Source organism: Bradyrhizobium sp. CSA112 (genome assembly GCF_029051645.1).
In the GTDB taxonomy this organism is placed as follows: Bacteria; Pseudomonadota; Alphaproteobacteria; order Rhizobiales; family Xanthobacteraceae; genus Bradyrhizobium.
Genome location: NZ_JAACFS010000049.1, coordinates 1 through 42,393, shown reverse-complemented (window position 1 = coordinate 42,393; position 42,393 = coordinate 1). Strand labels below are relative to the sequence as shown.

30 protein-coding genes and 10 pseudogenes are annotated in these 42,393 nt (G+C 58.8%); 24 read left to right on the top strand and 16 right to left on the bottom strand.

All coding sequences use genetic code 11. The features are described 5' to 3' along the window. Nucleotides 1-298 precede the first annotated feature (298 nt). From GWE18_RS38680 to GWE18_RS38665, 4 genes and pseudogenes are all read left to right on the top strand, one after another. Entirely contained in the window at nt 299-538 is a 240-nt protein-coding gene (locus GWE18_RS38680; protein WP_249734956.1) for a hypothetical protein, read from the top strand. Between the two features lie 80 nt (nt 539-618). Then, nucleotides 619-1,212: a DUF6088 family protein gene (locus GWE18_RS38675; RefSeq protein WP_108521611.1), complete on the top strand. Its 594-nt coding sequence runs from the start codon at nt 619-621 to the stop codon at nt 1,210-1,212. Continuing rightward, nucleotides 1,205-2,221: a nucleotidyl transferase AbiEii/AbiGii toxin family protein gene (locus GWE18_RS38670; RefSeq protein WP_275190808.1), complete on the top strand. Its 1,017-nt coding sequence runs from the start codon at nt 1,205-1,207 to the stop codon at nt 2,219-2,221. The genes GWE18_RS38675 and GWE18_RS38670 overlap by 8 nt, the downstream gene beginning before the upstream one ends. Before the next feature lie 430 nt (nt 2,222-2,651). After that, nucleotides 2,652-2,954, top strand: a pseudogene (locus GWE18_RS38665) (DUF2285 domain-containing protein); the annotation flags it as partial. 1,089 nt (nt 2,955-4,043) lie between these two features. Here the strand turns inward: GWE18_RS38665 and GWE18_RS38660 are convergent. The 12 genes and pseudogenes from GWE18_RS38660 to GWE18_RS38605 all read right to left on the bottom strand — a co-directional run bounded on the left by GWE18_RS38660 (nt 4,044) and on the right by GWE18_RS38605 (nt 17,603). Then, complete coding sequence (locus GWE18_RS38660; protein WP_190242060.1) at nt 4,044-4,211, bottom strand: hypothetical protein; 168 nt, start codon at nt 4,209-4,211, stop codon at nt 4,044-4,046. Nucleotides 4,212-5,511: 1,300 nt separating this feature from the next. Further along, nucleotides 5,512-6,111, bottom strand: a pseudogene (locus GWE18_RS38655) (PLP-dependent transferase). A 118-nt stretch (nt 6,112-6,229) separates the two neighbouring features. Then, nucleotides 6,230-6,361, bottom strand: a pseudogene (locus tag GWE18_RS38650) (methionine gamma-lyase); the annotation flags it as partial. A 651-nt stretch (nt 6,362-7,012) separates the two neighbouring features. After that, complete coding sequence (locus GWE18_RS38645; RefSeq protein WP_108521594.1) at nt 7,013-7,438, bottom strand: hypothetical protein; 426 nt, start codon at nt 7,436-7,438, stop codon at nt 7,013-7,015. 194 nt (nt 7,439-7,632) lie between these two features. Next, entirely contained in the window at nt 7,633-8,679 is a 1,047-nt protein-coding gene (locus GWE18_RS38640) for an LLM class flavin-dependent oxidoreductase (protein WP_275190809.1), read from the bottom strand. Beyond that, nucleotides 8,668-9,751 (bottom strand): annotated as a pseudogene (locus GWE18_RS38635) (histidinol-phosphate transaminase); the annotation flags it as partial. The gene GWE18_RS38640 and the pseudogene GWE18_RS38635, both read right to left, overlap by 12 nt. Before the next feature lie 148 nt (nt 9,752-9,899). Continuing rightward, entirely contained in the window at nt 9,900-10,199 is a 300-nt protein-coding gene (locus GWE18_RS38630) for a hypothetical protein (protein WP_275190807.1), read from the bottom strand. A gap of 52 nt (nt 10,200-10,251) precedes the next feature. Continuing rightward, on the bottom strand, nt 10,252-11,358 hold the full coding sequence (locus tag GWE18_RS38625) for a branched-chain amino acid ABC transporter substrate-binding protein (RefSeq protein ID WP_275190806.1): 1,107 nt from the start codon (nt 11,356-11,358) through the stop codon (nt 10,252-10,254). A 1,254-nt stretch (nt 11,359-12,612) separates the two neighbouring features. Then, the gene (locus tag GWE18_RS38620; RefSeq protein ID WP_108521590.1) at nt 12,613-13,320 is read right to left on the bottom strand and encodes a MerR family transcriptional regulator; all 708 of its coding nucleotides are present in this window, start codon (nt 13,318-13,320) and stop codon (nt 12,613-12,615) included. Between the two features lie 145 nt (nt 13,321-13,465). After that, nucleotides 13,466-13,678, bottom strand: a complete 213-nt coding sequence (locus tag GWE18_RS38615) for a hypothetical protein (protein ID WP_244608561.1) — start codon at nt 13,676-13,678, stop codon at nt 13,466-13,468. Between the two features lie 1,223 nt (nt 13,679-14,901). Continuing rightward, nucleotides 14,902-15,855 (bottom strand): LysR family transcriptional regulator, encoded by a 954-nt coding sequence (locus tag GWE18_RS38610; protein WP_275190805.1) that lies wholly within the window; start codon nt 15,853-15,855, stop codon nt 14,902-14,904. An 803-nt stretch (nt 15,856-16,658) separates the two neighbouring features. Continuing rightward, nucleotides 16,659-17,603 carry a LysR family transcriptional regulator gene (locus GWE18_RS38605; RefSeq protein ID WP_108521586.1) on the bottom strand — a complete coding sequence of 315 codons (945 nt, stop codon included), beginning with the start codon at nt 17,601-17,603 and terminating at the stop codon, nt 16,659-16,661. Nucleotides 17,604-18,408: 805 nt separating this feature from the next. On the opposite strand from GWE18_RS38605, the gene GWE18_RS38600 reads away from it, so the two are divergent. The 9 genes from GWE18_RS38600 (at nt 18,409) to GWE18_RS38560 (ending at nt 28,688) form a co-directional block, all read left to right on the top strand. Further along, the gene (locus tag GWE18_RS38600; protein ID WP_108521582.1) at nt 18,409-19,041 is read left to right on the top strand and encodes a NodA family N-acyltransferase; all 633 of its coding nucleotides are present in this window, start codon (nt 18,409-18,411) and stop codon (nt 19,039-19,041) included. Then, nucleotides 19,038-19,697 carry a chitooligosaccharide deacetylase NodB gene (nodB, locus tag GWE18_RS38595; protein ID WP_057853261.1) on the top strand — a complete coding sequence of 220 codons (660 nt, stop codon included), beginning with the start codon at nt 19,038-19,040 and terminating at the stop codon, nt 19,695-19,697. Before GWE18_RS38600 ends, nodB begins: the two co-directional genes overlap by 4 nt. 16 nt (nt 19,698-19,713) lie before the next feature. After that, nucleotides 19,714-21,069 (top strand): chitooligosaccharide synthase NodC, encoded by a 1,356-nt coding sequence (gene nodC, locus GWE18_RS38590; protein ID WP_275190804.1) that lies wholly within the window; start codon nt 19,714-19,716, stop codon nt 21,067-21,069. 37 nt (nt 21,070-21,106) lie between these two features. Then, complete coding sequence (gene nodS, locus GWE18_RS38585) at nt 21,107-21,724, top strand: nodulation methyltransferase NodS (protein ID WP_108521578.1); 618 nt, start codon at nt 21,107-21,109, stop codon at nt 21,722-21,724. A 12-nt stretch (nt 21,725-21,736) separates the two neighbouring features. Beyond that, on the top strand, nt 21,737-23,446 hold the full coding sequence (gene nodU, locus GWE18_RS38580; protein ID WP_275190803.1) for a nodulation protein NodU: 1,710 nt from the start codon (nt 21,737-21,739) through the stop codon (nt 23,444-23,446). 9 nt (nt 23,447-23,455) lie between these two features. After that, a complete protein-coding gene (gene nodI, locus GWE18_RS38575) occupies nt 23,456-24,370 on the top strand; it encodes a nodulation factor ABC transporter ATP-binding protein NodI (protein ID WP_108521574.1) in 915 nt (304 codons plus the stop codon). Nucleotides 24,371-24,373: 3 nt separating this feature from the next. After that, the gene (locus GWE18_RS38570) at nt 24,374-25,162 is read left to right on the top strand and encodes an ABC transporter permease (protein WP_057853266.1); all 789 of its coding nucleotides are present in this window, start codon (nt 24,374-24,376) and stop codon (nt 25,160-25,162) included. A gap of 93 nt (nt 25,163-25,255) precedes the next feature. Then, nucleotides 25,256-27,301 carry a carbamoyltransferase gene (locus GWE18_RS38565; RefSeq protein ID WP_275190802.1) on the top strand — a complete coding sequence of 682 codons (2,046 nt, stop codon included), beginning with the start codon at nt 25,256-25,258 and terminating at the stop codon, nt 27,299-27,301. Nucleotides 27,302-27,698: 397 nt separating this feature from the next. Then, nucleotides 27,699-28,688 (top strand): nodulation protein NodZ, encoded by a 990-nt coding sequence (locus GWE18_RS38560; protein WP_274542298.1) that lies wholly within the window; start codon nt 27,699-27,701, stop codon nt 28,686-28,688. Between the two features lie 128 nt (nt 28,689-28,816). Here GWE18_RS38560 and GWE18_RS38555 read toward each other — a convergent pair. The 3 genes and pseudogenes from GWE18_RS38555 to GWE18_RS38545 all read right to left on the bottom strand — a co-directional run. Beyond that, nucleotides 28,817-28,987 (bottom strand): annotated as a pseudogene (locus GWE18_RS38555) (transposase); the annotation flags it as partial. A gap of 38 nt (nt 28,988-29,025) precedes the next feature. Continuing rightward, the gene (locus tag GWE18_RS38550; protein ID WP_275190801.1) at nt 29,026-29,313 is read right to left on the bottom strand and encodes a hypothetical protein; all 288 of its coding nucleotides are present in this window, start codon (nt 29,311-29,313) and stop codon (nt 29,026-29,028) included. A 254-nt stretch (nt 29,314-29,567) separates the two neighbouring features. Beyond that, a complete protein-coding gene (locus tag GWE18_RS38545) occupies nt 29,568-30,251 on the bottom strand; it encodes a sulfotransferase (protein WP_275190800.1) in 684 nt (227 codons plus the stop codon). Here GWE18_RS38545 and GWE18_RS38540 point away from each other — a divergent pair. After that, nucleotides 30,234-30,812: pseudogene (locus GWE18_RS38540) on the top strand (transposase); the annotation flags it as partial. The gene GWE18_RS38545 and the pseudogene GWE18_RS38540 overlap by 18 nt on opposite strands. Before the next feature lie 203 nt (nt 30,813-31,015). On the opposite strand, the gene GWE18_RS38535 reads toward GWE18_RS38540, so the two are convergent. Continuing rightward, complete coding sequence (locus GWE18_RS38535; protein ID WP_145963720.1) at nt 31,016-31,402, bottom strand: hypothetical protein; 387 nt, start codon at nt 31,400-31,402, stop codon at nt 31,016-31,018. Between GWE18_RS38535 and GWE18_RS38530 the strand changes: the two are divergent. The 10 genes and pseudogenes from GWE18_RS38530 to GWE18_RS38485 form a co-directional block, all read left to right on the top strand. Continuing rightward, a pseudogene (locus tag GWE18_RS38530) lies at nt 31,301-31,534 on the top strand (IS66 family transposase); the annotation flags it as partial. The gene GWE18_RS38535 and the pseudogene GWE18_RS38530 overlap by 102 nt on opposite strands. 444 nt (nt 31,535-31,978) lie before the next feature. Then, on the top strand, nt 31,979-33,751 hold the full coding sequence (locus tag GWE18_RS38525; RefSeq protein ID WP_108521657.1) for an NEL-type E3 ubiquitin ligase domain-containing protein: 1,773 nt from the start codon (nt 31,979-31,981) through the stop codon (nt 33,749-33,751). A gap of 727 nt (nt 33,752-34,478) precedes the next feature. Continuing rightward, nucleotides 34,479-35,256, top strand: a pseudogene (locus GWE18_RS38520) (SDR family oxidoreductase). A 231-nt stretch (nt 35,257-35,487) separates the two neighbouring features. Then, the gene (nifA, locus tag GWE18_RS38515; protein ID WP_275190799.1) at nt 35,488-37,311 is read left to right on the top strand and encodes a nif-specific transcriptional activator NifA; all 1,824 of its coding nucleotides are present in this window, start codon (nt 35,488-35,490) and stop codon (nt 37,309-37,311) included. 766 nt (nt 37,312-38,077) lie between these two features. Beyond that, nucleotides 38,078-38,920, top strand: coding sequence for an electron transfer flavoprotein subunit beta/FixA family protein (locus tag GWE18_RS38510; RefSeq protein WP_108521566.1), 843 nt, complete (start codon nt 38,078-38,080; stop codon nt 38,918-38,920). Nucleotides 38,921-39,296: 376 nt separating this feature from the next. Then, nucleotides 39,297-39,632, top strand: a complete 336-nt coding sequence (locus GWE18_RS38505; RefSeq protein ID WP_275190798.1) for an antibiotic biosynthesis monooxygenase — start codon at nt 39,297-39,299, stop codon at nt 39,630-39,632. Nucleotides 39,633-39,645: 13 nt separating this feature from the next. Continuing rightward, nucleotides 39,646-40,161, top strand: a complete 516-nt coding sequence (hutX, locus tag GWE18_RS38500) for a heme utilization cystosolic carrier protein HutX (RefSeq protein WP_275190797.1) — start codon at nt 39,646-39,648, stop codon at nt 40,159-40,161. 81 nt (nt 40,162-40,242) lie between these two features. Continuing rightward, nucleotides 40,243-40,979, top strand: a pseudogene (gene exbB / locus GWE18_RS38495) (tonB-system energizer ExbB). A gap of 18 nt (nt 40,980-40,997) precedes the next feature. Further along, a pseudogene (gene exbD / locus GWE18_RS38490) lies at nt 40,998-41,437 on the top strand (TonB system transport protein ExbD). A gap of 5 nt (nt 41,438-41,442) precedes the next feature. Further along, nucleotides 41,443-42,270: an energy transducer TonB gene (locus tag GWE18_RS38485; protein WP_275190796.1), complete on the top strand. Its 828-nt coding sequence runs from the start codon at nt 41,443-41,445 to the stop codon at nt 42,268-42,270. Nucleotides 42,271-42,393: the final 123 nt, after the last annotated feature.

Below are 42,393 nucleotides of genomic sequence, written 5' to 3'. Positions count from 1 at the left end.
AAAACCGCGACGCTACGTCTCCCGATCTTGTGAGACCCATCTCAGCCTCCCCATGCTGAAAAGTGAGTCTTCTCAAATATATGATTCCTGTCGACAAAGACCGCGACACTCTGACTCAGTAAGACTAGCTAGGCTATGGCGGGGTCTATCGCAATCCGGCGGACCAGACGATCACCATCAACCCGAAGTCCGGGTTCGGTGATGTCGTCGCGGCTGTCGGAGACCATGTCATTGCGGCCGAATGCAAGGGTGACCGCCACAAAGGGATGCGCGCTCCACAAATAGAATGCGGGGACGGGTGGCCGGCCTGCTGGGCGATCGACGCTTCGCTGACCAGTATGAGCAACTCTTCAACGTGCGGAGCGCATTCCTGCATGGGCGCGCCATGACGGCCATTTCGACGAAAGAGCGGGTGATGGCGCGGTCATTGGCCCGCCAGGTCGTTGAGGCGCTGATCCTTGCGACCCTCGCGGGACCGATCGGCTCGCGGGAGGACTTCCTCGACGGTCTGCTCGATAAGGGCGCGCCCTTGATCTAGGAGGAACGGACGGGTCCGAGGGGATACCTTGGGCTTGAAAAATGTCAGAAAACTGCGTATATTTCTGACAGGAGATGGCCATGCAACGGTTAACCGAACAGATTCTTGCGCATGCCAAAGGACTGCCGGAAGGCACGCCCTTGGCGGCTAAGAGCTTGCTTCACCTCGGTAATCGCGCCGCGGTGGATCAGGCCTTGTCGCGGCTGACCGAGCGGGGCCACCTGATCCGGGCCGGTCGGGGCGTTTATCTCCGTCCCATCACGAGCCGATTCGGTACGAGGGCTCCATCAGTCCAGCAGGCGGTCGAGGCGCTCGCCAACCAGCGCGGCGAAGTCATCGTCCCGAGCGGGGCGGCGGCGGCCAACACCCTCGGCCTGACGACCCAGGTGCCGGTTCGGTCGGTCTATCTGACCTCCGGCCGCAGCCGAACGATGAATCTCGGCAAGCAGGTCGTTGAACTTCGTCATGCTCCGCGCTGGCAACTCGCCCTGGCCTATAAGCCGGCTGGCGAGGCAGTGCGGGCGCTGGCCTGGCTCGGGCCGGAGAAGGCAGAAGCCGCATTGAAAACACTGAAGCGGAAGCTCCCGCCGTCCACCTTCAGCGAACTGGTCGCGGCAGCGCCGCAGCTTCCGACCTGGCTGGCGCGCAGTGTGGGAAAGGCGGCGCATGGCTGACGCCTTTCTCCACCTCCCGGTGGCCGATCGCCACGAGGCGCTGAGCGTCGCGGCCGACCAGTCGGGACGACCAGCGCACCTTCTCGAGAAGGATGTGTGGGTCGTCTGGGCGCTCGCCACGCTCTACGGATCGGCGCTCGGCGAGCATCTGGTGTTCAAGGGCGGCACATCGCTGTCGAAGGCCTATGGAGTCATCCGGCGTTTTTCCGAGGACGTCGACCTGACCTACGACATCCGGGCAATTGCGCCGGATCTGGTGGGCGACAACGGCGAGGCGTTGCCGAAAACGCGCAGCGAGGAGAAGCGCTGGTCGAGTGAGGTGCGCAAGCGTTTGCCGGAGTGGGTGGCGGGGACCGCACAGCCGGTCATCGCGGACGCGCTGGCCGCGGAGGCGTTGCCTGCCACGATCCGCGTCGAGCGCGAGAAGCTGTTCATCGACTATGAGGCGATTGCCGCAGGCTCCGGCTACGTGGCGCCAAGCGTGATGCTCGAATTCGGCGCGCGATCGACGGGCGAGCCGGCAAGCCTGCGGGACATTACCTGCGACGCATCGGGCCTGGTCGAAGGCGTGGTCTTCCCAATGGCCCGGCCCCGCGTGATGCATGCCGAGCGAACCTTCTGGGAAAAGGCGACGGCGATCCACGTCTTCTGTCTGCAGGAGCGGCTCCGCGGCGATCGCTTCGCACGACACTGGCACGATGTCGTGCGGCTGGATGAGGCCGGTCTTGCGGATGCGGCTTTCGCGGATCGGGAGTTGGCGAACGCTGTCGCGCGCCACAAGGGCATGTTCTTCGCCGAGAAGGCCGCCGACCGCAGTCCGATCGATTACGTGGCGGCCGTAAACGGCGGTTTGCAGATCGTGCCGGGCGGCGATGCCTCCAAGGTGCTGCAGGAAGACTATGGCCGCATGGTCGAGGACGGGTTGCTCTTGGAAGATGCCGAACCCTTCGAGAGTCTGATGGAGCGCTGCGCCGATATCGCCGCGCGGGCCAACCGCGCGGGCGCATAGAGGGGCAGGCGAATGCTCAGTCGGGGATCGGAGTGGCGGCGGTGGGAGCCGCATATTCATGCACCGGGCACGGTGATGAACAACCAGTTCAGCGGGCCGAAGCGTACCCCGATCTCCACGAAGAAGGCACAATCAGCCAAGCGCGGCGCTAGCCGGCCTAGGGCCAAGCGAAATCGACCATCTGCTCCAAAGACCTTGCGAATGTCCATCTGCAGGATAGGAAGCAATCGCGTATATTGCGCTAGGTGGTATAATACGCGGACAAAGCGATTAGCCCAGTGATGCGAGCGGATCGCGACTAGTCTCATGACTAGTCCTTCTGAGGAATTTTTATGCTGGACTTGATCGCTTTATGGCGGTTGTGTGGAGAAGTCCACACACCAGGGGACGAAATTCGAGCAACGGAGTTGTTGGTAACACCCATGAGACCCCGCCACTCGATCCTGATGTCGCCGATTCAGCTCCGGATGATCCGGTGCTCACGGGCTACGATGAACAGCATCTCGTGACGTATTGGCGGCTTCTCGATGCCGAGACCGATGGCGCCGACTGGAAAGAGGTGGCTCGGATGGTCTTGTATATTGATCCAGATCGCGAGCCGGCGTGCGCTCGCAATGCGTTTGATAGTCACTTGGCGCGAGCAAAATGGATGGCTGATCACGGTTACCGCGATTTGCTGCGCGCGGCGGCGCGACCAAATAGCAAGAATTTGTCGATTAGAATTCGCAATTGAGAATGGATTTCTCCCACTGACAACGTGATCGCCTGTACGCATCACGCAATGCACAATTGGTGGCTTCCCCAACAACCAAAGGCTTCATAGACATTTCGCAATCGCCTTACGGCAGGGGATCAGAGCAATGTCCGAGTTCGACTGGCTGCCGGGCGCGTATCAGCACGCCATCAAGTCAGGGGAGGTGGCGGATTTCGCCTGGGAGGCGGTCCGCCGAAGGCCCAACTATCGAAATGCCTACCGGGACGCTCGCTCGAAGGGCGGGCAAGTTTCCGAATTCCGAAGGAGATGGGCGTCTGCTTTCGCTAATGAGCGGGCTCGGTAACGTAAATGAAAGAGGCCGCTAACCGAGGAGCCCTTATTGTCGTGAAGTCGCAAGCGCACTTTGCTTGAATTCAGAGTGGCTGGCGACCGTCGCTGATGTTGGCAGGGCAACGACAACTCGATAAGTCGTGAAGTACCTGAACGATGGCAACAACCTACAACAGACCGAGACGCAACTCTCTCACCTCGGCCGTGGTCCCGCTAGACACGCCGGGATGGTCAATGTGCCCATTCATCGGGTCTCTACAATCCTTTCGGAAACCCTGGTCGATCGCAGCACAGGCGTCGGTGATGATCATCTCGTTCGCGGGTCCCAGCGGTGCTGTGTCGGTCGCGCGCCAGCTCGGCCTCGAGCACTCGTTGAGTTTGCTACAGTACGCCTCCTGCAGCTTGGCAAGCGCAATGCATTTACGGGCATACACTGCTGCCATCTGTCGAAGCTCCGCCTCGATTTGTGAAACCTTGTCCATGATTTGCCTATTGTCGGTTGATGTACGGCTATACCGCGCAACCGTGTCAGCGGCCACCGCGCTTCTCGGCACGTAGCTTGCCCCGGCGAAATGCGAGAGAGCACCCCTCGGGGCTAACGTGACGGATCTCCGCGACCCGCTGAATACTGCTATAATCCTCATCGAGAGGTGGCGGCGCCTTAATGCCGCTCGCTGCGAGCAGCATTCGAAAGCGAAGCTAGCTCCGCCACCACGATCTCGAGCTTTCGCGCGATGCCCTCGATCTTGGGCGAGTGCTGGTGCTGCGGGGACCGCGTCATGACGTCCCCGCTTGCGGGATGATCCGCATCCTGAACTCCAGCGACAGGTCGCGAATCTCGAGCAGCACGTCGGGATTAGCGTCAATTACCGCGCAAGCGTACGCGAACCGCTCCTCGGCGAGGGCAAGGGCCTCAGCACCTGAAACGTCCGCAGGGATACTCATCGCCGGTGCGCCTCATGCTTCGCGATATAGTCGAGAATTCTCGCTCTCGCCAAAAGAAGATCCTCATCGAGCAATGCGTGCATCGCGCCTCGAACGCAAGGGGAAATCGAATTGTCAGTATCGATCATTTTCCGAAAGTTCTGAAAGACACGATCGATCCTCGCGATCGAATCGCCTGCCGTGATCATTCGCTGCTCAGACACGTTGATCCTCCTTCTCGTCGTCAGTAGTGGTTGGATTGGCATTCCTGCGTTCTTCGGCGAGCCGAACGGGATCGTGTGAACGTTTGTTCAGCGCTCGAACATCATCGCGGCGCGCTTCGACGTAACGCCGGATCCGGTTGCAATTATCGATGGGATCGCAAGATGTCTACTTGAGCACGCCGCAGATCTCCTTGAGGATTGCGCAGTGTTGCTTAATCTAGTGGCTTGTCGGCGCCGACATTAAGCGCTCTTCGGATCGGGCGATGAGCAGATCCTGTGAGGCGGGGCTCGTCTCTTCTTCGCGCTTCTGCGCCTTGACGCGCTTTAACAGGTCGGAAACAGATTCGCCGAGCAGGTAGCGTCCATTCCGCTCGCGTTTGAAGTAGCGGTCGGTGACGAGCTTTATTAAGCTCGGATTTGCTGTCTCTTGCGATGCCCGCAGAGTCTCTCGACGAAACGCCGCTATTTGTAACGTCCATTTAGGTTTCGAGTCCCTGGTTGAGATGCAAATGCAGCCGAAGAGTGTCGCGTCTAAAACATTCAGACGATGCGGTGGCGCGAGGCTCGCGCGCGATTTGATCTTATGCCAAAACGCTGCAATATATGTAAGAGTTGCCGATACCGAGCGCTGGGTAAAATAAAGGCGCCACTGTCAGTGGTGCAGCCGCGTCCACATGAGCTTGCGAATTTCCCGCTCTGCTCGCGCGAAGTTGCCGATGTTGAAGTGAGTGCGCCGATACGCAGCAGCGCGTTCCGCTCGCGACCCCATGATGCGGGGTCTCTCGCGCTTGTACATCTCGTCGCGTGCTTGGCTGAGTGCGCTGCGCACGGAATGTCGGAGTTCCCCTTTGATTCGAGGGAATGTGGTGGGCCGAAAGCTAGTTAGCAGTTGCAGCGCGCGAGCCTTGATCCTCAAAATACGGACTAACGCGCACTTACGGTTCTCCTTTAGCGATGCTGCTGCTGCATCTATGCTCCTGATAGCCCGGTTAATGGCATCGATATGGCAATCAGACCTCTGTGGACGAAAAGAGCAGTCGCGCTGGCAGCTTGCCCATCACGCATTCTGCGCAGCGCAGCTCAGGGTTGCTCGGAGGTCACAAGCACGTCGTCAAAGTGATTACCGGACCGAGGTGTCGAGTTGGCAACAAGCCCCGCGGGACAGCATTTATGGGCGCCTGGCGGGGCGGTCCCAGCAGCCGCACGCCTGCAGCTATGCCTCGGTCAACGCGTGCGCGATATATGCAATTAGGTCCGACGGATGTTCGATGCCGATCGATAGCCGGATGGTGGAGTCGAGGACGCCGATTTTTCCCGGATGTGAGTCGTAACACCTGAGTGCGCCCTGCTTGCGGGCTGGCAAGCGACTCGGTACCGCCCAGGCTCACTGCCAGCTTGAAGAGTTTCAGCGCGTTCCGAAATTTGTATGCGGCGGCTTTTCCGTCGACAGTATCGAACGAAAATGTGGAACCTGTGCCAGTGCATTGCTTCGCGAATAGCCGGCCCGCGGCTCGTCTGCCTCGTGGTGAGCGAGGCCACTTTTTCGTAGTCGCGCAGGTATTGCGCTACGAGATGCGCATTTCTATCGGCTTTTCCATGCGAAGGCTCAGTGTTTCGAGCGAGCGGCTGATCATCCAGCAGGAATGCGGGTCCAGTTGGGTGCGGGTGGCGCCTCGCGGCGCTTTGACGTCCTTCATGAGGGCTCTTGACCCGAGCGCAGCGCCAGCGATCAGGTCTGAATGACCGCGACATATTGGTCAGTGAATACAAAGTGAAATCCGCACCATGTTCGATCGGGCGCAGGAACACTGGCCCTAGCAATGTGTTATCGCACGCGACGATTGGCGTGTGCCCCTGGGCGCGGTCGGTCATCTCTGCGACGCGGCGGACCATCGCAATATCGACCGGCCCATCGGTTGGGGTTGCCAGAGTTTCGATGAAAATCATTGGAACCCTACCTTTGTGTATCGCGTCCCCCGCCGCCAGCCTGACTCCGGTCTCGTCGAGGCCGTCGGCAAAGCCGACGGCACCGAATCGAAAAGCCCGCAAGCGTCTTCACAAGCAACGCTTCCGGTGCACCGTAGAGTGGGTTGAGAGTGCAGAATCACGTCGCCAGGGCTTGCCGAACGCGAGGATCGTCGTCGCAATCACCGCCATGCCGGATGGTGCGCAATTCTCTATGCGCTCGTAGATGGAAATCCCGTCCTCGACAATTTCGCTGTTGGGGTGATTGAACCGCGAATAAACTAGGCCTGCGTCCCATTCCCTCGGGAGGCTCGCGCCGATCTGAGACGAAATCGAAAGTCCATCCCGTCTTCTCGGCAGTCCGGAAAACGAAGGTCGAGGTCAGAAAGACCGGCGGTTTAGCCGCTCCTTGCGATAATTGCGGGTCGTAGCCGTAGTTCAGCATCTGCGTTTCGGACGCAGCTTGTGATTGCCTATATGGGTCTTCAACGAAAAATGCTTCATCATGGCCTAAGCTTCGTTCTATAGATCCAAATCCTTGCCCTGCAGCTAGTTGCCTTCCACGGCAGTGGGGCGAATTCCGCAACTGGTTGCGCGATATGCTGGAACATCGTCAGCGCAGGCTCTAACAAGTCAACGCTGTTTCACCAGACTCCACTTCTTGATCACCGCCTCGCTCATCTGCTCAGCGTCGGCACAGGCGATTTCATCGACCTTCACCGAGATCCTCTTGCCGACTAGTGGCTTCAGCTGACTGGCGTGCGCTTCGCCAGTTGTGAGCAGCTGAAACATTACCGGTCCGGTCTCTAGCTTGCACAGCGCGTGCGGCTCGGGTAGCCGGCGCGGCGCGGAGATGATATGGTAGGCGACCTTTTTGCCGTGCTTGGCATCGCGTATGCGAATCGCGTAGAGCTCGCCTGACAACACGTCGCCGGTGTTGATCGGCGCGCCCCCGTTCAGGCCCGCGTACGCAGGCTCCTCCGCGCCGGCGGCTCCAGGAAAGCTCGCCATCAGAATCAATGCAAGGGCAAAGCCCATGGCGAATCGGTCTTTCGTCATTAGTCAGTCCTCCGTAGGTGTGATTAGAAAAGCGTGAGCTGCCGGATCGCGGCAACAGCGCACCTCGTCGACCCATGGACGTCGTGGTGAGCAAACAGGAGCTGCTGATCGTGAGCGCATGCTGCCCGCCGACTATACGGGAAGGGTCTAGGAGCGCTGCCACAACGTTTGATGTCTAAAGCCGGACGGGCAAATCATTGTGGGCCAAGTCCAGCCATGATTTCGGATTGGATTGCGGTTGCGGTGCACAGGGAAGCATCTAATGGCAGATTGCCAAATGCGAGTTGACAAAGAAGGTAATTCGCACCTGACTCTTCCAGCTGATTTAGGAGAACTTGTCGCACAGAAGCTGACGTTCCGACGACGCACAATTCGCTCTCGATTGCCGCATCGAAGGTCAGCGGAAGGTGTGGTGGTGTAGGGATGGCATTGAGCTCGTAAAGGAACTTAAAGCTCTCGAGCCATTGTGCGTAAGCAGATGCCGCGAGCGAATAGGCATCTATCTCCGAACGCGCAATCACGACCATGCGAAGCAATCCAAGAAATGGCATTTGATCGTGAGCCTCGCCGTTGGGCTCTCGATGAGCGCGGAAGGCATCAGTTACTTTGCGTACAGCAGAGGAGGGGCCTACGCACGCGAGATTTGCGCCATTGGCAGCTGCCCAAGCTGCGGACTCGGGTCGATTTGTGGCAATCCATGTCGGCGGCCTTGGACGCTGATAAGTTTTTACCGTCAACGGAACGCTGTTTAGCTCAAAATGTTGGCCTTGATAGGATAGCATGCCGCCTTTCATAGCGCTGATAAGGGCTTCGCTTGCTTCTTCATAACGGCTTGGCGCCGCGTCAGCACTGATGCCGTAGTAGCCCAATTCAAGCGGAAGAGAGCCGCGTCCGATACCCACCTCAAGCCGGCCACCGCTCAAGTGATCGAGCATACAGATCTCTTCAAACGCACGCAGGAGATGATAGAGGTTAAGCAGCATCACCAATGGCCCGATACGAAGTTGCCGTGTGCGCTGTGCGACGCTCGACAAGAACAAATTTGGCGATGGACCTCTCCCATGCGGCGTACAGTGGTGTTCTGCCACGTGATATGCAAAGAAGCCGAGTCGGTCGTACGCCTCTGCCAGGACGAGGCGATCTGCGTATTGTCGGGCGATGTCGCGGCCGTCCTCGTCTAAGTGATCGAAGATGCCGAACGTTAGAACTGGCGATCTTCCTAGCTTTAAGCTGTCAGAAATGTCACTGACGGCTCCCAGAAACGCATCCATTTGCGTTTTTGTCCCGATGCTCACGCGGATGCAATTTTCAAGAACGTTATTGGAAAGGAAGGCAACAAGTATTCTTTGCCTTTCCAAAGCGGCCTGCCACCATCTACCGTCGTGTCCCGCAGGCACACGCGCTAGCAAGAAGTTTGCGTGGGAGGGCGTTAGAGAAAATCCAAGTTGCGACAATGCGGTCGCAACCCGCTGTCTTTCATGCCTGATGTGCCTATGGTTCTCTTCATAGACGGCGCGATGCGCAAGAATGCTGATGCCGACCGCGTGCCCGATTACATTCATGCTGAAGACGTTCTGGATGTTACGAAGCCGTCCAATAAGCTGCGGGTGGCCGAACCCGAAGCCGACGCGAACGCCAGCGGCGGCATAGCTTTTCGAAAGTGTTCTTAAGAGCAGAAGATCCGGATAACGGCTGAGGGGCCGCAGGCCATTATCAGGCGCAGAATCGACATACGCTTCGTCCAACACGACGAGGCGGTCCGATTGTGCCAGGAGGCGTTCGATATCGGCGATAGGGATGAACGTTCCGGTCGGATTGTTCGGATTCGCCAACAGAATGAACTTGGCATCTTTTGCTGGCCCAAAGAGCAATTGCTCTATCGGCAACGACTGAGGTTCGTTACATCTGATTTCAAGCAGTTGAGCACCCTGCAACATAACAAGTTTGTGATTGAATGAAAAACCTGGCGACAGCATTGCGCCGCTGTCGCCCCGGGGCAAGAAATGCTCTGTAGATGAGCCCGAGAAGCTCAGATGATCCATTGCCGGCAATCACATGATCGATCGCGACGCCGTAGATATTAGCGGCTGCTTCCCTCAGGCTAATGTTGTCATCTTCTGGATACAGATACTGCCGCTCAAGCGCCGCAATTGCACTTTGCCATACGATTGTTGGCAACGGAAATGGGTTCTCATTCGTGTTTAGTTTGACGTAATTAGCGGCCGGCGCAGGCCGGTCGGACGGCAGAGCATCTAACTGTTTCGCTGCCTGCGAAAGAGAAGAGAGCACATTTTGCAATTTGGCATCGGACATAGGTTTCTCCCGTTGAACCACCGAGGGCGCTTGCAGTTGTCAGCATGCCGGTCAGTCAGTCCGGTAGACGGCCTGAGGACAGAGTTCGAGTGTTTGTTGGGACAGCGAGGACGGCCGGCATCCAAAGTGCAGCAATCAGCCGCCTCGGTCACGGATTGGCATTGCCCTGAGTTGGCAGCAATATCACGCTGCGTTGGTCCAGGTACCAAATATTGGTCCGGAACGAGTCGGTCTCAGATCGCACAGTGGAAGTTCGGCAAAGAGCTAAGCAAAAGTAACGCAGCGACATCGGCCGAGCTGTGCCGTTGGGCATAAACTCTTCCGTTGGCGCATCGGCGTCATAGGATAGCTCCACGAGCAGTACTGCGAGCGCGAGAAACGACGCGAGTACCGCGAGCGCGAGAACCGACCCGAGTAGCACGTCATGTCCGGAATTACGTTTCATCATTTCCATTACTTCGCTGAATATCTAGGCTCGTGTGCGGTCACAACGATGAGTTCTACTCGACGGTCTCGACAATGTTGTTATGCCACCGGTATACGACGAAGCCGGGAGCTGCATTGTCTCCTTTGGTATCGAACCGGACCGGCCCGATTACTGTTTGGGTTGGCTGCGAACGAAGCGCAGCTGCTACTCGCGGACCGTCGAAGGTACCGGCCCGCTTTACCGCGTCCGCCCATGCCTGGACGGCGGCATAGGCGTAGAGCGTGTAGCCTCCCGCTGACATGTTGGAAGACTTGAGCCTAGCTACGGCGTCCGCCGCTTGAGCATTCTTGGTGGAGTCGGGCATGAAGGTGAACAGTGTGCCGTTTGCTGCTTCGCCCGCGATCGCCGAAAAGTCGCTGGTCATCAACGGATCGTTCGCCATGATAGTGAGACCTGCGCCTGCTTCTGCGGCTTGACGCACAATCAAGCCGATCTCGTTGTAATAGCCGCCGATATAGGCGATCTGGATTCCGTCTCTTTTCATTCTTGAGACCAGGGCCGTGTAGTCCTTTTCGCCGGCCACATAGCTTTGCCGAATGACCTTTTCGCCCGCTTCCTGAAGGCGTGACTCAACGACGTCGGCAATGCCCTTGCCGGCGGTACTCTTGTCGTCAAGGACGGCAATCTTCTTGTTCGGATAATGTCGCAAGATGTATTCGGCCGCCACGAGTCCTTGTTGGTCGTCGCGGCCGCAGATCCGAAACACCGTCTTGAGACCACGCTCTGTTAGCTGAGGATTCGTTGAGCCAGGTGAAATCTGAATAAGTGCCGCTTCGGCGTAAACGTCGGAAGCGGGGATAGAGGAAGACGAACAAAAGTGGCCAACGACCAACTTGACTTGATCCATCGTCAGCCGATTGGCAACTGCGACGGCCTGCTTGGGATCGCACGCGTCATCGGCGACGCTCAATATGACCTTGATACCGGGAAGTAGGCCCGAAGCATTTAACGCATCGACAGCCGCAGTAGCACCGTCGCGCATCTGTACGCCAAGCGCAGCAGTGCTTCCGGTCATCGGGCCGACCACGGCGATATTAACGTCGGCAGCTGGCGCGGTCGAAGCCAAAGCACAAGAGAGGAATGCTGCACTTGCAGCTGCAGTAATTCGAGAAATTGGCACTTAGAGCTCCGGATGTTCGCTTGAGTTTGCTAACAGCTTGCCGTTCCTGCCCATGCGAGGGCATCGCTTGGTTATGAGATAACGCCAGCTTTGGATGCCTCAAGGCAGCGCGTAAGCCGCGGCTGGCCGATGCCTCCGAACCTGCCGTGGCAGAGCGAAACAACCATTGCGATCCCGCTATAGGAAAGATGTGGCGATAAGCAGTGAGATACACGCCGAACGCTGGCAATCTCGGCATTCCATCACGTCCGACGCGCTCCTGACGCTGCAATCGATCGAACACAGCAAACGGTTCGCATGTCCATCCCCGCGGCGGCGTTACGTATATGGAGTCTGCGGGTTCGTCGCCTGTATTCCATACTTTGTGAGGACCAGCGCCTGAGACGTCACATACCGAACTCGGACCGAGCTCCCGTTCCTGTCCGGCAACGGCGACGTGAATACATCCCGCCCTGATCTCTAGTTGGTCGTCCTGTTTTAGCTGCAAGTATGCCGGCGGCGGCACCCCATCCGGCGTATAGAGCACTTTGACAATCCGCTCCTTGCGGAAGTGCTCGAGCCTTCTGACCGTCTCGTGGGGCGTGAGCCTAACAGCTTGAGACATTCGTAATCCTTAACTTAACCTTTGGAGCAGCAACCGACGTGCCAACGACATGATGTCGATTCGAATTGGGTTTGCAGCGAGCGAGATCCGCGAAGTTTGCGATCCTTATCCGTGAGTGAGAGATAGATAAATCCGTCTTGTTCGGTTTGTCGGACAAAGCCTCTCCTTGCGAGAAGCTCGACTACGTCGTAACGAACGCTGCGTCAGCATCCAGCACACCCGCGATCACCCCGACCGGCACGGCTCGCTCTGATCAAGCACTTGCAAGGCCACCATGATCATCCACTGCGTCCCGAATGCCGAAGCTCTCGCCCAGAAACTCTGAACGTACTGCAGGCCATGCGATCCTCCCGGCTAGGCGGAGTTGTCCCTAGGTTGCCAGGGAGCGTGGCCACCTACAGTAGATCGTACAATCTGACGCCACGTACGATTCAAGCCCTTCGGGGGGCTCGTCTCATAAATGTGTCCAAAGTCATGTCTCGATGAAGGAGCGACGCTGCAAAAGTTAGAGAAGAGCGCCACGAGTCCTCAACCATCTGACGCAAACCACAACCGGCGCGTTCCTGGGCGCTAAAAAACTCATATCATTCTCATCTAGATGGAGAACACAGCAGGGGTGCACGCATTATACGCGGCAGGTTCAGCGCAGTTCATCCGTTCAAGGCGGCAAGTGCGAGGTCGAGATATTGCATTAGGCAGGGATCCCAGCCAGCCATACTGCGTGGCGCGCTCAATCGCGCAAGAACTTTCAGTATCATTGAAACGGTCGAATCAGCTCCTGCGATCTCTGTGATCAGCAAGCGCGCTTTAAGCGCCACAGCATTTGCCCGTTCGCTGCAGGGATGCTCGCCCCGATCCACACAATCGCGCAGCTCGTCGAGGATCTTCCGCCACCGCTCCTCTCGACCTGAGTCCATGACGCATGTGCATGGGAGCGGCTGAGGGCGTTCTTCCTCAACCCGCGACATTGCATCCAGAGTGGCAGCTAGCTCATCAACACTGACGTGCAATTCACTATCCGTCGTCATGTTGCGCAAACGATTTCGCAACAGGGTTGCACGCGCGACTTGAAGTTCAATTCTCCCCAAATGATTGCGCAATAGGTCAGTAAGCGAGGTTCTGCCCTCTATCGCTCTACGGATCTCGTGAAGCGAGAAGTCAAGCTCACGTAGCGCTCGGATTTGATGTACCCGTTTGAGGCCTTCGTGGTCGTACATGCGGTGACCGCCGTCGGTGCGCTCCGACGCACTTAATAAGCCGGTGTGCTCATAATGATGCAGAGTGCGTACCGTTACCCCGGTCGCCTCTGCAAGCTCGCCAATGCGCCATCGACGCCTTCGTGGTGTAGGTTTTGTCATGGTTCTCTAATTTCAAGCCTACAACCTGACGTCGCGTGAGATTCAAGCTATTTCAACGGTCTACCTGAAAATGGCTTCGTTTCAGGCGCCAGCTAGGCGGCTCTTCTGGCGCCAGCAAGGTTGCTGTCCTCAGAGAGCCGCCTGATCAAGCGGCAGAAGCAATGGCGCCCATCAAGTTCATCAGGGACGCCAAGTGGGCCTCGCCGGCTGCTGCACGTTCCAGAACAAGCGTGGCGATTGCCGTTCGATTTTCAGGAGTTCGCATCGAAGCCGGTAACGCCGCGACTGCTTCATCAAAAAGCCTTCCCAAGACCGAGAGGTCTTCCGGATCGTAGACACCACTGTATTGCTGCAACATTCGGCTCCGTGATTAACGCTAAGGCGGCCGCACGTGGCTAAGACGTTTGGCCAAAAGAAGACAGACCGCCGGCGTACAGCGACGAAGGTGCGGTATACGTTGAAGTGATGCTGTTGCGCAACACAGTCGCGCTTTGCTTCGTCTCAAGGCCGCGCAGGCGATATCGACTAACTTTTCTCGGAACTGCGAGCACCGCAGTGCCTATGTGCAGCCGAACTGGCGGGGCGAAGAAGAGGATTCTCACATTCGGTGCGCCGCTATTCTGAGCCATGGCTGCAAGAAAGCGCCGAGCCGATACGAGCAACGATCGGCAGCCAATGCTGATCCAACAACGATAGTCACAGCATTTTCTCAGCTTAAGTCCCGCTGCCTCAATATCTATCGCAAAGTGGTGGCCGCTCTTTGATCCCGTTCACAACGGATCGGACCACGGTAGATGAGACTTGGCGCGAAGCGGTAAGTGATTGGTCTGTCCGACATGCTCGCTCGCCCGCGCCTGGTATACAAAATGACAGACACGTAGACGGGCAATGCCTTCCAAATTAGTCGATGCCAGTGCGCTGAGCGCATCTGGGCCGATTCGCTAGTCCCGCCCTCCAGGCAAATGTCGAGTTTTGCTGTTATCAGCGCGCTTGCGAGTTCGTTGCGCAATTTGGGTTGCCAGGAGCGCGTGCTTGCCTTCGCAGATCAGTTCTGCAACCACTTCGATTTGCAGATGATGCGCTGCTTGAGGTCGATAGGGGTCGGTCCGAGGGGCCAGGCGCCCTTTGAAAGTCATGAGCTCCGAAGAGACGAAGGTCGAGCGAGAAGAAGATATCGGAGCTGACTTCATGCCAGAACTGCCGCCGACGATGTGTAGGAAATGTCGTTGATCGCGTAAGTCGTTGCATGTCGCGCTCCGCCTCTGCTGTCGACTGGATTGCTATCCTCTCGAGCGAGCCCAACCGCTGGCTTGAGACCGTTGCTGTGTGGCAGGTTCGATAGCCATTTGCAACGGGCCACTAATTTTCAACGCCGCAAATTGTCGCTAACGAGCTCGAGCGAGAATGGCGTCAAGCCGAGAGGAGCCTAATATTAGACTCGCGAGAGACAGCTGAAATATGGGTGCAGATATAACGGACGTAGGACGCTTTTGCGAATCCGCGCTTACGATGAATGAGGGTCGGTTCTCACGAAGGATTGGGGGTAACCGGATTGATGCGAAGAGGGGATGAGAAGACGCTTTAACTGAATTTAGGGGCGCCTGGATCTTTCGTGGTCTCAGGCCGAGGACTCATGCAGGACGCCTCTTCTAACAATATCTGCCGCATCCAGATGCTTGCCGGATCACTATTGTGAAAAGCGGGCCATTGGACGGCCTCGGTAAACGCGGGAAGTGACCGCGTAAGTTCGACGATCTGCAGGGGCATCGTGTTTTCGAAATGCTTAACCAGCCTTGAGGGCATCATACCTATGCGGCCAGTGTCCAATAGTACCGGCGGGATCATGTTAAAGCTCTGCACGACGACCTCGATGCGTCTCTTGAGGCCATGCTTGAGTAAGAACCATTCTTCAATGGAGGGCTTTCGCGTAAGCCCAAACTTGACCGCAACGTGTCCCATGGACATGTATCTCTCGAATGTAAGCTGCGCTGGTAGCTGCTTGTTCGTGCGGCATCCGACGCATACGAGGCTCTCCTCGAACAATGCCGCCTTAGGGTGTGCACTCGACATGAACAATTCCGGCAAGATAAGAAAATCGACTTCACCGCGCCGGAGAAGCTCATCGGTCGCATCGGCGAGTGGCAGCAATTCGAAACTGACGGCGGGAGCTTCCCGTGCGACACGATCCACGACCTTTCGAAAAAATACGATTGTCATGAAATCGGACAGGAGGATCCGGAAGCGGCGATCCGATTTGGCAGGGTTGAACACATCCTGGGATATAATGGAGAGCTGGATGTGCAGCAGAGCCTTGCGAATAGGGGCGGCGAGCCCTTCGGCACGCGGTGTTGGGACAAGTTCCCGGCCTCTCATCGTAAATAGTTCGTCGCGGAAATAGGCGCGTAGCCGTGCGACGGCGGCGCTCATGGCTGGCTGGCTCAGCTTGATGCTGCGTGCCGCCGCGGTGAGGTTACGCTCGGTCATCAGAGCATCGAGCGCAACAAGAAGATTTAGATCAAGGCCCTTAAAAGGCATATCTTCTCCCGTTGAAAGCCTTTGCGTTGTAAACATTGAGCAACAACGGTTACTTCTATGAAGGTCCCAGTCGCCCCCGCCCGAGCTAGGCTCGTTTTGGGATACCGCGCGATCGCACAGAAGGCTCTCGTACTCGGTCGCAAGCATGTTGGTTGCGCAACGGAGCATGCGAGCGGGCGTGGAAGTCGCCCGCGGTCTTGAAGTAGGGCCTTTGGTGCGCTCAGCAATCGCTCGCAGCACCACATCGATCACTATGAACCGTTGAGAGTAGGGCGCAGTTGCGCACCATTACGCCAATAGCGCCGCAGATGCGCTATCGACGCCCCCGCGTGGCTTAGCGTTGGTCGTCGTTTGTAAGCCTACAACCTGACGCGGTGTGCGATTCAAGCAATTTCATTTGTGTAGCTGAACTCATTTCATCCGACAAAATGCATCTCTCGCATTATCTGAGCCGCGTCGCCGACACCGGTGCCAAATGCAACCCGCCGCAATCGCGGAAAGCCATTCCGCTGCGCTCTCTGCCTAGTTCCAAGAACATCTTGCGGCGGGCCTGCCAGGTGGCGGGCGCGAGAAGCAAGATCAAATCGCTACTTGATCAAGCGGCAAATCAAGTGCGCCATTCGGGCGTGCTGCGGCTGACATCGAGTTGCAGGGGTTCTTCTGCATGTAGAATATGGCGTACGTGCCTCTTGCAGTGCGGGCCTCTGAGACATTGCGGCACAACGACATCGGCCCGAGCGACCACATCCTGAAGCATCTGGATTGATGTCGAGAGCAGGTGTTAAGACGCCTTGAGTAAAAACCTAGCAGCGCCTGCGATTTCTGGGGGTCTCGCGCGGAGAAGCCATGCGGGATGCCTCCTGCAATATTATCCGCCGCATCCAAATGCTTGCCGGATCAGTATTGTGGAGGGCGGGCCATTGGATGGCCTCGGTGAATGCGGGAAGTGGAAGTGGAGTTTCGACGATCAGCAGCGGCATTGTCTTTGCAAAATGCTGGGCCAACCTTGAGGGCATCGTCGCTATACGCTCAGTCTCCGATAGCATCGGCGGGATCATGGTAAAGCCCTGCACAACGACCTCGATGCGCCTCTTAAGACCGTGCTCAAGCAAGAACCATTCCTCAATATTGGGCCTCAGCGCCTGCCCGAACTTCGCTGCAACATGTCCCATTGATATGTATTTGTCGAACGAGAGCTGCCGTGACAGCTGCTTGTTCGTGCGGCAGCCTACGCACACGAGTGTCTCCTCGAACAGTGTCGCTTTAGGATGCGCGCTCGACATGAACAATTCCGGCATGACAAGAAAGTCGACCTCGCCGCGCCGCAGAAGCTCTTCGGGCTCATCGACAAATGGCAGAAATTCGAACCGGATGGCGGGAGCTTCCCGCGCGACACGGTCGACGATCTTTCGAAAAAAAATGACTGTCATGAAATCGGAAAGGAGAATCCTGAAGCGGCGATCCGATTTGGCTGGGTTGAACGTGTCGTGGGAAATAATGGAGAGCTGAATGTGCACCAGAGTCTCGCGAATCGGCGCGGCGAGCCGTTCCGCTCGCGGTGTTGGGACAAGCTCCCGGCCCCTCATCGTAAATAGTTCATCGCGGAAATAGGCGCGTAGCCGGGCGACGGCCGCACTCATGGCCGGCTGGCTCAGGTTGATGCTGCGTGCCGCCGCGGTGAGATTACGCTCGGTCATCAGAGCATCGAGCGCGACGAGAAGATTTAGATCAAGGCCTTTGAAGCGCATAGCGTGGAGTTATCCATCCTTTGGATGAGTTCAATAAAAACAATCGATTTTACCAATTATGCCGAATGGCGGATAGCAAAGCCGTCGGTCGGGACAAACAAAAAATTCAGGCATATCAGGAATGCTTACCAGTCTTTGCCCTGGCTCCGCGAAAAAAGTCTCAGCTGCACCCCGAGCGCCGATCGAAGCGCATGCCCATTGGAGCCAGATTTGTCAACGGGTTGTACAAACTGCATCGCAGTGTCTTGACGCGACAGGCGTGCCGCAGGTCGCGTCGGCGCTCACTACCGGTAAACGTTCGTATAGCTTCTCGAAGCATTTCTATATTGGGCGTTTACCTCTGTAGAATTGATCCAGCCCTCCACTTCGCTCTAACGTCGCAACCAATCAGGAGCTGCCGATTGCAGGCGCCAAATGCCTTTGCGACCCGGCCAAATGTATCCCGTGTCCATAGCAGTCAAATCGTGCGGAAAATGCAGGAGTTAGATCTGGTGCGAATGGCACATGCGCTCGACGTAATCTCCGTCGTGGATAACGATGCATCGGTCCGTGAAGCGCTGACAGGCGTACTCTGTTTGACAGGCGACAATCCCGACCCTTTCCAGTGCGCAGATGAGTTGTTGAAATCCAGCCGTCCTCTCAGCACGTCCTGCTTGATAGCGGATGTTCAGTGGCCCGGAGTGGCCGGGCTCGAGCTATGCCAGACCAGCGTTTTCCATTCCCCGGTGGAGCCATTCATCGATAGTGAACTGCTCGCGTGCACCAAGTCCATCGTCAAATGCCAGACGGTGCATGGGAGACAATCATGAATATTGTCGTATCAAGCTCTACGGCAGATATCTCCATGCGCTCTCCGGTGCGGTGGAGAGTGGCCTGGGAAAATGAAATGCGCCTCGCCGACCATATCGAACTCTCCGACTTCTTCCGAAAGACCTATGGTCCCACCGGGGCATTCAATGCCAAACCATTCGAAGGCCATCGAAGTTGGGCCGGCGCGAGACCTGAGCTCCGTGCAATCGGCTACGACGCACGCGGCGTAGCGGCTCATATCGGCGCGCTACGCCGCTTCATCAAGGTCGGAGACGTCGATCTACTAGTGGCCGAGCTAGGATTGTACGGGGTACGTCCGGATCTTGAAGGACTCGGAATCACCCACTCAATGCGCGTGATGTATCCAGTACTGCAGAAGCTTGGCGTTCCATTCGGTTTCGGTACGGTTCGGCATGCGCTGAAGGAACACCTTACAAGGTTGCTGGCCCGCCGCGGACTGGCGACCATTATCTCTGGGGTTAGCGTGCGGTCCACCCTTCCGGATGTGTATCTGAAGTTATCGCCCACGCGCGTTGAGGACGTGCTTGTCCTGGTTCTGCCGATTGGACGGCCGATCAGCGAGTGGCCGACTGGTACGGTGATTGATCGGAACGGGCCAGAGCTGTGACATACCTCGACCGCTTATGCGAAGCGCGCAGCGAGTACGCTGACCGCACGGAAAGTCGCGGCGTCTATCTGACGTTTGACGACGGTCCCGATCCACTCTGCACGCCGGATGTCCTGGATGTGCTCGCGGAACACCGAGTGCCCGCAACGTTCTTCGTCATCGGCGCGTACGCGGCGGACCAGCCGAAACTAATCCGACGAATGATCGCAGAAGGGCACGAGGTCGCAAACCACACGATGACGCATCCGGACCTGTCCAGATGCAAACTCACGGAAGTGCAGTATGAAATACTAACCGCGAGCAGGGTCATCAAAATGGCCTGCCCCCAGGCCGCTCTGCGGCATATGCGGGCACCTTATGGTATGTGGAGCGAAGAGGTGCTCACTACGTCGGCGAGGGCTGGATTGGCCGCCCTGCACTGGTCGGTAGATCCGCGAGACTGGTCTCGTCCCGGTGTTAACGCGATTGTCGACGCTGTGCTGGCCTCTGTCCGCCCGGGTGCAATCGTGCTCTTACACGATGGATGTCCTCCCGAGGAGTTGGGACGGGCCACTCATGCTCGTGTGCGCGACCAGACCGTCTTGGCACTTTCGCGCCTGATTCCAGCATTGCATGGCCGCGGGTTCTCAATCCGCTCGCTTCCTCAACCTCACTGAACAAATAGACACACCAATGAATCTTCTTGCCACGACCAGCACAGTCGCTATCTCATTGTATGCGCTGCTCTCGACCTTCTATCGAAGCGCGCAGGTGCTTTATGCTCTGCCGACAAACGTATCATCGGCCTCGGACGACGTGGCCGTCTCCGGCGCTTTGCCGAGCGTGGATGTCATGGTCCCCTGCTTCAACGAGGACCCGCGCACGCTATCGGCGTGTCTGAGATCCATTGCAAGCCAAGACTATGCCGGGAAACTGCAGGTCTATGTAGTTGACGACGGTTCCGGAAATCTCGACGCTGTAGCACCCGTTCACGACGCCTACGCTGACGACCCGAGGTTCAGCTTTATTCTGCTGGGCAAGAACGTCGGAAAACGGAAGGCGCAGATCGCCGCGATACGCGGGTCGTCTGGAGATTTGGTGCTCAACGTCGATTCGGACACGATACTCGCCGCCGATGTAGTCACGAAACTTGCACGAAAGATGCAGGATCCAGCGATCGGGGCGGCCATGGGTCAGTTGACGGCGAGCAACCGAAACGACACCTGGTTAACCCGGCTGATCGACATGGAGTACTGGTTGGCTTGCAACGAGGAGCGCGCGGCACAGGCCCGCTTCGGCGCCGTTATGTGCTGCTGCGGCCCATGTGCCATGTACCGCCGTTCCGCGCTCCTTTTGCTGCTAGATCAGTACGAGACGCAGTTTTTTCGGGGAAAGCCAAGCGACTTCGGTGAGGATCGCCACCTCACGATCCTCATGTTGAAAGCAGGTTTTCAAACGGAGTACGTTCCCGACGCCGTCGCGGCAACAGTGGTTCCGGATAGGCTAGGGCCATATTTGCGCCAACAACTGCGTTGGGCGCGGAGCACTTTCCGTGACACCTTCCTTGCGCTGCGCCTGTTGCCCGAACTTGATCGCTATCTCACGCTAGATGTAGTCGGACAGAATCTCGGCCCGCTACTTCTCGCCCTGTCATCGATAGCGGCGCTCGCGCAGCTCGCACTCACAGCCACAGTACCGTGGTGGACAGGACTGATTATCGCATCAATGACCGTGGTTCGCTGCAGCGTCGCAGCATTTCGTGCTCGCGAACTTCGATTTCTCGGCTTTTCTCTGCACACACTCATCAACATCTTTCTCTTACTGCCCGTGAAAGCCTATGCATTGTGTACATTGAGCAACAGCGATTGGCTGTCACGCGAGTCTGCAAAATTACCAAACGAGAGTGAAAGACAGGTCGTCATCCCAAACCCGCTCGCCGGACCAAACGCTGAAGGAGGTTCGGCCATTGCTGGGTCAAATCGCAGGAAGGATCTTTCCCGCCGTTCTTCGAGGTTCGTAACGTCGAACAGTATTTGCAGCGGCGAGTGACTTTGAACGGGTAGGTGCACAAGTCGTGAGCGAGAAAATGAAATATCAATCGTTAGATCTCGAATTGGCGACCGACGATCCGTGGCGGCTCGACGGCAATCCGTTCGAGCGGGAGCGTCACACGCAAATGCTCCGGCTGTCGCTTTCACAAGGGGTTATTACACATGCTCTCGAAGTCGGGTGCGCAGCCGGCGCATTCACAGAAAAGCTGGCACCCCACTGCAAACGGCTCACAGTGGTCGATGTTATGCCGCGAGCGATCGGTCGAGCGTGCCAACGGACGAAGAGGTGGTCGCACATCACGTGGATAGCTTCCGACATTCAACAGTTCTCGACCCCAGAGCTGTTCGATCTGATCGTCGTGGCGGAAGTTCTCTATTACCTCGAAGACATAACTGAGATCCGCGCGGCCATCCGCAATCTGGTGCAGATGCTTGCGCCAGGTGGGCATCTGGTCTTTGGATCGGCGCGTGATGCCGCCTGCACTCGTTGGGGGCACCCTGCTGGTGCCGAGGCGGTCATTACCATGCTCAATGAAACGTTGATCGAGGTCGAGTGCGTACAGTGCCAGGGTGAGTCGGCTAACGAAGACTGCTTGCTCGTCTACTTTCGGAATCCGGTTCGAGTTTCGATTAAATCCAATTGCCGACCTTGAGATGGAGATACTATGCGCATCTGCGGCATCAAGCTGACGCATGACGGGGCGATCGCTCTTGTGGAGGATGGACGGCTGGTCTTTTGCGTCGAGCAGGAGAAACGGGGCAACAATCCGCGGTATCAACCCATCGACAATCTTGACGCAGTTGTTGTCGCTTTGGCGGAGCATGGTCTGGATCCGCAGGATGTTGATCAGTTCGTCATCGACGGCTGGGACGGGGAGGTCGAGTCGCAATTCCAGGTCCTCAGCGGGGTGACACCTATCACTCTCAAAGGGGCGCCGTATGTTGAACGGAATGTCCGCGGCCTTCTCACTTCGCGCGACGGCTTTAACCTGATGCTCGACGGCAGGGTCTTTCCTTATAAAAGCTATCCGCACGTCACAGGCCATGTGGCCTCCGCCTACTGCACGAGCCCTTTTGCCAAAGCCGGACAACCCGCCTTCTGCCTGGTATGGGACGGCTGCATCTTTCCACGTCTCTACTACGTAGAACCCCGCGGCGCGCGGTTCATCGAATGCCTGTTTCCGATCATAGGCCATGCTTACGCTGTCGCGGGCCATCACTTCGGACCTTATAGGCAGGCGAGCCGTACCAGCTGGGATCTAGGTGTTGCCGGCAAGCTGATGGCCTATATCGCGCTCGGGTCTGTTAATGAAGACATCGTGGCGGTGTTTCAGGAGCTCTACGAGGAGCGCTTTGCGGCCGACATGGAGCATGCTCGTCGTCACCGTGCGGAGGTCAATAGCGAGGAGGCCTCACTTGAGGCTATGCACGACTTCTTCGACGCGAGCGCGCTCCGATTGAAGGACAAGCTGCCCGAAGATGTACTTGCATCGTTTCATTGTTTCCTCGAGCGTCTCCTTATACGCCAAATGGCCATTGCTTTGGAGCGGCATTCGTGTTCTCCGGGACCACGCAATTTGTGCATAGCCGGTGGCTGCGGTCTCAATATCAAATGGAACAGTGCACTACGTGCGACCGGCCTGTTCGATGATGTGTGGGTGCCGCCCTTTCCGAATGACAGCGGCTCGGCAATCGGTGCCGCTTGCTCCGCCATGGCGGCGGACAAGGGCTTCGTGCCGCTGCAATGGTCGGTCTACAGTGGCCCGGCCCTGATACGCAGCGATGTGTCGTCCGAATGGAACGCTGTGCCATGTAGTATGCGTGAACTTGCGACCATCCTCTCGAGCAACAAGCCCGTAATTTTCCTCGCCGGTCGCGCGGAGCTTGGACCACGAGCATTGGGTGGCAGAAGCATTCTGGCAGCCGCGACTTCGCCGGCAATGAAGGATCATCTCAACGACATTAAGCTCCGCGAACTCTTTCGGCCAGTCGCGCCGATTTGCCTGGAGGATCGTGCGCCGGAAATTTTCAGCCCCGGGACGCCGGATCCTTACATGCTTTTCGATCACCAGACACGGGCAGAATGGTGGAACAAAGTCCCCGCTATTATACATCTCGACGGATCTGCGCGATTGCAGACCGTTCCCAGAACCTCTCCGCACAAAATCGCGGAGCTCCTCGTCGAATATGAAGAACTCACGGGCATTCCGCTGCTTTGCAATACGAGTGCCAACCACCATGGACGTGGGTTTTTTCCGGATGCCGCAGCAGCCTGCCAGTGGGGACGCGTTGAACACATATGGTGCGATGGCCTGCTGTGGACCAAAACGGTCGTAAGTGAGCGATCGCCGGCCGAACGCCTTCTTTCAGTCTAAGATGAACATATGTCCACCGTAGCAATCGACCTTACCTGCGTAAGGAAGTCGTATGGCGACAAAATCGTCGTCGATGGGCTGTCCTTTGCTGTCGCGTCGGGAGAGTGCTTTGGCCTCCTCGGACCAAACGGGGCGGGAAAAAGCACGATTGCGCGTATGGTTCTCGGCATGGTAGCGCCGGACACCGGCAAGATGACCGTGCTCGGCGAGCCCGTACCGGCGCGTGCCCGCCTGGCACGCGCGCGCATCGGCGTGGTGCCGCAGTTCGACAATCTCGAACTGGAATTCACCGTCCGCGAGAACCTGCTGGTATTTGGGCGCTACTTCAACATGAGCGCACGCGAGGTCGAAGCAGTTGTGCCAGAACTGCTCGAGTTCGCTCGCCTGGAGAGCAAGGCCGATGCTCGCGTCGCCGAACTATCCGGCGGCATGAAGCGGCGGCTGACGCTGGCGCGTGCGCTGATCAACGACCCACATCTGCTGGTGATGGACGAGCCGACCACCGGTCTAGATCCGCACGCGCGCCACCTAATCTGGGAACGCCTGCGATTGCTGCTGGCGCGCGGCAAGACGATTCTCTTGACCACCCACTTCATGGAAGAGGCCGAGCGGTTGTGCGATCGGCTGTGCGTGCTTGAGGCAGGACGCAAGATCGCAGAAGGCGAGCCTCGCGCGTTGATCGATGAGCAGATCGGTTGCCAAGTGATCGAGATCTATGGCGGCAATCCGCACGAGCTATCTTCTCTGATCAGGCCGTATGCGCGGCATATCGAAGTGAGCGGCGAGACGCTTTTTTGCTATGCGCCAGATCCAGAGCAGGTACTCGTGCAGCTGCGCGGGCGCGCAGGTCTACGCCTTCTGCAGCGTCCTGCGAATCTCGAGGATGTCTTTTTGCGGCTGACCGGGCGGGAAATGGAGAGATGAACGATGCGTGAAGGTTACGCTGCCGTCATGCCCGCCAACGCGTACAACTGGGTCGCTGTATGGCGTCGCAACTTTCTGGCGTGGAGGAAAGTCGCGCTTGCATCGGTTCTCGGGAATCTCGCCGATCCCATGACTAATCTGTTTGGCCTCGGCTTTGGCCTTGGAATAATTGTGGGACTCATTGATGGCACTTCATACATCGCGTTTCTGGCTGGTGGGATGGTCGCGACTAGCGCCATGACCGCCGCCACCTTCGAAACAATGTATGCGGCGTTCGCCCGCATGCGTGCTCAGCGCACTTGGGAAGCAATCCTGTGCACACAGCTCACGCTCGGCGACATCGTTCTCGGTGAATTGGCTTGGGCAGCCACCAAAGCCGTTCTGGCCGGAACGGCAATTGCAGTGGTTGCCGCGACCCTGGGCTACGCTGCGTGGGCATCCATCCTCTATTCGATACCAGCAATCGCAATCACTGGCTTCGTCTTCGCGAGCCTAGCGATGGTCGTCGTATCCCTTGCGCCCAGCTACGATTATTTCGTGTTTTACCAGACGCTCGTCGTCACACCCATGGTGTTCCTGTGCGGCGCAGTCTTTCCGGTGAGCCAGATGCCCAGCGCATTTCAGCGCGTGGCAGGTTTATTGCCGCTGGCACATTCGGTCGACCTCATCCGCCCAGTGATGCTTGGGCTCCCGGCCGGCGGCATCGGCCTGCATATCGGTGCACTGTGCATGTACGCGGTGCTGCCGTTCTTCCTCTCGATCGCGCTGTTTCGCCGGCGCCTGATGCGTTAACCCGACATTCCGCAGAAGCGATGAAGAGACGCGATGCAGTACCGCGAATTCGGCAGTCAATTGGGCTTCGTGTCACGATAAATGGAGAATGAGATGTTCTGTCTAGGAGTGAGCGGTGGACTAGACAAAGTCTATGAAGATACACGTGAGCTTTCGAACACATTTCTACACGATGGCGCTGCGGTGCTCGTCCGGGACGGACGCGTGATAGCGGCCGTTGAAGAGGAGCGCCTCAATCGGATTAAGCACTCCAACAAATTCCCAAGCCGTTCGATACAATACTGCCTTGCAGCCGCAGGGATCCAGCTCAGCGATATCGATCGTATCGCGTTCTACGCGACCGAGGCCTATTGCAATGCTATGCTCGAAGGCCTGTTCGGGTCTCAGCCGGACCTCTCCATTCCTTTGGATGCCAAACTGTTGATGCGTGGCTTACTAGCGCAGGAGTTTGGTACCGAGGTCGATCCGTCGCGTGTCTCTTTCGTAAGTCACCATCAGGCGCACGCCGTAAGCGCTTTTGCGATGTCTGGCTTCGAGCAAAGTCTAATCCTCGCGATCGATGGCGGTGGTGATTTTCTCTCCGGTCTCTTAGCTGTGGGGTCTGGAACCGAGGTTACCCAACTCGCGACCTTCCCGGAGAATAATTCCCTAGGGCTATTTTATCTCGAGACGATCCGGTATCTCGGCTACGGCTTATTCGATGAATACAAAGTTATGGGGCTTGCCCCCTACGGGGATCCGGCTCCCCATCGCGAGCTCTTCGAGCAGTTCTACGAACTGTTAGACAACGGTGGCTACCGCGTCTACCTCGACCGAATCGGTCCGACGCTGCGCCGGAGCATCCAGGTCCGAAGAAAGGGAATGCCATTCACGCAGCAGCATCGAGATGTGAGTGCTTCATTGCAGGAAGCCTTGGAGCGGATCGTGTTTCACATTCTCCGGCATCATCGCGAGGCTACCGGTATGAAGCGGTTGTGCCTGGCTGGAGGGGTAGCCCACAACTGCACCATGAACGGTAAGCTGCTGTATTCGGGGCTTTTCGAACACATCTTCGTGCAACCCGCGGCGCATGACGCTGGCTGCGCATTAGGCGCTGCACTAATGATCTCTAACGAGCTGGGCCGGCCCGCGCCACGTGAGCGGCTGCAGGAGGTCTATTGGGGTCCTGATCTCGGGAGCGAGAGCGCCGTGCAGCAGGAACTGGATGCATGGGGTGGACACCTTGACGTCGAACGCAGTAACGACGTGGCAGGTAGCGCAGCCGACTGGATGGCTAACGGCGCCGTGATCGGCTGGGTGCAGGGTCGTTCGGAGTTCGGGCCACGTGCGCTTGGCAATCGCAGCATTCTTGCCGATCCTCGGCCTGCCGCAAACAAGGACCGGATCAACGCGATGGTCAAAAAGCGCGAAGGCTATCGACCGTTCGCGCCATCAGTGCTGGACGAGGATGCGAGCGCATTTTTCGACCTCCCCGACGGTACGCGCGAATTTCCCTTCATGAACTTTGTAGTTCGCGTGCGCGACTCCAAGCGAAGCGCGCTCGGCGCCATAACGCACGTCGACGGCACTGCGCGACTGCAAACAGTATCGCGCAAGACAAATCCCGCCTACTGGGAGGTTATTAATTCGTTCAAGAAGCGGACTGGCATCCCAGTTCTGCTCAATACGTCCTTTAACAACAATGCCGAGCCGATCGTGGATTCGGTTGCAGACGCGATTACCACATTTCTGACGACAGAGCTGGATGGACTTGTGGTCGGACCGTTCCTCGTCAAGAAGAGGGCGGCAACGTTGGAGGATTGGACTGCGCTTGCGGTTTCATTGCCGCCTTATGCGCGCCTCTATCGGGTTCGCGCTTACACAGCGCGAGATCGCCAGGAGACGGTGTGCGAAATCCGTACGGCGCACTCCAGCGGTGACAGTGTGCGTATTTCACAGGATGCGTTCGATCTACTGATGCAGATCGAGGGCGAAGCCGTGCTCGGGGATCTCCTGGATACAATTACTTTCGATCGGGCTAGGCGTGAAGCTGTCGTGAAGGAACTGCGGGGATTATGGGAGCTCCGTCGCCTTCGGCTGCATCCTTCACATGCTGCTCGCGCGCATCAAGACTGCGATCAAATGCTGGAGAAAGCATAACAGCACCACGAATATGGCCGTGTGCATGTCTCCAAATGCGGGGGCAGCTGGGCCCCTGAGGGCGGCATACCCGGTAGCTGGGCTCATGCTTGTAGTCTTGGGCGCTGCGCCATAGCGGCAGCTCAGGACGGCAAGCGCCCCAGCAGCAGAAATTCTATTCGACATGGTCCATGCCAGAAAGGGCTTCGAGGAGCTGTTGCAACAAGGCGGATACGACTGAAATCAGGCATCTCGACGGCAACATTTTCGCGCGGCTCCTCCATGGTAGCGGCATATGAAGTTCTACCAGCCAAGTTGGCTAACATCACGATCGCTGACGACAGCATCGGGCGAGGCCATACGTAGAGTTTCCGTAGCGTCCTTATCCAGGCGGTATTCCCTTAACGAGGAAACACAAATGTTTGTTGGCGGCTCGATGAACGGCCGGTTCATTGTTTCTCGACGACGTACTGGTTTCGGTGATTGCCTGTGGTCCCTGGCGTCAGCCTGGCGCTATGCGCAGCGGACGGGGCGGACTCTAGCCATTGATTGGCGTGGCTCCTGTTACCTCAATCAACCCTTCACGAACGCCTTTCCGGTGTTCTTCGAGCCAATTCAAGACATCGCGGGCGTACGGGTCATCTGCGATGACGAGATCAACCAGCTCTCATTCCCGGGTCCTTTCTTCCCGTCATGGTGGAATAAGCCATCGATCGACTGCGTTTACCGCCCAGATGAACAGATTTTCCGAGAACGTGATGAGCTGAGTGAGCTTTTCCAAGCCGAACAAGATAGTGAAGCCAACACCGTGGTGTGTGATGCTTGTTTGATGTGGCGTTGCGATCAGGATGCCGAACGACAAATATTCCGGAGCATCAAACCAAGGCCCGAAATTCAAGCTCGGATTGACGCCCTATATCAAGAGCACTTTGAAGGGCGCAATATAATCGGGGTTCATGTTCGGCACGGCAACGGCGAAGATATAATGGGTCACACGCCCTACTGGGCCGATGCGGAGCTCGCCTTGCGGCAGGTATGCACTGCCATTGATACGGCCAAAGCGTTACCACATCCAGGACCTGTGAGGGTATTGTTGTGTACGGACAGCGCGCAGGTACTTGACAAGCTGTCGGGTGTGTTTCCCGATCTTTTCACGATCCCAAAACGCTTCCAGGCGGATCAGGCCGGGCCATTACATGGTGCAGCACTGGGAGTCGACGGCGGGATCTCCGCCCTCATCGAGATGTATCTCCTCGGGCGATGCGATACTGTGATTCGCTTTCCGCCGACTAGCGCCTTCACCCGCTATGCCCGCCTCTTCGCGCCACGCGTTATTGAGTTCGATTTAAACGATCCGAGTCGTTTGATCTTGATTGATGAATCCTCCGAACATCTCCTGGCTTTATGAAACTTGCAACCCGCACCCTCGTCGATCATATCGGCGCGCGCTTCGCATTTGCGCAGCATCGCCGTTCGTCCTGTCGGATGTCGTTTTTCGTAAGGTTCAGAAACTGCGACAAAGAACGTCGTCGCACTATCGCGATCGAGCAGCCGATCACGGTTCTTGTAGAACACGGTGGCATCCCATACCGAACCATCGATCGACAGTCCGACAAATTAGCGGAACAAAAGATTGTGGTCGAGCTGCTCGATCAACTGCCGCTCAGATCGCACCGTGTAGAACGCTTCCAGCAGCAGAGCCCGCAAAGAGCCGCTCAGGCGGGATCGACCAACGGCTTCCCGGCTTAAAGGCTCCGGAAGTCTCGCGACACGTCCTTCAGCGCTGCGTCAATCAGTTCGCGGATCGCCCGCAAGGGGAACGCGCTGCTCCAAACCGCTCGTAGCTGAATATGCCTTCCGCCCGCTGATCTTCCCAGCGGATAAAGCCGTACGTTTGCCGCCCGCAACGTCTCGATGGCCGCATCGCTATCACGAATGGCATTCAATCCAGCAGCTCGATCGGTCTCCGACAGCGTGAGCGCCTGTTCCAACTGAGCCGCTATCGAATTCGCCAGGCGCAAATTCTCCTCCATGTTGGGCTCGGCTAGATGTTGCCGTTCCGAACCATGGAGGGGTCGAAAGCCGAGGGGGAGTTCTCTTCAGCTTGCCAGACAATGCTGTTTGGCGCACCCGTTTCCGCCAGATGCCGCACGAGCTCCTCGCTACGCGCGGCGCAAATCCCACCAGGTTTGAAATACCTGACGATATTGTTCGGTTACGGCCCGACCTCTATCCACGATCCCGGCTTGCTGAACGTGCCGAAGTTCCTGCTCATAACCGAGGTCAATCAAAAGCTCGGCGAGCCGATTGCATCCGTTATTGCTTGCATCTCTTGAATGCGCAGTTCAGTTTGCCAAGTGTAGACTGAGCGGTCATCGACTGCCTTTCTCTCGTGGATTTTTCGATCCCCGAAGCGACTGGACCGAAGATATTCCGGCTGCTCCATCGTCGCCGATGTAATGCCCGTTGGATCGTAGCCGAGGCCAGCGATCACGCGCCGGATTTCCTCGTCGGGGCCCGCCACCAAAAGTTCGTACCGCACCACCTGCGTCTGCCGCCGACTGCGGTGCGCGGCGAGCGCAGGTAGGCCCAGAACGAGATCGGCGAGAGAAGATGCGATGTCGGGAGGCAGACTGAGCACTAGATTGGAGAGATCAGATAGGCTGGCGGGCCGCCAGCTTTCTGGCACGAGCGGGATGCCCCATGTCGATTTCAGTGAAGCGGCAACAGCGTAGGGATTACGCAATAGAAGGATGTGTGGCGCTTCTGGATAGAGAGAATCCAAAAAATCGAGGACCATCCAATAACGCGGCGTCTTGTCTACGAAAGTACGCTTGCCCGCTGCTGCCAAATATTGGCCGTAAGCCGCATCAGCAAAAGCGGGACTGACGATAGTACGATCGATTCGGCCCGAAAAATCGGATGTTGCGTCCTGAATCAGTGATGCCCCCGCTGGGTGACGGTGATCCACCGTGCCAAGACGCGTGGCGTCAACGATATCCTGATTGCGGTGGTCGATGGGCTCAAGGGCTTTCCCGAGGCGATCGCCTCGGTCTATCCGCAGACGGTGGTGCAGACCTGCATCGTGCACCTGATCCGCAACAGCCTGGCGTTTGTCGCCTGGAAGGATCGCAAGGCGATCCTGCCTGCCATCAAGGCCATCTACCGGGCCGAGAATGCCGACATGGCGCTGGTCCGGCTCGAGGAGTTCGAGGACGAATGGGGCAAGCGCTATCCGGCGATCGGCCAGGCCTGGCGCCGCGCCTGGGAACAGGTCGTGCCGTTCTTCGCGTTTGCTCCTGGCGTCCGCAAGATGATCTACACCACCAACGCGGTCGAGGCGCTGCACCGCAGCTTGCGCAAGATCATCAAGACCCGCGGCAGCTTTCCAAACGACGACGCGGCGTTGAAGCTGCTTTATCTCGCCATCAAGAACGCCGGATTGAGGTGGCGGCGAGGCGTCGAGTGGACTGCCGCCATGGGCCAGTTCGCCATTCAGTTCGGCTCGCGCTTTCCGGGATCAACGCGATGACCAAAATGTCGATCAGCCGTCTTATCCGGCGGCCCGAGTTTGGCCGATCAGCAAGCTCTGTAAAGGCGGGCCTGCGGCCCCCGCCTGCGGCGGCTGCGGCCTTGACAGAGCTTGCTGCCCGACCACTGTTAGCCACCATGGGATCGATGACAATGTCCGGCTGATGCAAGAAACGACTGAAATTTACCCTTCACAGAGGCCTCTTACACAAAATATCTGACATTCCCTTTTGGATGCCTGAATTCAATTCCTCCAGTTGACTTCTTGCTATCCGTTTCTTCCACTTGGTAAAATCGATTGTTTATGGAATGCATCAACGCTGGATAAGTCCGGATCATGCGTTCAGGGCCTCGATCTTCTAGATCTGCTCGTCGCGCTCGATGTATCCCTTCGGTGGCGGCCGCTTTGTGAAGTTCGGTCGTCTTTCTGAGGATGTGAACTTTAAGTCTAGCTTTGAGGTCATATTCGAATGCTGGTGAAGGTATTGGGCGCCGCTCGCGTTTGCCCGTGCAAAAGCCTCGGAAGACGAAGCTCTGATCGCCCAGCAGAAGCTTAGGATCGCCAAGCTCCAGCGCCAGATCTACGGCCATCGATCGGAGCGATCATCGCGGCTGATCGACCCAGTTGGCGCGCTGATCTTCGAAGAGCTGGAAATTGGCGCCACTGAAGACGAGCTGTCTGCGGAGCAGGCTGTAGCCAAGACGACGAGCGTGCGAGGATTTTACGCGAAAGGCGTCCCGAACGCCAGACCGTCGCCAGTTTTTCTTCAGTGGACCCCACTGACGCTGCAGCTTCGAGAGACGTCGATGGGCTTCCATCGACGCATTATGAGTCTTCCGAGACTCGTCAGTTTATGGACAGCTAAGTCTTATAGCATTGAGATACTGTCTATCTGGACTGAGAGGTCCGCTTGATCTGCTGCAGAGGAGAAGGGGATGTATTGCTTTAACGAAACGACCCTAAACCCTTTCGTTAACCGTAGATTCCGTCCGGACGTACTAGTCTTGCTGCAACTGCCCTGTGGGCGAATGGCGCAGCGTGTTAACCGCGCTCCGTGATCGCCTGCTTCGTCGGTCGGTGATCACCATCCATGGTGAGAGCTACCGACTTCGAGAAGCACCGCTCCGGCGCATTTCCTTCACTTGGCTACCGAAGAGATGGCATCGATGAATGCAGAACGGGCCCAGCTTGGCGCTGGCACTCCTTCCGAGACTTCCGAATCCGAAACCTCCGAACCAGGGTCCCCGGCCGCGGCGCAGTGGGTCGAAGCCTTGTGGGAGGCGGAGGCGTCCGCCGCCGACCCCGCCTCGTCGCAGGACCAGGTCCTGGTGGGCCGGGCTGCCGAAGAGGGGCAGGGCGAAGACGAGGATCGGCAAGAGGCAGTAAGTCGAACGAGGGCTTGGCGGGATGCAGGCGATGTCGATGAGCCGCTGGATCTGTCGTCCCTGTCCCTGACCGCCTTGTCCGCTCCCCTCCCGCCCGAGCTCCGGCGCCTGAACGTCGACAACAATCAGCTGACCAGCCTGCCCGACCTTCCAGCCGATCTCCAGCGGCTGTACGCCAGCAACAATCGGCTGACCAGCTTGCCCGACCTTCCAGCCGGGCTCCGGCGGCTCTACGCCAGCAGCAACGGGCTGACCAGCCTGCCCGCAGACCTGCCGCCCGGGCTCCGGCGCCTGAACGTCGACAACAATCAGCTGACCAGTCTGCCCGACCTTCCAGCCGGGCTCCAGCGCCTGAACGTCGACTACAATCAGCTGACCAATCTGCCCGAGCCCCTCCCGGCCGAGCTCGAATGGCTCAGCGTTACCCACAACCAGCTGACGAGCCTGCCCGAGATGGTCCCCGCCGAGCTCCTATGGCTCGGCGCCAGCAACAACCAGCTGACCAGCGTGCCAGAGACCCTGCTGACGCAGCTGGGCCGTGAGTCCAGCGTTGATCTGGATAATAATCCGCTGCCCGAGGGGGTACTGACCAACCTGGCGACAGCCATGCATGCCGGGGACTATGCCGGCCCGCAGATCTTTTTGTCTATGGCCGAGGAAGCGGTGGAAGTCGAGCCGCGGCCTCTGCACGAGGTTGTCGCGCACTGGCTCGAGGGCGATACTGGCACGGTGGCCGCCTGGCAGCGCTTCGCCGAAGAGCCAGGTGCCCAGGACTACGCACGCTTCCTCGACAGGCTCCGTGGCACGGTGAACTATGGCAACGAGGCGTTCCGGCAGGCGGTGGCCGAGGATCTGCGGCAAGCGGCGGCCAGGCCGCGATTGCGCGAGCACTATTTCGAGCAGGCTTTAGGAGCGAGCGACAGCTGCGAGGATCGCATCACTTTGGCCTGGAACGGCATGCAGACCGCACGCCTGAACGCTGATGTCGAGGACGGAGCCTATGACGGGCGGCTCGACGAATTGCTCCAACACGGCCGTGTGATGTTCCGCTTGGAGGCGCTGGACGGGATCGCGCGCGAGACGGTCAACTCGCTCCGCCGTGCCGACCCGGACGCCGACATCGACGACATCGAGGTCTATCTTGCCTACCAGACCCAGCTGCGCGACCCCCTGGAGCTGCGGCACGTCGCCCCAGACATGCGCTTCTTGAACATCTCTCACGTGACAGAAGACGACGTTGCCATGGCCGCGACATCGGTGCGGGACCAGGAGGCGACGGGATTCGGGGACTATCTGGCAAGGCGCTGGCAACCTTGGGAGAGCGTGGTGAGACGCATCGCCCCCGGTGACCATGCAGTGATGCAGGAGCGGCTCATCGATGCGATGGGAGAGGAGTTCGACAGCCGCCTGAATAGACGGCTCGCCGAGAATGGCTTGACAGACGATGCCGATGCCGAGCGGGTGCTCGGAGCCGAGATCCGCAACGAGATCGCCCGCGAGATCAAGAGCGCGGTAATGCACAAGGTGCTCGCGGATCGCGGCCTCGAGCTGTGAAGCGGCCGTTCATGCGAAGGCTGTCAATCGCTGTTTCGGCCGTCGCCGCGGTCGATTGCGCGATCGAGATGAGAAACTGTGCCTGCCTGGCAGCTCCGCCGCCGCAGCAGCAAGCCGAGCTAGCCGACCGTGAGCCATCGCCACGCTCAAGAAGACTGCGATGGCGATAGGCCGCCGAGAAACGCCTGCAGGGGAGAGCTTGCTACCACCTGTCGTGAGACCCAGTTCGATCACGAAATGATGAATTGGAATGACGTGGCCGGTAGAGGAGGGGCGGATTGCTCAACAGCAATACCTCATTCCAGCGCATCGAAGGGTGTGAGAGCGAACTAAGCGAATTCGCCGGCGGTTCTGATATGCGCAGCAATTTAGCTGACGGACCTTGCCCGACCGCATTGAAAATATTTTTCGATAAACCAGCGCGCATTAGGGCCATGGAGCAAGAGCGGAGCCAAATGGGGGTGGCGCGCACGTTATGCGAGACTCGAAAAGCGGCTTGTGCACCAGCGTTTGCTACTGTCCGAAAGCAAACGCGCATGATGTGTGGAACCCGACAATCTGTTGCGAACGCGACATTGGGCCGCAAAAACGTGCGAGCGTTCCTCTGCATCGCACTGGCCCAAATCCTGCACCGCGTTCACGGTCGAGGGCAAGGGAATGGGAGGCGCGTTTGAGTCTCGATCTGAGAAATGACGAAGCGGTCGCCGGTCCACCGTCCGCGACCGACGTGGGCTGTCCGTTTCACACCGATAGAGGCCGCATCCAGCAGGGAGAACAGAAGACGTTGGTGCTAACCGGCGCGTCGCGCGGCATTGGTCACGCCACCGGAAAGCTGTTTTCGGAAGCGGGCTGGCGCATCATTTCTTGCGCGCGCCGACCGTTCGATGGCGGGCGCTGCCCGTGGGAGTCAGGGGCCGACAACCATGTCCAGGTCGACCTCAGCAATCATCGGATGCTGGCGCGCCATCGCCGAGGTCAAGGAGCGCCTCGCGGGCGCGCCATTGCACGCATTGATCAACAATGCCGGCATTTCACCGAAGACGCCGAATGGCGCACGACTGACGGCGTTGACGACGTCAGTCGAGACCTGGATGAGGGTATTCCACCTCAATCTGGTGGCGCCGATCCTGCTCGCGCAAGGCCTGTTTGACGAGCTGAAAGCAGCGACCGGATCAATTGTCAACGTGACCTCAATCGCAGGCTCGCGGGTGCACCCGTTTGCCAGCTCTGCCTATGCGACATCAAAAGCTGCGCTCGCATGTCTCACGCGCGAGATGGCGCACGACTATGCACCGCATGGCATTCGCGTGAATGCGATCGCCCCCGGCGAGATCAAGACAGACATTTTGTCGCCGAACACGGAAGCGCGCCTTGTACCAAATATTCCGCTGCGCCGAGTTGGCACACCCGAAGAAGTCGCGAAGGTCATCTTCTTCCTTTGCTCGGATGCGGCAAGTTATGTCACAGGCACCGAGGTGCCGATCAATGGTGGCCAACACCTGTGATAGACTGCACCGGCAACAAACAAATCGCAGCTGATTTGATCTACATCAATGGAATTCGTGTTCCCACGGAATGGAAGCGACAAGTGCGGAAGAGCAGAGAATAGTAAGCTAGTCAAAGCACTGTAAGTTTACCGTCATGCCGCGCTCAACGCGCTGTAAGTTGTACCATCGTGCCATAATAAGAAGTTATCTTTTGCGTCATCCTAAAATGGCGGCGAGATCGAGGATGACATGCAACACAATATTCGCAAATCCGAACAGGAGGACAGGGAGGATGGTCATAACAACGGAGACGTCGTCATGCTGCATATCCCTTCCGTACGCGAAAGGCCTAACTCAAACTCCGAGACGGACGACGCGGTCTGTGATGTGCCGTTGTACGAGAGTGCGATTATCGGGATCTTCGAAATATCGAAAGTACTCACCGCCCCCTGCCGGCTGGAAGTCACGCTGGCCAACGTCGTCGATCTTCTGCAATCGTTTGTGCAGATGCGGCACGGCATCGTCTCTCTGTTCCACGATGATGGCGTGCCGGACATTACCGTGGGCGCCGGCTGGAGCGAAGGCAGCGACGAGCGCTACCGGATGCGCCTGCCGCAGAAGGCAATCGACGAGATCGTGGCGTCGGACAAGCCGCTCGTCGCCGAAAACGTAGCAGTGCATCCGGCCTTTAGTGCTGCGGACAAGGAGGTGCTCGGGGCCTCCGACGACATGCGAGTGTCGTTCGTCGGCGTTCCCATTCGCATCGATGCGAATGTCGTGGGCACGCTGACGATCGACCGCATCCTGGACAACGCGTCGAGCGTTCGGCTCGATTACGACGTGCGGCTGCTCACAATGATTGCCAACCTAGTGGGGCAGACAGTGAAGCTGCATCGCCTGTTCGCGTGTGACCGCGAGCGATTGATGGGGGAGAAGGACCGGCTGCAAAAAGAATTGTCCGAGCTCAAGCAGCCTGCGCGGGAGCGCAAGAAGGTTCATGTCGAGGGGATTATTGGCGACAGCCCGGCGTTGCGCAAGCTGCTCGAGAAGATCGCGGTCGTAGCCAAATCAAACAGCACGATGCTGTTGCGCGGCGAGTCCGGTACCGGAAAGGAGCTGGTCGCCAAGGCCATTCACGAGCAGTCGGCGCGCGCCAAGCGGCCCTTCATAAAACTCAATTGCGCGGCGCTGACTGAGACGGTACTGGAATCCGAATTGTTCGGTCATGAGAAGGGTGCCTTTACCGGCGCGTTCAGTACGCGCAAGGGTCGCTTCGAGCTCGCCGACAAGGGGACGCTATTTCTGGACGAGATCGGCGAGATCTCGGCCTCGTTCCAGGCAAAGCTACTGCGCGTGCTGCAGGAGCAGGAATTCGAGCGCGTCGGCGGCAACCAGACCATTAAGGTCGATGTTCGCGTGATTGCCGCGACGAATAAGAACCTGGAAGAGGCGGTGGCAAGGAACGAGTTCCGCGCCGACCTCTATTATCGCATCAACGTGGTTCCCTTGCTGCTGCCGCCGTTGCGCGAAAGGCGCGGTGATATCCCGCTCCTCGCCACCAAGTTTCTCAGGAATTTCAACAGCGAGAACGGCCGTACGCTCACCTTCGATACGAGTGCGATTGAAGTACTGATGAACTGCGGTTTTCCGGGAAACGTCCGCGAGCTTGAGAATTGCGTGCAGCGGACCGCGACTCTGGCACCGGGGCCATCGATCGTGAGAGACGACTTTGCCTGCTGCCACGGCCAGTGCCTTTCCGCGATGCTGTGGAAGAGCGGATCGGACGAGATAGCGCTGCAGCCGCGGCCGATCGTACCAGTGCCCGCCAAGCCGGCCACATCGCCGGCCGAGGCTGCTACATCGCTCCCGCCTTTCGGCAGCGAGCTGGCTCCGCTAGCGCCAGTCGGCGCAGCCCTCGTAGGTGGTGCTAAGATGACAGATCGCGAGCGTGTCATCGCGGCCATGGAAAGATCCGGCTGGGTGCAGGCAAAGGCGGCGCGCCTGCTTGGACTTACGCCGCGCCAGATTGGCTACGCCCTGAGGAAATATGGCATCGAGATCAAGCGCTTGTGAAAAGGAGTGTCGGACTTGGGGTATGTCGGGGCCGTGACCATCGCCGTTGGGGCGAATAGCTGGAGAAACAGACATAGAGGCTTGGTTGGTTTGGCGCGGACTTGGACCCGATCACGATCGGATGCGACCCCCGCGTCGGCCCGATTTTGTCATCCTCGAGATCAGCCCGCGCGACCACCGGCGGTCCCATGCCCGAAACGGTCGTGCGAACGCGGCGCTGTCATCGCGAATTCGTTGGCCGTGTCGCCATCGACCATTAGCTCACGCCGGATATAGTCAGCGAGACCATCGGGTGTTCGACCTCGTTCAATTTGCCCGGCGTCATATGCAGCGACCGCTGCGCGATGCGGGCCTGCGCGCGAAGGGACCGCCGTGTGCCAAGCGGTCGCAGGCGCCGCAAGCTTATTGCGGCGCTGGTCTTGCCCCTGGCGATGCGAAGCATCGTCCAGTGCAAGTCGGCTCAGGGCTTACGCTCTCTCGTGAGCGCAGCGGCCGCTGCGGAGACTCGGGATCCCGTATGGATCGACTCGAGCAAAGCGCATCCCGTTTTGAGCCGCTCTCCTTGATCCAGATCAACGACAAATCACGCCGCGCGAACCGGGCTGTCGTAGTCACGACGAATGTCGCAATTCCGCCGGCGAACGTCAGGCTACAGAGACATGACGCTTCTCAAAGGCCATTGTATTGCTGCCCGATTTTGAAATTCGCGCAATGGTACGACACTTGCTGTTCTCTTCGCCAGCCGTTGCAACGTCTGGAGAAGCACATGCACAACGTCGTCTGCATCAAGCAGGTTCCCGACTCCGCGCAGATCCGCGTGCACCCCGTGACCAACACGATCATGCGTCAGGGCGTGCCGACCATCATTAATCCATACGACCTCTTCGCGCTCGAGGCCGCGTTGGAGCTGCGCGATAAGTTCGGCGGCGAGATCACCGTCCTTACAATGGGGCCGTCATCAGCCGAGGACTCATTACGCAGAGCGCTGACCTTTGGCGCCGATCGCGCCGTACTGCTCACCGACCGCTGCTTTGCGGGCGCCGATACGTTGGCAACGACTTACGCGCTGGCGACCGCCATCCGCAAAATCGGCAAGGAATATGGCCCGCCGGACCTCATCTTCACCGGTAAGCAGACCATCGACGGCGACACCGCGCAGGTTGGGCCCGGCGTCGCGAAGCGGCTCGGTGTGCTGCAGCTTACCTACGTCGCAAAGATCAGGGCCCTGGATCTCACCGCACGCACAATTGAAACGGAACGGCGCTCCGAAGGTGGCGTCCAGGTCCTTCGCACCAGGCTGCCGTGTCTCATCACCATGCTGGAGGCAACCAACCAGATTCGCCGCGGCGCCATGGCCGATGCATTGCGTGCCGCCCGGGCGCCGATCGTGAAATGGAGTGCGCAGGAGGCCGGTGTCGAGGACATCTCCAAATGCGGTCTCAAGGGCTCGCCGACCGTCGTCAAGCGTGTCTTCGCGCCGTCCGCGCGTGCTGAGAAGGCGGTGCTGGTAGAGGCCGCCGAGCAGCCGGCGCAAGCATTGATCGACGCCATCTTCAACCACCAGCCCAAGCTTGAAACCGACCTTGCGGCGCTAGCCCGCGATGCCTGATCTGAAGGGTCTTGGCGATGAGCGATGTGATAAGAGCTCCCGCGTTGCCTGCGCAACGGCGCGCCGCCAAGAAGGCGCTGCCTGGGCATTCGCTGACAAGCATGTCTGGGTCGTCATCGAACAGGAGCGCGGGCAGGTGCATCCAATCTCCTGGAAGCTGATGGGCGCGGGCCGCAAGCTCGCCGAGAAGCGGAAGGCTGATCTCGCGCCGGTCGTGATCGGTCGGGAGGGCGAGGCGACACGCAGCGCCAGACCATCCCCTCTAACCGTACCGGGCCGCGCTGATGCTCCAGCGCGGCTTCGGTGCATCCATGTTTCCAACCCACTCAAACGGTACGCCAGGCACACCCCAGCACCCCAGCAAGGAGATTTTGAAATGTTTATCGCAATGAACCGGTTCCAGGTGAAGATTGGCTCTGAAGCGGCCTTCGAGACGGTCTGGCGCACGCGCGAATCCTATCTCAGCAGCATGGCCGGCTTCGTCGAGTTTCACCTGCTCAAGGGCCCCGTCGCCGAGGACCACACGCTGTATTCCTCGCATACGGCCTGGGTCGACAAGGCCGCATTCGAAGCCTGGACCAAATCGGAAGAGTTTCGCCGCGCGCACGCCCGCGCCGACAACAAGACCGGCGAAAGCCTCTACCTCGGTCATCCCAAGTTCGAAGGCTTTGAGGTGATCCTGAGCGAGCGCAAATCCAGCGCCGCCGCCTGACGGGGAGGTTGCCATGTTGAGCGCGCAGCTTGCCGAACTCAAGGCGCATATGGCGGATAATCCGGGCGCGGTGATCGAGGACGTGGCGCGGGAGCGCAAGGTCACGCCGCGCGCCGTGCTTGAGGCGCTGCCCGACACGATGGTGCGTTTCGGTCCCGGCGCTGAATTCGCTGCAGCGATGAACGATGTCGCGCAATGGGGCGAGGTGACGCTGATCGTGCATACCGACGATGCGATCTTCGAATTCACCGGCGGCGTGCCGGCGGGCGAGGTCGGCCGCGGCTATTTCAACCTGATGCAGCCGAAGGGGCTGCACGGCCATCTTCGGCACGAGCGCTGCGCGGCGATTGCCTTTATCAAGCGGCCCTTCATGGGCAAATCGTCGGCCTTCATCGCCTTCATCAATGTCGACGGCGGCATCATGTTCAAGGTGTTCGTCGGCCGTGATGAGACGCGCGCGCTGCGGGCCGACCAGTTGCAACGCTTTCACACGTTGGCCGAAAGGATCGCGCCCGCCTGCGCGGCGTAGCCGATCCGTATGTCAGCCCGGGAGACGATCATGCAGCGAAAAATGCTGGACGTTATGATCCGTTGCAGTGGCGCGGCCGCCATGGCCGCCTTGCCGGGTACGGCGCTGGCCGCTACCGACGTTGCGCTGCTGCCGCGCAACCTGTCGCCCTGGAACATGTTCGTGAATGCCGACATCGTGGTGCAGGCGGTCATGGTGGGCTTAGCCTTCGCCTCGCTGGTGACGTGGACGATCTGGCTTGCCAAGACCGTTGAAGTCCGCCGCAAGACGGCGACTGCCAGGCGGCGGCTGAGCATGCTGGAAACCGATACGGTGCTGGCCAAGGCCGAGCAGGAAAGCCGCGGCGGCATCGATGCGGTGGCGCAGATCATCCAGTCCGCCGCGCGCGAGGCCTCTCTCTCTCCGGCGGTCATTTTGACGACGGCCTCAAGGAGCGGGTTGCGCTGCGGCTGGGGCGGGTCGAGGCCGCGATGTCGCAGCAGATCGCGCGCGGCACCGGCGTGCTCGCGACCATCGGCGCCACCGCGCCGTTCGTCGGCCTGTTCGGAACGGTCTGGGGCATCATGAATTCGTTCATCGGCATTTCCGAGGCCCACACCACCAATCTCGCGGTCGTCGCGCCCGGTATCGCCGAGGCGTTGCTCGCGACGGCGCTCGGTCTCGTCGCGGCGATCCCGGCGGTCGTGATCTACAACCATCTCACCCGCACCATCGCGGCCCATCGCGCGCTGCTCGGCGACGCCTCGGCGATGGTGCTGCTGCTGATCAGCCGGGAGGGCGACCGCGGCTCGTTCCGCCTCGCGCGCGCCGCCGAGTAAACGACGGAGTGTAAAGCGATGGGCGCAAAGCTCGGTCAGGCAATCGGCGGACGGACGCGCGACGGCGACGATCTTGTCGAGGCTCACGAGATCAACGTCACGCCGTTCATCGATGTGATGCTGGTGCTCCTGATCATCTTCATGGTCGCAGCCCCGCTTGCTACCGTCGATCTCGGCGTCGATCTCCCGGCGAGCGCAGTCGAGCCACAGCCGCGCCCGGACAAGCCGGTATTCGTCACCGTGAAGCCGATCTTTCAGTCGCGGTCGGCGAGGACGTGATCGCGCGCGACACGCTGACCTCAACGCTCGACAGCGCCACGAACGGGAAGAAGGACGAGCGCATCTATCTCCGCGCCGACAAGGCCGTCAGCTATGGCGACCTGATGGAGGTGATGAACCTGCTGCGGAATGCCGGCTATCTCAAGATCGCGCTGGTCGGTCTCGACGGGCGAAGCTGACCGCCATGAACGCGTTTGCGCTGCACGAGGTTTCCGATGAGGCCGCCGTCCGGCGCTGGGGCGCGTCGGCCTTTGCGATCGCGGCTGCGCATGCCGCGCTGATCGCGTTGGCGTTGAACTGGTACACCCAGCGGCCGGTGCCCGGCGTTTCCCTGCCGGCGATCATGGTCGACATGGCGCCGGTTTCCTCCGTGCCGCAACCGACGCAAATGAATCTCGCGCCGGGACCCGTCATGCAGCAGGCCGATGCTTCGCCGCCGGAGCCCGCGGCTGCGGAAGCCGTGCAGGAACAGATTGCGCCGACACCGCCGCGGGAGAAGCCTGATGTCGTAGCCCCGCCGGAGCAGAAGACCGAGCCGACCCCGCCGAAGCCGGAGGCCGTCAAGGCCGAGCCTGAGAAAAAGCCGTCGCCGGTAAAACCGAAAGTGGTTCGCCGCGACGCGAAGAAGCCTTCCGACGCGCCGCTTGCGCCGCGAACAACGGCCTCGCCCAAGGCCGAGCGCCAGGCGCCGGCCGTGTCCGCCGCCAACGCCGGCGCATCGGCGACCGCCCTTGCTTCCTACCGACAGATGGTCGCCGCGCATCTGCAACGCTTCAAGCAATACCCGCCCGCCGCCAAGGCCGCAGGCCAGCAGGGCACCGCCCGCGTCAGCTTCACGCTCAGCCGAAGCGGCGCGGTGCTTTCCGTCGGCCTCGGCGGCTCGTCGGGCCATTCGGCGCTGGATGCCGAGACGCTGGCGATGGTGTGCCGCGCCCAGTTTCCCGCATTCCCCGCGGACGTGAAGCAATCCTCGATGCCGTTCAGCGCGCCGGTGGCGTTCTATATCCGCTAGGAGCCTGTCTGAGTAGTGACTGGTCAAGAGGGTGCGAGTCTGATTCCTTGCGTGGCCATGAGCAAGGAATTTCGCCCCTGGAAGATCGACGAGGTCCAGCTTCTGCCGCCGAGCGTGCAGGAC

Bases quoted from the DNA above. Each gene is read 5' to 3' on its own strand.
- GWE18_RS38505 (WP_275190798.1), top strand. From the start codon at position 39,297: ATGTTTATCGCAATGAACCGGTTCCAGGTGAAGATTGGCTCTGAAGCG.
- GWE18_RS38570 (WP_057853266.1), top strand. From the start codon at position 24,374: ATGCGTGAAGGTTACGCTGCCGTCATGCCCGCCAACGCGTACAACTGG.
- nodI (WP_108521574.1), top strand. From the start codon at position 23,456: ATGTCCACCGTAGCAATCGACCTTACCTGCGTAAGGAAGTCGTATGGC.
- GWE18_RS38525 (WP_108521657.1), top strand. From the start codon at position 31,979: ATGAATGCAGAACGGGCCCAGCTTGGCGCTGGCACTCCTTCCGAGACT.
- GWE18_RS38550 (WP_275190801.1), bottom strand. From the start codon at position 29,313: ATGGAGGAGAATTTGCGCCTGGCGAATTCGATAGCGGCTCAGTTGGAA.
- GWE18_RS38630 (WP_275190807.1), bottom strand. From the start codon at position 10,199: ATGATGAAACGTAATTCCGGACATGACGTGCTACTCGGGTCGGTTCTC.
- nodS (WP_108521578.1), top strand. From the start codon at position 21,107: ATGAAATATCAATCGTTAGATCTCGAATTGGCGACCGACGATCCGTGG.
- GWE18_RS38620 (WP_108521590.1), bottom strand. From the start codon at position 13,320: ATGACAAAACCTACACCACGAAGGCGTCGATGGCGCATTGGCGAGCTT.
- GWE18_RS38675 (WP_108521611.1), top strand. From the start codon at position 619: ATGCAACGGTTAACCGAACAGATTCTTGCGCATGCCAAAGGACTGCCG.
- GWE18_RS38560 (WP_274542298.1), top strand. From the start codon at position 27,699: ATGTTTGTTGGCGGCTCGATGAACGGCCGGTTCATTGTTTCTCGACGA.
- GWE18_RS38610 (WP_275190805.1), bottom strand. From the start codon at position 15,855: ATGCCTTTTAAGGGCCTTGATCTAAATCTTCTTGTTGCGCTCGATGCT.
- nodC (WP_275190804.1), top strand. From the start codon at position 19,714: ATGAATCTTCTTGCCACGACCAGCACAGTCGCTATCTCATTGTATGCG.
- GWE18_RS38670 (WP_275190808.1), top strand. From the start codon at position 1,205: ATGGCTGACGCCTTTCTCCACCTCCCGGTGGCCGATCGCCACGAGGCG.
- GWE18_RS38510 (WP_108521566.1), top strand. From the start codon at position 38,078: ATGCACAACGTCGTCTGCATCAAGCAGGTTCCCGACTCCGCGCAGATC.
- GWE18_RS38600 (WP_108521582.1), top strand. From the start codon at position 18,409: ATGAATATTGTCGTATCAAGCTCTACGGCAGATATCTCCATGCGCTCT.
- nifA (WP_275190799.1), top strand. From the start codon at position 35,488: ATGCAACACAATATTCGCAAATCCGAACAGGAGGACAGGGAGGATGGT.
- GWE18_RS38660 (WP_190242060.1), bottom strand. From the start codon at position 4,211: ATGAGTATCCCTGCGGACGTTTCAGGTGCTGAGGCCCTTGCCCTCGCC.
- hutX (WP_275190797.1), top strand. From the start codon at position 39,646: ATGTTGAGCGCGCAGCTTGCCGAACTCAAGGCGCATATGGCGGATAAT.
- GWE18_RS38485 (WP_275190796.1), top strand. From the start codon at position 41,443: ATGAACGCGTTTGCGCTGCACGAGGTTTCCGATGAGGCCGCCGTCCGG.
- GWE18_RS38615 (WP_244608561.1), bottom strand. From the start codon at position 13,678: ATGTTGCAGCAATACAGTGGTGTCTACGATCCGGAAGACCTCTCGGTC.
- GWE18_RS38535 (WP_145963720.1), bottom strand. From the start codon at position 31,402: ATGGCCGTAGATCTGGCGCTGGAGCTTGGCGATCCTAAGCTTCTGCTG.
- GWE18_RS38605 (WP_108521586.1), bottom strand. From the start codon at position 17,603: ATGCGCTTCAAAGGCCTTGATCTAAATCTTCTCGTCGCGCTCGATGCT.
- nodU (WP_275190803.1), top strand. From the start codon at position 21,737: ATGCGCATCTGCGGCATCAAGCTGACGCATGACGGGGCGATCGCTCTT.
- GWE18_RS38645 (WP_108521594.1), bottom strand. From the start codon at position 7,438: ATGACGAAAGACCGATTCGCCATGGGCTTTGCCCTTGCATTGATTCTG.
- GWE18_RS38565 (WP_275190802.1), top strand. From the start codon at position 25,256: ATGTTCTGTCTAGGAGTGAGCGGTGGACTAGACAAAGTCTATGAAGAT.